The organism is Nonomuraea turkmeniaca, from assembly GCF_005889735.1.
GTDB classification, from domain to species: Bacteria; Actinomycetota; Actinomycetes; order Streptosporangiales; family Streptosporangiaceae; genus Nonomuraea; species Nonomuraea turkmeniaca.
In genome coordinates this window covers 1-57024 of the sequence record NZ_VCKY01000033.1, presented here as the reverse complement: position 1 = coordinate 57024, position 57024 = coordinate 1, and the positions used below count along the sequence as shown (strand labels likewise).

Annotated in this window: 52 protein-coding genes (1 of these 52 only partly in view); 17 read left to right on the top strand and 35 right to left on the bottom strand. The window is 70.2% G+C overall.

The window, feature by feature from the left end; all coding sequences use genetic code 11:
* The 9 genes from ETD86_RS12770 to ETD86_RS12730 all read right to left on the bottom strand — a co-directional run.
* A protein-coding gene (locus tag ETD86_RS12770; RefSeq protein ID WP_138666344.1) for an exo-rhamnogalacturonan lyase family protein crosses the window boundary here: on the bottom strand, nt 1-2192 show its 5' portion. Its footprint begins 391 nt before the window's first position; only the first 2192 of its 2583 coding nucleotides appear in the window; its start codon is at nt 2190-2192; the stop codon falls past the left edge of the window.
* Complete coding sequence (locus ETD86_RS12765; protein WP_138666343.1) at nt 2189-2809, bottom strand: rhamnogalacturonan acetylesterase; 621 nt, start codon at nt 2807-2809, stop codon at nt 2189-2191. Before ETD86_RS12765 ends, ETD86_RS12770 begins: the two co-directional genes overlap by 4 nt.
* Nucleotides 2806-3681, bottom strand: coding sequence for a carbohydrate ABC transporter permease (locus ETD86_RS12760; protein ID WP_138666342.1), 876 nt, complete (start codon nt 3679-3681; stop codon nt 2806-2808). Before ETD86_RS12760 ends, ETD86_RS12765 begins: the two co-directional genes overlap by 4 nt.
* Nucleotides 3682-3689: 8 nt before the next feature.
* Nucleotides 3690-4652 (bottom strand): ABC transporter permease, encoded by a 963-nt coding sequence (locus tag ETD86_RS12755; protein WP_246147878.1) that lies wholly within the window; start codon nt 4650-4652, stop codon nt 3690-3692.
* Between the two features lie 52 nt (nt 4653-4704).
* Nucleotides 4705-6246: an extracellular solute-binding protein gene (locus tag ETD86_RS12750; protein WP_246147877.1), complete on the bottom strand. Its 1542-nt coding sequence runs from the start codon at nt 6244-6246 to the stop codon at nt 4705-4707.
* 20 nt (nt 6247-6266) lie between these two features.
* The gene (locus ETD86_RS12745) at nt 6267-6821 is read right to left on the bottom strand and encodes a YesL family protein (protein ID WP_138666340.1); all 555 of its coding nucleotides are present in this window, start codon (nt 6819-6821) and stop codon (nt 6267-6269) included.
* Between the two features lie 199 nt (nt 6822-7020).
* A complete protein-coding gene (locus tag ETD86_RS12740; RefSeq protein ID WP_211370003.1) occupies nt 7021-7680 on the bottom strand; it encodes a DUF1961 family protein in 660 nt (219 codons plus the stop codon).
* A gap of 89 nt (nt 7681-7769) precedes the next feature.
* On the bottom strand, nt 7770-8789 hold the full coding sequence (locus ETD86_RS12735; protein WP_138666339.1) for a LacI family DNA-binding transcriptional regulator: 1020 nt from the start codon (nt 8787-8789) through the stop codon (nt 7770-7772).
* Nucleotides 8790-9281: 492 nt separating this feature from the next.
* On the bottom strand, nt 9282-9941 hold the full coding sequence (locus tag ETD86_RS12730) for an acVLRF1 family peptidyl-tRNA hydrolase (protein WP_138666338.1): 660 nt from the start codon (nt 9939-9941) through the stop codon (nt 9282-9284).
* A 161-nt stretch (nt 9942-10102) separates the two neighbouring features.
* Between ETD86_RS12730 and ETD86_RS12725 the strand changes: the two genes are divergently transcribed.
* On the top strand, nt 10103-11131 hold the full coding sequence (locus tag ETD86_RS12725) for an EAL domain-containing protein (RefSeq protein ID WP_138666337.1): 1029 nt from the start codon (nt 10103-10105) through the stop codon (nt 11129-11131).
* A gap of 55 nt (nt 11132-11186) precedes the next feature.
* Complete coding sequence (locus ETD86_RS12720) at nt 11187-12482, top strand: aminotransferase class V-fold PLP-dependent enzyme (RefSeq protein ID WP_138666336.1); 1296 nt, start codon at nt 11187-11189, stop codon at nt 12480-12482.
* Between the two features lie 45 nt (nt 12483-12527).
* Here ETD86_RS12720 and hisG read toward each other — a convergent pair whose 3' ends face one another.
* The 3 genes from hisG to ETD86_RS12705 all read right to left on the bottom strand — a co-directional run bounded on the left by hisG (nt 12528) and on the right by ETD86_RS12705 (nt 14750).
* On the bottom strand, nt 12528-13373 hold the full coding sequence (gene hisG / locus ETD86_RS12715) for an ATP phosphoribosyltransferase (RefSeq protein WP_138666335.1): 846 nt from the start codon (nt 13371-13373) through the stop codon (nt 12528-12530).
* 57 nt (nt 13374-13430) lie between these two features.
* Entirely contained in the window at nt 13431-13694 is a 264-nt protein-coding gene (locus ETD86_RS12710) for a phosphoribosyl-ATP diphosphatase (RefSeq protein ID WP_020547470.1), read from the bottom strand.
* A gap of 93 nt (nt 13695-13787) precedes the next feature.
* Nucleotides 13788-14750 carry an acetylxylan esterase gene (locus tag ETD86_RS12705; RefSeq protein WP_138666334.1) on the bottom strand — a complete coding sequence of 321 codons (963 nt, stop codon included), beginning with the start codon at nt 14748-14750 and terminating at the stop codon, nt 13788-13790.
* A gap of 87 nt (nt 14751-14837) precedes the next feature.
* Here ETD86_RS12705 and ETD86_RS12700 point away from each other — a divergent pair, with 87 nt between their 5' ends.
* The 4 genes from ETD86_RS12700 to ETD86_RS12685 all read left to right on the top strand — a co-directional run bounded on the left by ETD86_RS12700 (nt 14838) and on the right by ETD86_RS12685 (nt 19245).
* Entirely contained in the window at nt 14838-15854 is a 1017-nt protein-coding gene (locus tag ETD86_RS12700) for a LacI family DNA-binding transcriptional regulator (RefSeq protein WP_138666333.1), read from the top strand.
* A 241-nt stretch (nt 15855-16095) separates the two neighbouring features.
* Entirely contained in the window at nt 16096-17322 is a 1227-nt protein-coding gene (locus ETD86_RS12695) for an extracellular solute-binding protein (RefSeq protein ID WP_170223046.1), read from the top strand.
* A gap of 55 nt (nt 17323-17377) precedes the next feature.
* Nucleotides 17378-18289, top strand: a complete 912-nt coding sequence (locus ETD86_RS12690; protein WP_138666331.1) for a carbohydrate ABC transporter permease — start codon at nt 17378-17380, stop codon at nt 18287-18289.
* Nucleotides 18289-19245 (top strand): carbohydrate ABC transporter permease, encoded by a 957-nt coding sequence (locus ETD86_RS12685; RefSeq protein WP_138666330.1) that lies wholly within the window; start codon nt 18289-18291, stop codon nt 19243-19245. The genes ETD86_RS12690 and ETD86_RS12685 overlap by 1 nt, the downstream gene beginning before the upstream one ends.
* A 78-nt stretch (nt 19246-19323) precedes the next feature.
* Here the strand turns inward: ETD86_RS12685 and ETD86_RS12680 are convergent, their stop codons facing one another.
* The 12 genes from ETD86_RS12680 to ETD86_RS12625 all read right to left on the bottom strand — a co-directional run bounded on the left by ETD86_RS12680 (nt 19324) and on the right by ETD86_RS12625 (nt 33046).
* Nucleotides 19324-21876, bottom strand: a complete 2553-nt coding sequence (locus ETD86_RS12680; RefSeq protein ID WP_138666329.1) for a glycoside hydrolase family 2 protein — start codon at nt 21874-21876, stop codon at nt 19324-19326.
* Nucleotides 21877-22178: 302 nt separating this feature from the next.
* The gene (locus ETD86_RS12675; protein ID WP_246147876.1) at nt 22179-24038 is read right to left on the bottom strand and encodes a DEAD/DEAH box helicase; all 1860 of its coding nucleotides are present in this window, start codon (nt 24036-24038) and stop codon (nt 22179-22181) included.
* Between the two features lie 308 nt (nt 24039-24346).
* On the bottom strand, nt 24347-24706 hold the full coding sequence (locus ETD86_RS12670) for a metal-sulfur cluster assembly factor (protein WP_138666328.1): 360 nt from the start codon (nt 24704-24706) through the stop codon (nt 24347-24349).
* A gap of 67 nt (nt 24707-24773) precedes the next feature.
* Complete coding sequence (gene sufU / locus ETD86_RS12665; RefSeq protein ID WP_138666327.1) at nt 24774-25211, bottom strand: Fe-S cluster assembly sulfur transfer protein SufU; 438 nt, start codon at nt 25209-25211, stop codon at nt 24774-24776.
* Nucleotides 25212-25213: 2 nt separating this feature from the next.
* Nucleotides 25214-26470 carry a cysteine desulfurase gene (locus ETD86_RS12660; protein ID WP_138666326.1) on the bottom strand — a complete coding sequence of 419 codons (1257 nt, stop codon included), beginning with the start codon at nt 26468-26470 and terminating at the stop codon, nt 25214-25216.
* The gene (sufC, locus tag ETD86_RS12655; RefSeq protein ID WP_138666325.1) at nt 26467-27213 is read right to left on the bottom strand and encodes a Fe-S cluster assembly ATPase SufC; all 747 of its coding nucleotides are present in this window, start codon (nt 27211-27213) and stop codon (nt 26467-26469) included. The genes ETD86_RS12660 and sufC overlap by 4 nt, the downstream gene beginning before the upstream one ends.
* Before the next feature lie 5 nt (nt 27214-27218).
* Nucleotides 27219-27536, bottom strand: coding sequence for a Rieske (2Fe-2S) protein (locus ETD86_RS12650; protein ID WP_138666324.1), 318 nt, complete (start codon nt 27534-27536; stop codon nt 27219-27221).
* 84 nt (nt 27537-27620) lie between these two features.
* Nucleotides 27621-28742, bottom strand: a complete 1122-nt coding sequence (gene sufD, locus ETD86_RS12645) for a Fe-S cluster assembly protein SufD (RefSeq protein ID WP_138666323.1) — start codon at nt 28740-28742, stop codon at nt 27621-27623.
* Nucleotides 28742-30154 carry a Fe-S cluster assembly protein SufB gene (gene sufB / locus ETD86_RS12640; protein ID WP_138666322.1) on the bottom strand — a complete coding sequence of 471 codons (1413 nt, stop codon included), beginning with the start codon at nt 30152-30154 and terminating at the stop codon, nt 28742-28744. The genes sufD and sufB overlap by 1 nt, the downstream gene beginning before the upstream one ends.
* The gene (locus ETD86_RS12635) at nt 30151-30849 is read right to left on the bottom strand and encodes a helix-turn-helix transcriptional regulator (RefSeq protein WP_138666350.1); all 699 of its coding nucleotides are present in this window, start codon (nt 30847-30849) and stop codon (nt 30151-30153) included. Before ETD86_RS12635 ends, sufB begins: the two co-directional genes overlap by 4 nt.
* Before the next feature lie 91 nt (nt 30850-30940).
* Nucleotides 30941-32176 (bottom strand): multidrug effflux MFS transporter, encoded by a 1236-nt coding sequence (locus ETD86_RS12630; protein WP_138666321.1) that lies wholly within the window; start codon nt 32174-32176, stop codon nt 30941-30943.
* 93 nt (nt 32177-32269) lie between these two features.
* Nucleotides 32270-33046 carry a VOC family protein gene (locus tag ETD86_RS12625; protein WP_138666320.1) on the bottom strand — a complete coding sequence of 259 codons (777 nt, stop codon included), beginning with the start codon at nt 33044-33046 and terminating at the stop codon, nt 32270-32272.
* Nucleotides 33047-33240: 194 nt separating this feature from the next.
* Between ETD86_RS12625 and ETD86_RS12620 the strand changes: the two genes are divergently transcribed.
* Together ETD86_RS12620 and ETD86_RS12615 are read left to right on the top strand one after the other, a co-directional pair.
* Complete coding sequence (locus ETD86_RS12620; RefSeq protein WP_138666319.1) at nt 33241-34149, top strand: ABC transporter ATP-binding protein; 909 nt, start codon at nt 33241-33243, stop codon at nt 34147-34149.
* A complete protein-coding gene (locus ETD86_RS12615; RefSeq protein ID WP_138666318.1) occupies nt 34146-34913 on the top strand; it encodes an ABC transporter permease in 768 nt (255 codons plus the stop codon). Before ETD86_RS12620 ends, ETD86_RS12615 begins: the two co-directional genes overlap by 4 nt.
* 4 nt (nt 34914-34917) lie before the next feature.
* On the opposite strand, the gene ETD86_RS12610 is transcribed toward ETD86_RS12615, so the two are convergent.
* Nucleotides 34918-36123, bottom strand: a complete 1206-nt coding sequence (locus ETD86_RS12610; protein WP_138666317.1) for an MFS transporter — start codon at nt 36121-36123, stop codon at nt 34918-34920.
* Between the two features lie 84 nt (nt 36124-36207).
* Here ETD86_RS12610 and ETD86_RS12605 point away from each other — a divergent pair, with 84 nt between their 5' ends.
* A complete protein-coding gene (locus tag ETD86_RS12605) occupies nt 36208-37122 on the top strand; it encodes an EamA family transporter (RefSeq protein WP_138666316.1) in 915 nt (304 codons plus the stop codon).
* Between the two features lie 295 nt (nt 37123-37417).
* On the opposite strand, the gene ETD86_RS12600 is transcribed toward ETD86_RS12605, so the two are convergent.
* From ETD86_RS12600 to ETD86_RS12565, 8 genes are all read right to left on the bottom strand, one after another.
* Nucleotides 37418-38086: a GntR family transcriptional regulator gene (locus ETD86_RS12600; protein WP_138666315.1), complete on the bottom strand. Its 669-nt coding sequence runs from the start codon at nt 38084-38086 to the stop codon at nt 37418-37420.
* A gap of 12 nt (nt 38087-38098) precedes the next feature.
* The gene (locus ETD86_RS12595; protein WP_138666314.1) at nt 38099-39043 is read right to left on the bottom strand and encodes an ornithine cyclodeaminase family protein; all 945 of its coding nucleotides are present in this window, start codon (nt 39041-39043) and stop codon (nt 38099-38101) included.
* Nucleotides 39040-40005, bottom strand: coding sequence for a proline racemase family protein (locus tag ETD86_RS12590; protein WP_138666313.1), 966 nt, complete (start codon nt 40003-40005; stop codon nt 39040-39042). The genes ETD86_RS12595 and ETD86_RS12590 overlap by 4 nt, the downstream gene beginning before the upstream one ends.
* Before the next feature lie 88 nt (nt 40006-40093).
* Complete coding sequence (locus ETD86_RS12585; RefSeq protein WP_138666312.1) at nt 40094-41095, bottom strand: proline racemase family protein; 1002 nt, start codon at nt 41093-41095, stop codon at nt 40094-40096.
* Nucleotides 41092-41985, bottom strand: coding sequence for a dihydrodipicolinate synthase family protein (locus ETD86_RS12580; RefSeq protein WP_138666311.1), 894 nt, complete (start codon nt 41983-41985; stop codon nt 41092-41094). Before ETD86_RS12580 ends, ETD86_RS12585 begins: the two co-directional genes overlap by 4 nt.
* 25 nt (nt 41986-42010) lie before the next feature.
* Nucleotides 42011-43423 carry an FAD/NAD(P)-dependent oxidoreductase gene (locus tag ETD86_RS12575; RefSeq protein ID WP_246147875.1) on the bottom strand — a complete coding sequence of 471 codons (1413 nt, stop codon included), beginning with the start codon at nt 43421-43423 and terminating at the stop codon, nt 42011-42013.
* Nucleotides 43420-43662 carry a (2Fe-2S)-binding protein gene (locus ETD86_RS12570; RefSeq protein WP_138666310.1) on the bottom strand — a complete coding sequence of 81 codons (243 nt, stop codon included), beginning with the start codon at nt 43660-43662 and terminating at the stop codon, nt 43420-43422. Before ETD86_RS12570 ends, ETD86_RS12575 begins: the two co-directional genes overlap by 4 nt.
* Nucleotides 43659-44813, bottom strand: coding sequence for an NAD(P)/FAD-dependent oxidoreductase (locus tag ETD86_RS12565; RefSeq protein WP_281286901.1), 1155 nt, complete (start codon nt 44811-44813; stop codon nt 43659-43661). Before ETD86_RS12565 ends, ETD86_RS12570 begins: the two co-directional genes overlap by 4 nt.
* An 85-nt stretch (nt 44814-44898) precedes the next feature.
* Here ETD86_RS12565 and ETD86_RS12560 point away from each other — a divergent pair, with 85 nt between their 5' ends.
* Nucleotides 44899-45879, top strand: a complete 981-nt coding sequence (locus ETD86_RS12560; protein ID WP_138666308.1) for a COX15/CtaA family protein — start codon at nt 44899-44901, stop codon at nt 45877-45879.
* 65 nt (nt 45880-45944) lie between these two features.
* Entirely contained in the window at nt 45945-46649 is a 705-nt protein-coding gene (locus tag ETD86_RS12555) for a SanA/YdcF family protein (RefSeq protein WP_246147874.1), read from the top strand.
* Here ETD86_RS12555 and ETD86_RS12550 read toward each other — a convergent pair.
* Both ETD86_RS12550 and ETD86_RS12545 read right to left on the bottom strand, forming a co-directional pair.
* The gene (locus tag ETD86_RS12550) at nt 46625-47818 is read right to left on the bottom strand and encodes a PrsW family intramembrane metalloprotease (RefSeq protein ID WP_138666306.1); all 1194 of its coding nucleotides are present in this window, start codon (nt 47816-47818) and stop codon (nt 46625-46627) included. The two genes, ETD86_RS12555 and ETD86_RS12550, sit on opposite strands and share 25 nt — an antisense overlap.
* A gap of 86 nt (nt 47819-47904) precedes the next feature.
* The gene (locus ETD86_RS12545) at nt 47905-48849 is read right to left on the bottom strand and encodes a heme o synthase (protein WP_138666305.1); all 945 of its coding nucleotides are present in this window, start codon (nt 48847-48849) and stop codon (nt 47905-47907) included.
* Between the two features lie 289 nt (nt 48850-49138).
* On the opposite strand from ETD86_RS12545, the gene tkt reads away from it, so the two are divergent.
* From tkt to pgl, 6 genes are all read left to right on the top strand, one after another.
* Nucleotides 49139-51247 carry a transketolase gene (gene tkt / locus ETD86_RS12540; RefSeq protein WP_138666304.1) on the top strand — a complete coding sequence of 703 codons (2109 nt, stop codon included), beginning with the start codon at nt 49139-49141 and terminating at the stop codon, nt 51245-51247.
* A 7-nt stretch (nt 51248-51254) separates the two neighbouring features.
* On the top strand, nt 51255-52346 hold the full coding sequence (gene tal, locus ETD86_RS12535; protein WP_138666303.1) for a transaldolase: 1092 nt from the start codon (nt 51255-51257) through the stop codon (nt 52344-52346).
* On the top strand, nt 52346-53953 hold the full coding sequence (locus ETD86_RS12530) for a glucose-6-phosphate isomerase (RefSeq protein WP_138666348.1): 1608 nt from the start codon (nt 52346-52348) through the stop codon (nt 53951-53953). The genes tal and ETD86_RS12530 overlap by 1 nt, the downstream gene beginning before the upstream one ends.
* A 1-nt stretch (nt 53954) precedes the next feature.
* Complete coding sequence (gene zwf / locus ETD86_RS12525) at nt 53955-55556, top strand: glucose-6-phosphate dehydrogenase (RefSeq protein WP_246147873.1); 1602 nt, start codon at nt 53955-53957, stop codon at nt 55554-55556.
* Nucleotides 55557-56471: a glucose-6-phosphate dehydrogenase assembly protein OpcA gene (locus ETD86_RS12520; RefSeq protein WP_138666302.1), complete on the top strand. Its 915-nt coding sequence runs from the start codon at nt 55557-55559 to the stop codon at nt 56469-56471.
* Nucleotides 56472-56503: 32 nt separating this feature from the next.
* Nucleotides 56504-57024 (top strand): 6-phosphogluconolactonase (gene pgl, locus ETD86_RS12515; RefSeq protein WP_138666301.1); only part of this gene is annotated, 521 nt, incomplete at its 3' end.

The following is a 57024-nucleotide window of genomic DNA, read 5'->3' as shown; positions in this document are numbered from 1 at the left end:
AGGTCGAGCGCGATGAGCTCGGCGCAGATCTCCGGCAGCCCGAACAGCGACGACAGGTGCGAGACGGAGATCTTGTCGCTCGAGGCGTCGAACCGGCCGGTCTCCAGATTGAAGCGGGCCTCGCCGGTGAGGAAGCCCTGCGGCAGCGCCCCGATACCGGCCATCGTGCCGAGCAGCCGGTCTCTGGCCCGCTCGTCGCCGTACCGTTCCCAGCGGGTGAGCCAGGCCGCCGCCAGCGAGCCCCAGTCGGTGCCGAGGCCGACCGACAGCGCCGCCGGGTCCGGGGTGTAGACGTCCTGGCGCACCTTGCGCTGCGGGTCGATGACCGTGAACGTCTCCTCGGGCACGCTGAGCTCGTCCATCAGGTCGCCGGTGCGCTCGTCGGCGGTCAGGTAGTAGTAGAACCGCCGGTAGGCGGCGTTGGAGATCCGCAACTGCTTGCAGCTGCAGCCCCAATGCTGCACGTTGTGCCGGCTGCCCAGGCCCTTCCAGCGGCCCAGGTGGTAGACGTCGACCTCGCCGGTGTGCCGGGTCATGGCCTCGGCGAAGCGGAACACGTCGGACCGGCCGGTGCGCAGGTACTGCATCCACAACCACAGGTCGGGCGAGAGCTCCGAGTTGTCCCAGGCGTAGCCGCCCACGTCGTAGCGCCAGGTGTGCCGGTCCGGGTCGTAGGTGTGCATGACGTCGCCGTAGTCCCAGAACCCGTACCAGCGGCGTTGTTCGCGTTCCCGCACGTAGAGATCGAACAGGAAGTCCAGGCGGTCCTCGATGCGCGCGTGCGCGGGTGTGGAGGGGTCGGGCAGCTCCCAGACGCCGAACACGCCGGCTTCCCGCATCCGCTCGGGGGTCGCGACGAGCAGGCCGGGCTCGTTCATGGCGGCCGCGCAGGCGGCCAGGTCTTCCGAGGCGGGCGTGGCGTCGAGGGCGCGCAGGGTCAGCTCATGGGTACGGGCCACGCCGCGGGCGTCGCCGAAGCCCGGCTCGTAGTCCTCGTAGGTGATCTCCAGGCCCTCCAGCTGCTCGGCGAAGGTGTCCTGCCCCATGCCGTCGTGGTAGAAGCGCAGGTCCATGGCGGGCGCGGACGGCGACCACAACCAGACGGTCGCGGTGGCCAGGTCGGCGGCCGCGTTCCTGATGTCGAGGCGGGTGGGGTGCAGGCGCCAGAAGTCCCGCAGGCCGAAGCCGAGCCCGCCGCTGACGCCGCCCACGTAACCGTAGCCCGCCGAGCGGGCGCCCGACGGGATCGTCACCCACGCGTGGCCTTCGGCGGTGCGCTTGCGCAGCGTGAAGCCGTCGGCGGAGCCCTGGTCGAGCGTGTAGTCGTTCCAGGCGGGGATGAGGTGCAGGCGGTTGCCGACTTCGGGGTCGATCTCGCCGCACGGCCGGCCCGCGACCTGCGCCTTGCGTACGGACTCGCCGGGGTCGAGGCGCAGGCCGGTCAGGCCGCGTACCGCCTCGGTGAGGAAACCCCCGTCGCCGGCCAGCCGGACGTGCCGGTCGTGGAGCTCGTCGCGCATCACGACGTCGGCACGCAGGCCGACCCCGGCCAGGAAGTCCCGGTCGGGGTCGCCGTCCCAGACGAACGTGTGCATGATCCGCACGTCCTCTGCGCCGGCGTAGAAGTACAGGCGCACGGTGAACGGCAGCCAGTCGCCGTGCCGGCCCTCCAGGCGCACCACGGCGCGCACGGGGCCGTCCTGCTCCACCGTGACCCGCTCGACCACGCCGGTGACCTGCTCGCGGGCGACCGGGCCGCCCTCGTCGGGGGTGGGCTCGGCCTGGCGGAGGCTCACCAGGCGGACGTCCCTGGCGATCTCGCGGTCGCCGCGCGAGATCGAGCGGGCCAGCGTGCCGCCGGCCTCCTCGATCCTCCAGGTCACCACGCCGGTGCCGACCGTCAGCACGCCGCCCTCGCGGGCGACGGTGACGGTGGTGGCGGACGCGGCGGGCGCGCGGCCCGGCTCCAGCCGGTACTCCGAGCACTCCGGCCGGGCGCCGATGGCGTGGGCCGACCATTTGACCGAGCCGTCCGGCCACGTGGCCGTCACCCAGCTCTGCACAGGCACCTCACGGCCGTCCGCGTCGCTCAGCGCGAACGGCGCGCCCCGCTCGACCGCGCCGCGCGGCCACGGGACTCCCCAGGTCACCCCCTGCTCGCCCGGTCGGTCCAGCCAGCGCAGCTCCGTCATGCGATCTCCTTCAATCGCTCGGCGACGATCGCGGCCACCTCGTCGGCACCGCGGAAGCAGAAGTGCGTGTCGTCGGCGATCCCGTCCGGGTAGAGCGGGTGCACGCCGGGTGGGAAGTGCGTGAACAGGGCTTTGGACCCCTCTGGGCCGAGCCGCTCGTACAGCTCGGTGGTGGCGGCGGTCAGGTCGATCAACGGCACGTCCTCGGCGGCGGCCAGCGTCCGGACCTGCTCGGGGTAGTCGCCGTGCGTCGGGACCAGCCGGTCGCCCTCCCATCGGCGCCGCTGCACCGACGTGCACAGCACGGGCCGAGCCCCGGCCCCGCGCGCCTCCTTCACGAAGGCGCGCAGGTTGTCCCGGTACGGCAGGCCAGGGTCCTTCTGATCGTTGTGCCCGAACTGGATCACCACCAGGTCGCCGGGCACGACCTCGCGCAGCAGCGCCGCCCAGAGCCCTTCAGCGCGATGGCTGGCCGTGGTGGCGCCGCCCTTGGCGAAGTTGCGCACCGGGCGGCCCACGTGGGCGCCCAGTTGCGCGCCCCACCCCGACATGGGCGCCTCGAACGCCGGGCACGAGGCCACCGTCGAGTCCCCGGCCAGCAGGATCGCAGGCGTCATTCCTTGACCGAGCCGATCAGCACGCCCTTGACGAAGTGCTTCTGCAGGAACGGGTAGAAGCAGAGGATCGGCAGCGTGGCGATGACCACGACGGCGAACTTCAACCCCTGGGTGGGGAAGAACACCGTCTCCATGGCCGACAGCGCGTTCTGCGCGTCCGCGCCGGTGAGCTGGCGCACCAGCACCTGCAGCGTCCACTTGCTCGAGTCGTCGATGTAGAGCAGCGGCGACATGTAGTCGTTCCAGATGCCCACGGCGTAGAACAGCGAGAACGTCGCGATGATCGGCTTGGACAGTGGCAGCACGATCTTCCAGAAGACGCCCATCTCGGTGGCGCCGTCGATGCGTGCCGCCTCCTCCAGCGCCTCGGGCAGCTCCTGGAAGAAGCTCTTGACGATGATCAGGTAGAAGGGGTTGATCGCGAGCGGCAGGATCAGCGCCCAGTAGCTGTTGAGCAGCCCGAGGTCGCGGACGACCAGGTAGGTGGGGATGATGCCGCCGCCGAACACCACCGTGAAGATCACCAGGTTGAGCGCCAGGGTACGGCCCGGCAGGTACCGCTTGGCCAGCGGGTAGGCCATGGTGAGCGTGAGCCCGACCTGGACGACCGTGCCGACGACCGTCACCCCGATGGTCGTGAGCAGCGCCCTGATGAACACGTCGGTGGCGAAGATGTACTCGTAGGTGCTGGTGACGAACTTCTCCGGCCACAGGAAGAACGTCCGCGAGGCGATCTCCGACTCGGAGGCGAACGATCCGGCCAGGACGTACAGCAGCGGCAGGAGCGTGATCAGCCCCAGCCCGACGAGGACCGCGATGTTGATCGCGTCGAAGATGCGGCTGCCCACAGAGCGGTATTGATTGACAGACATGGTCGCTCCTAGAACAGGCCACGCTGGCCGAGGCGCTTGGCCAGCCAGTTGGAACCGAAGATCAACAGGACTCCCGCGACGCCCTTGAACAGTCCGACGGCGGTCGCGTAGCTGTACGCGCCCTGGTTGATGCCCACGTAGTAGACGAAGGTGTCGAAGACGTCGGCGGTACCGCGGTTCAGGTTGTTGGTCATGAGCCAGATCTGCTCGAAGCTCATGTCGAGCAGGTTGCCGGACATGAGGATGGCCATGACGACGATCGTCGGGCGGATCGCCGGGAGCGTGACGTGCCACAACTGCCGCCACCGTCCCGCGCCGTCCATCCTGGCCGCCTCGTACAGTTCCGGGCTCACCCCGGCCAGCGCCGCCAGATAGATGATCGTGGTCCACCCGGTGGTCTTCCAGAGCGTCTGCAGGATGATGATCGACCGGAACCAATCCGGCTGCGCCACGTAGTCGATCTTCTGCCCGCCCAGGAACTCGTGGATCCAGCCGGCGAGAACGCCGTAGTCGACGGAGAACAGGATGTACGTCAGCGACGCGACGATCGTCCAGGACAGGAAGTGCGGGATGTAGATCAGCGACTGCACCGAGCGCTTGAGGACGTTGATCCGCAGCTCGTTCAGCATCAGCGCCACGATGATCGGCGCCGGGAAGACGAAGATGATGTTCAGAAACGCCAGGAACAGCGTGTTGTACATCAAGCGGTTGAAGTCGGGCCCGGTGAACAGGTCCACGAAGTGCTTGAAGCCCACCCACTCGCTGCCGTTGTAGCCCAGGAACGGCACGAAGTCCTGGAAGGCGATCTGCAGGCCGCGCATCGGGACGTACTTGAAGACGAAGAAGTACGCCAGCCCGGGGATGAGCAGCAGGTACAGCCATCGGTAGCGCCACAGCGTCTGGGCTCTGTTGGGCTTGTGCCCGGCTACCTTGGCCGCCTTGACCGGTGGCGGCGCCAGGTCGGTGGCCACTCGGCCTCCTTTCTAGGGGAGGGGCCCGGTTGGGGGCCCCTCCCGGGTCACATCACTGGCCGAGCTTGGAGACCAGGTCGTTGATCTCCTGGGCGATCTGCGTGCCGCCGCCGTCGTACCAGCGCTTGATCTCGGCCTTCAGCTGCTCCTCGGTGAGCTGGCCGGCGAGGTACTTGACCCGCGCGTCGGTGACGATCGGGTTGAGCGTCGCGCCCTTGGCCACCAGGGTCGGCGGGACCACCGGCAGGCTGGGGTCGAACACGGCCGTCTTCAGGTCCTCGGCCACGCGCTCCTTGCGCTCGGCAAGGTCCTTCCGATACGGCGCCTCCGGGGGGACACGCGGGTAGGCGATACCGGTGGTGCCGGTGCTGGCCTGGGTGCCGAGCTGGATGAAGGCCTTGTCGACGTCGTCCTGGACCTGCTTGACCTTGGGGTCGTCCTGGTTGATCAGGACGGCTTCGCCGTTCTCGACCTTGAAGTTGCGTCCCTCGATGCCGTTGCTGAGCAGGACCTGGCCTTCCTTGCTGGCCAGTTTGTCGAGGGTCTTCAGCAGCTCGTCGAGCTGAGCCTCGGTCTTCACCCGCTGCTTGGAGACCGCCAGGATGTCGTTGTAGCCGCTGAACGGCAGGGAGAACTTCTTGCCGTCAGGACGGGAGAGGTTGCCGACGGTGAGGACCTTGTCGCCGTAGGTCTGCGGGTCCTGCTCCTTGAACAGGTCGAGCAGCTGGGTGGCGCGGACGTCGACGTCGATGATGATGCCGCCCTTGTTCTGGACGAACGGGTCGTTCCACTTGGCGGTGTCGAGCGTGTTCCAGTCCGGGTTGACGAGGCCCTCCTGGATCATCTTCTTCATGAAGCGGTTGGCCTCGAAGAACTCTGGCGTGTCGAACTCCGGCACGAGCTTGCCGTCGCGCTCGCCCCAGTTGTTCGGGGCGCCGAACCAGACGTCGATCACGTTGAACGGGTTGGAGGCCGCGAACTCGACGCCCGGCCACTTGGGAATGATCAGGCCGTAGGTGTCGTCCTTACCGTTGCCGTCCGGGTCCTTCTTGGTGAACGCTTCGGCGATCTTGTAGAGGTCGTCCGTGGTCTTGGGCGCCTCCAGGCCGACCTTCTTCAGCCAGTCGGCGCGGATCATGACCGCGGAGCGGAGCAGCGGCCTGGTCCGGTAGGGGCCGTAGATCTTGCCGTTGATCGAGGAGTTGAGCAGAACCTTCTCGTCACCGACCAGGTTGGGATACTTCTTGATCTTGTCGGTGAGGTCCCAGAACGCCCCGGCCGCCGCCGCCTTGCCGAAGGCCGGCGACTTCGGGTTGACCACCATGACGTCGGGGATGTTGTCGGAGGCCAGCGTGACGTTGACCTTCTCCTGGTAGTCCGCGTTCGGCACCCAGGTGACCTTGATCTTCTTACCGAGGAACTTCTCGATCGCCTGGTGCAGCTCGCCCTGCGGGTTCGGGGCCGTGCCGAACAGCTTGGTCATGAAGGTGATGGTGTTGGCGTCGGCCTGGTTCGACTCGCCGCCACCGCCACCGCCGGTACCGGAGCAGGCGGATGCCAGCAGGGCGGTCGCTAGCGTTAACGCACCAGCCATGAGCCGACTACGAGATGCGCTCATAGGTTCCCTTTCGAATGCAGGCGCGCCTCGTTCTCCTCGAAGAAGCGCAGGCAGAGCCATGTGTTGAGATAGATCCACGCACCGACGCTGATCACCAGCGCGAGGACGGGCATTGTCGCCGTCACGTAGGCGATCGCCCAGAGCGCGAACAGCAACAGCACGGTGGAGGCAGGCCTGGTCAGCGCCAGGAGTGACGCCTTGGGGATGTAGCCCCACAGCGGCAGCTTGTAATGCACGTACAACGGCCCGACGTACGCCCCGGCGGCGGCCAGCAGAAGCAGGGCCACGAACGTCGCGATCCGCAGCCCGCTCCATCCCGTACCTTGCGCGGCAAAGTACAGGTAGTTGCCGATCAGGACGGTGGCGAGCAGCGCCACCGGCAGGACCAGCAACGAGGCCCGGACGAACTCCCGTCGGTAGACGGTCCAGAATTCACGCCAAGCCTGAAACGATTCATTGCGGGCGTGCCTCCGAGCCAGGGTGTAGGCGGCTACAGTGGCGGGCCCGAGCCCGAGGATCACGCCTCCCGCGAGGGTGAAGACGATCCACATCAGGTTCAGCCGGACCGCCCAGATGAGCTCTGAGCAGGCAGCTTGGAATCTGATCGACATTGCGGGATGGTTCATCCGGCATACCACCTTTCGTGGCATCTGCACGGATCGGGGGTCGGTTGTTGCACCGCAGTTCCTGCCCAGTTACAAGCGAGTGAACGGCGGGTTGGTGCGAAATTAGTGTTGAATCGACTCAAAGTCAATGAGCCCAGACCCGGAGATTTCCGTACTCTCCGATCAGCGGAGCCATCTGGCGAAAGCCGATTTTGCCTCCTGCCAGGGCGGAACCGCCGATCGAGCCGTCGTCCGCCCAGCGGAACGAGACCAAATCGTTGATTCCGAAGGTGATCTCCGACCCCTTGACGTCGAGGCGGACGGCGTAGGGGCCGTCCGCGTCGAGCACCGCCGGGAGCGGGTCGGGGCCCTGCGCGACCAGGTGGAAGCCATGGCTCTTGCGCAGGTTGCACGTGTGCAGGGCACGTTCGGAGGCCCACATGCGACGGAAGTAGGAGACGTGGTAGGCGTCGATGTCGCCGTGGTGGTACTGGTCGTACGGGCCGGTGCGCTCGGCCAGAGCGGGGTCGAACAGGTCCTCGCCGTTCCTGCCCCGGGCGTGGAAGAACATGATGGCCAGGCCCGGCTCCCTGATCGGCCAGAAGTCCCACTCGACGCGTATGCCGGCCGGGAACTCTTCTGGGCACCACAGCACCAGGTTGGCCGCCTGGCCGTCGGAGGCCGGTCTTCGGCTCTCCAGGCGCAGGCGGCCCTGGGGGAAGGAGACGGCGCCGTCGCCCTCCATCCGGAAACCTTCCAGGTCGCCGTGGGTGGCGAGGGGATTCTGATAGATGATCTCGGGCAATGGGGTTCCTTCCGGTGGGCACGCCGGCAGGGGCCTTCGCCCCTGGCAACGGCGTGGCCCGGAATCGGTGGCAGGGAAGCGGTGGAGCCTCAGTCGTCGCGGCGCATGGCGCTGGACTCGCGTACCACCAGGTCGGGCTGGAAGATGACCTGTCTGTGGCGATGTTGCTCGGGCTCGGCGACCTCCTCGAGCAGCAGGTCGATGGCCGTGCGCCCGAGCAGCTCGCGCGGCTGCCGCACCGAGGACAGCGGCACCGCGGCCGCCGCGGCGAAGTCGATGTCGTCGTATCCGATGATGGCCAGGTCCTCGGGCACGCGCAGCCCGTGGGTGGCCATCGCTTGTAAGAAGCCGAGCGCCATCATGTCGTTGGCGCAGAAGGCGGCGGTGGGCCGTTTCCCTGGTGGCAGGGCCGCCACGCGTTCCCCGATGGCCCGGCCCTCGGCGACGGTCAGCGTGGGCGCGGTGGCGGTGAGCAACTCGACGGCGCCGTCCGCGGCGGCGACGGCGCTGCTGAGGCCCGCGTGCCGGTCGGCCACCTGTTTGATGGACGGCGGGCCGCCCACGAACATGATCCGCCGGTGCCCGCGTTCGACGAGGTGAGCGCCGGCGATCTGCCCGCCGAGCCGGTCGTCGACCGCCACCGAGCACTGCAGCCCGGTGGCCGGCCGGTCGACCAGCACCACGGGCGTGCCCCGGGCGATCAGCTCCTCCAGCCACGGGGTCTCCGTCTCGACCGGGGTGATCAGTATGCCCATCACCCGCTGCTGTTCGAGCTGGTCGAGGTGGCGGCGCTCGCGGCCGGGGTCACCGGCGCTGTTGCAGAGCACCACCATCGTGTCGTGGTCCTCGGCCAGCGCCTCGGCGCCCTGGGCCACGTCCACGAAGAACGGGTTGGACACGTCGAGCACGACGAGCCCGACCGTCCGGCTGCGGCCGACCCGCAGGTGGCGAGCCACCTCATTGCGGACGAAACCGAGCTTCTTGATCGCTTCGAAGACGCGTTCGCGTGTGGCGGGGGACACGATCTCCGGGCGGTTGAGCACATTGCTCACCGTGCCCACTGAGACGCGCGCCAGCTGCGCGACCTCCTTGATGTTCCTGGTCGCCATCGATCCTCACGAGGCCGTGCTGCTGTGATTTCGCTCATCATAGCGGGATTCAAGATTGTTTTGAATCGTCTCAAAACCTCAAATCGGTCACGAGGTCGATGTTGCGGCGGCGGCCTTCATACCGTCGAGCATCAGATGCAGGTGTTTCGCCGAGTCGGCGGCCCCGGAGCGGGCAGGTTGGCCAGGTGGCAGGTGAAGACGTTCAACAGGTGGATGAAGGCCCTCACCGCCGCCGTCGGCCCGCATCGAGCCCTCCGCCGGCATACGAGGGCGCGGCCAACTGCTCCACCCAGAGCCCGAGGATCCGCGCGAACTCGGCAGAGCCCACGATCGTGCCCTCGGGAAGCGAGGCCAGCGCGGCCCGGCCCGCTCGGCGATTCAGGAGACGAAGTCCCAGATCGGCACGTTCACCCTCTACAAGGTGCGAGGTCGCGACTCCGACGAGAGCACCGATCTTTCGCATCTCATCGGCCGTGGTCAAGTGCCCTGAGGTCATCCGTCGGGGGGATCCAGCACGCGGATGCGTACCGCGCGGAAGGTGGCCGGCGTCTCGCGGAGCACGGCCAGCTTGGGGTCGGGCACCACCAGGAAGGGCCCGGTCTCCAGGGCGAGCAGCGGCGCCAGCCGCCGGTCCTCGCGCAACGTGTCCACCGCCCGCCGGTCCCCGCCGAGCACCACCCCGTCCAGCTCGCCGAGGTACGGCGACAACACCCGCACCGCCGTCTCCACCGCGTCGTCGAACGCCTGGGCCGCCTGGTTGCGCCGTCGCCTGGCGAAGCGCTGCTGCGACCACCCGCCCGCCGCCGTACGCCCCTGCACCAGCCGCGATCCCACCTTCGACACCACCAGGCCGGAGCCGTGGAAGACGCCGGCCGCGTAGCCGCCGAGCCGTACCAGGAAGACCCCCACCCGCCGCTCGGCCTGAGCGTGCGTGACAAGCCTGGTGACGTGGGGCGGACCCGGCTTCATGGGCGGGAACGGCACGTGCAGCTCGGCCAGCGCCCCGTCTGCTGCGCTCAGCCGGACCATCTGGTCGTCACCGGTCGCGGAGAAGGGGCCGTGGCGATCGGCGAAGCCGTCGATCCACGGGTGCACGCGCTCGGGCGGCACCGTGACCCACCGGCCACCGCCCTTGGCCGGACGCGCGTTCATGCCCTGAAGGGTATGGCCTGTTCCTGGTATTCGCGATGCGCCGGCCGACCGAAACCGAACGAGATTCCCCTCCGAGCCAGTAGGGAACTCCAGGGTAAATGTCGGTAAATTCTGTTTCGTGGGGCTTCTGTGACTCCAGCTCCTGGCGGAATCATCTGTCTGTGTCGTCCTCCCTGCTCACCAGCCCCATGGTTGACCTCGACACCGGGGCGGTCATCGCGCACCCCGCCGTCGTCGACCAGGCGGGCACGCTCCGGGCGACCCCGCTGCCCATGATGCTGGAGCTCCCCGTCCGGGTGCTGCTGGCGGGCGCGGGCGCGCTCGCGCCGCTGCACGAGGCGCTGCGCCGGGCGGGCAGGCATCCGCGCGAGGCGATCCTTCTCGTCACTGGACCGTGCCATGAACAAGATCGGCCGCTGATGAAGGTCGGGCTCGACGGCCTGCGGTCGATCGGCTACCTGCTGGGCTTCGCCGACGTCGGCTCGTACGGCGCGTCGCTGGAGCTGGTCACGGACTCCTCGCCGTACCTGCTGGCCCTGGACCCCGACCTGGTGACGCGTATTCCGGCCGACCACCGGGCGACCGCGGTGGCACGGTCGGTGGTGACGCTGGCGGGTGGCATCGGCGCGCACGTGATGGCGCCGGGCGTCGAGCGCGAGGCGCAGGTGGCGGTGGTCCGCGGCCTGGGCGTGCGCCTCGCGCACGGCCCCCTGCTCGCACCCGGCCCTGACGGCAAGGTACGGGTGCCGCTCCCGGTCACCGACACCACGCCGGACGCCGCCCTGCTGGGCCCGCGCGTTCAGGAACTGCTGATCCCCGCGGTGACGCTGCCGGCGGAGGCCAAGGCGGAGGAGGCCGTGGAGGCGTTCGGGCACGAGCCGACGATCACCAGCGTGATCCTGGTGGACGAGTACCAGCGGCCCAAGGGCAGCCTCGACCGCAGCCGCTTCCTGCTGTCGTTCGCGGCCCGCTTCGGCCATGCCCTGCACGGGTCGAAACCGGCCCAGCGGCTGGCCGACCCGCCGCGCACGGTCCCCCGGACGACTCCGGCCATCGCGGCGATGCAGGCGGCCGGCCGGGACGCCGGCCGCGTCTACGACGACCTCGTGGTGACCGACGAGATGAACCGCTGCCTGGGCATCGTCCGCGTCTCCGACCTGATCAGGCAGGTGACCTCGGTCAGGAGCTGATAACGACTCGCCCCCGGTCCTGGGCGGCGGCCCGGCGCCCGGATATGAAGGAGGCATGCCGCTGAACAGACGGGCCCTGCTCGGCGCGGGGGTGCTGGCCGGAGTGGCCGCGTGCACGGCCGCGCCCGCCACTCCCGCGCCCGCTCCCACGAAGACCTCCTTCGACCCCGGCGACTGGGCGTCCGTCCGGGCCCAGTTCTCGCTGGATCCCGCTTACGCGCACTTCGCCGCTTTCGTACTGGCCCCGGCCCCGGCGCCGGTCCGCGAGTCGATCCAGACCTACCGGGAGGCCCTGGACGCCGACCCCGAGTACACACCGCCCGGTGAGCAGGCCCCCGACCAGGCCGTACGCGAGGCGGCCGCCCGCTACCTGGGCGGCCGGCCGGACGGCATCGCGCTGACCGACAGCACCACGATGGGCCTCGGCCTGCTCTACTCGGGCATCCGGCTGCGCCCGGGACAGGACGTGCTGACCACCGAACACGACTTCCTCGCCACGCACGAGGGCCTGCGGCTGCTGGCCGAGCGCACCGGCGCGAAGGTCCGCAGAGTCCGGCTGTACGACGACCCGGCGCGCGCCTCGGCCGACCGCATGGTGGAGGCGATCAAGAACGGGCTCGGACCGCGGACCAGGGTGGTGGCGATCACCTGGGTGCATTCGAGCACCGGCGTGCGCGTTCCCGTCCGGGCCATCGCCGACATGCTGGCCGAGGCCAACAAAGGCCGCGACGAGCGGGACCGGGCGCTGCTGTGTGTGGACGGGGTGCACGGGTTCGGCGCGATGGCCGACGGGGTGGCGGACCTGGGCTGCGACTTCCTGGCCAGTGGCACGCACAAGTGGTTGTTCGGCCCGCGCGGCACCGGGATCGTATGGGGCCGGGCCTGGGACGCTCTCGCGCCGATCATCCCGAGCTTCAGCCAGGCCGCGTTCGACGCCTGGCAGAGCGGCGGATCACCGGCCGCGAGCACGGCCGAGCTGGTCACACCGGGCGGCTACAAGGCGTTCGAGCACCGGTGGGCCATGCCGCGGGCGTTCGCGTTCATGGACGCCATCGGCAAGGACCGCGTGCAGCGGCGCACGCAGGAGCTGTCCACCCGGCTCAAGAGTGGTCTGCGGCAGCTGCCGCACGTCACGCTGGCCACGCCCGAGTCGCCGGAGCTGTCGGCCGGGCTGGTGTGCTGCTCGATCAGCGGCATGCAGCCGATGGAGGCGGTGAGCCGGCTGCACGCGCAGAAGGTGATCGCGAGCGTCACGCCGTACCTCGACCCGCTGCTGCGCTTCGGGACGAGCATCGTGACCACGCCCGAGCAGGTGGATCAGGCGATCAAGGCCGTGGCGGGACTGAGATGAAGGGGCCGGGCGGCAGGACAGCCTGCCGCCCACAGCCGGGGAAGGTCAAAGCCGGCAGGCGTAGATGTCGGTGACCAGGATGGCCCTGGCGCCGATGTCCCACAGCTGATCCATGACCTGCTGGTGGCCCTTGCGCCGGACCATGGCGCGGACGGCGACCCAGCCCTCGCGGTGCAGCGGCGAGACCGTCGGACCCTCCATGCCGGGCGTGAGCGCGATGGCCTCCTCGATCCGCTCGGCGCGGATGTCGTAATCCATCATGACGAAGTCGCGCGCGTGCACGACGCCCTGGAAGCGGCGGACGAGCTGGCCGGCGCCGGGCGTCTCCGCCGCGCCCTCCCGCTTGATCAGCACGGCCTCCGAGCGCATGATCGGCTCGCCGAACACTTCCAGGCCGACGTTGCGCAGCGTGGTGCCGGTCTCCACGACGTCGGCGACCGCGTCGGCCACGCCGAGCCTGATGGCGGTCTCGACGGCACCGTCCAGCTTGATCACGCGCGCGTCCACGCCCTGGTCGGACAGGTATTTCTCGAGCAGGCCCGCGTAGGAGGTGGCGATGCGCCGGCCGTCGAGGTCCTGGACCGACGTCATCGTGCCCGCGGCGGCGGCCAGGCGGAAGGTGGAGCCGCCGAAGCCGAGCGGCATGATCTCCTCGACCGGCGCACCGGAGTCGACCAGCATGTCCCGGCCGGTGATGCCGAGGTCGAGCGTGCCCTCTCCGACGTAGACGGCGATGTCGCGAGGGCGCAGGAAGAACAGCTCACAGCCGTTGTCCTCGTCGACGAGGACAAGCTCCTTGCTGTCCCTGCGCGGCCGGTAACCGGCCTCTTTGAGCATGTGCTGGGCGGCCTCGCTGAGCGCGCCCTTGTTGGGTACTGCCAGACGCAGCATGTCAGGTCCTCGTTTCCGTAGCTTCTCCAGGGTTGTCGGCGGCGGGCGCTCGGCGCCCTAGAGATGCTTGTAGACCTGGTCGAGACCGATGCCCTTGGCGATCATGAGCACCTGCACGTGGTAGAGGAGCTGCGAGATCTCCTCGGCGGCCCTGTCGTCTGACTCGTGCTCGGCGGCCATCCAGCTCTCGGCGGCCTCCTCGACGACCTTCTTGCCGATGGCATGGACGCCGGCGTCGAGCGCGGCCACGGTGCCCGAGCCCGCGGGCCGGGTCCGAGCCTTCTCTGACAGCTCGGCGAACAGCTCTTCGAAGGTCTTCATGGTCTCTCTCGTCGGTCGGCTGACGTGCCTATAAAGCCTAGTCTGCGACAGCGGATGCCGCCGCCCCGCGTCCGCCACGCGAGACGGCGCCGGTCAACCGAGCGCCTTCCTCGCGCGCGCGATCCTCTCCATGGCCTGAACGGACTCGCCGCCCTCGTGCCCGTTGTACGGATAGACCTTGATGTCCTTCTCGCCGGCGTAGTGGTTGTAGGCGGCGAACACCGTGGACGGCGGCGTGATCCCGTCCTGCAACCCGACGGAGAACAGGGCGGGCGTGGCGGCGCGGGCGGCGAAGTTGACCCCGTCGAAGTAGGACAGCGTCTCGAAGACCGGCTCCACCCGGTCCTTGAACACCCTGCAGTAGGCGGCGATCTCAGCGTACGGGTGCTCGGCCGTGATCTCGGTGGCATGCCTGACGTGCGACATGAACGGGACGTCGATGAAGGCACAGGCCAGATCGGGCGCCAGCGCCGAGACGGCCAGGGCGATGGCGCCGCCCTGGCTGGCGCCGCCGACCGCGACCGTGCCCACCCGGGGATGCGCCCGGGCGGCTTCGACCGCGCGTACGGCGTCGGTGTACAGCCGCCGGTAGTAATAGGTGTCCGGGTCGTGGATGCCGCTGGTCATGACGCCGGGCGTCTGCGGGCCGGTGCCGGGGAACGGGTCGGCGGTGTCGCCGCGCCGCCATCCGCCGGCGCCCTGTCCCCGGCTGTCCATGGCGAACACCGCATAGCCGACGCTGGGCCACAGCAGCCAGTCGATCGGCAGCCCGCGCCCGCCGCCGTAGCCCTGGTACTCGACAACGCAGGGCACCTGACCGTCGGCGTGGCGCGGCAGGAGCAACCAGCCCTTGATCGGGTGGCCGCCGAATCCGGCGAACGTGACGTCGTACACCTCGCCGACCGTCAGCTCGGACGGCACGGGCGTGAACGAGGGATCGAGGTCGTGAGCGCGGGTCTCGGCCAGTGTGCGGGCCCAGAAGGCGTCGAAGCCGGCGGGCTCGGTGCGTTCGGGGAGGTACTCGCGTAGTTGTGCGAGCGGCATGTCGACGAACAAGAGCGCTCCTCCAGAGGGAATCGGACAGGAATTCTGTCATCATGTCGCTGATACGGTTCAGCGAAAGTTTCATGGATAGGAGCCCGGGTGAAAAGGCCGACGATCGCCGACATCGCCAAGCGGGCCGGCGTGTCCAAGGGTGCCGTCTCCTACGCGCTGAACGGCCAGCCCGGCGTCTCGGAGGAGACCAGAGCCCGCATCCAGGCCATCGCCCAGGAGATCGGCTGGCGGCCGAACGTGGCCGCGCGCTCGCTCAGCGGCGCCCGGGCCGACGCCATCGGCCTGGTGCTCTGCCGGCCCGCCCGCTTCCTCGGCGTGGAGCCGTTCTTCATGGAGCTGATCAGCGGCATCGAGGGTGAGCTGGCAGCCAACTCGTGCGCGCTGATGTTGCAGGTGGTCCCCAGCCACGAGGCCGAGATCGCGGTCTACCGGCGCTGGTGGGGCGAGGGCAGGGTGGACGGCGCGATCCTGGTCGACCTGCACGCCGACGATCCCCGCATCCCGGTGGTCGAGCAGCTCGGCATGCCTGCGGTCGTGACCGGGCACCCGTCGGGCACCGGCTCGCTGCCCGCGGTGTGGTCGGACGAGGTGGTCGTGTTGCGCGAGGTGATCGAGTATCTCGCGGCGCTCGGCCACCGGCACATCGCCAGGGTTGCCGGGCTGCCGGCGCTGCTCCACACGAGGATCAGGGACGAGGCGTTCGCGGAGATCTGCGCCGAGTCGGGCGTGACCGAGCATCCGGTCGTCCACACCGACTACACGGGTGAGCAGGGCGCCCGGGCGACCCGTCGGCTGCTCAGCTCTCGGGCCAGGCCCAGCGCGATCGTCTACGACAACGACATCATGGCGGTGGCGGGGCTGTCGGTCGCCCAGGAGATGCGCCTGGACGTCCCCACCGAGCTGTCGATCGTGGGTTGGGACGACTCGCCGCTCTCCCAGGTGGTGCGGCCGTCGCTGACGGCGGTGACGCGCGACATCCCCGCCTGCGGCGCGCACGCCGCCCAGACCCTGCTCCGGCTGATCGGAAGCGGTGAGACGGGGAGTCTTGAGGGGCCGGCGGCGCGCCTGCTGCCCCGGGGCAGCACCGCTCCCGCGGGGATGTGACCGAACCGTTTCATAAGCCGCTGACCTACAGGTCGGGGCCCTGTGGAGCGGAAACATCATGACAACGTTGTCGTCAGCCTATTGTAACTTACCCGTTTAAGTGGTGAGATCCCTTCACATATGAATTGGGCGCCGGTCGTGGGATGCCCTCGCACATCCGCACGCCCCCGGAAGGCGCCCATCCGACCGATAGATCGGATGGCCCATGCGACGAATGATGGCAGCTTGCAGCACGGTCCTGTTGGCGGCTCTGAGCGCGGCCTGCGCCACGAGCGGCCAGACGCAGACCCAGCAGGCGAACCAGAACGCGAACGCCCCCGTGACTCTGTCCTTCTGGTCCACGGGCGGAGACGACGAGACCGCGACCTTCCAGAAGGCCGCCGACCTCTACAAGCAGAAGCACCCGAACGTGACGGTCAAGGTGCAGACCCTGTCGTGGTCCGACGCGTACGCCAAACTGCTGGCGGCGGCCACCAGCCGCAACGGACCCGACATCATCTCCGGCGGCATGACGTGGACCATCCAGTTCGGCGCCAGGGGCGCCATGGTGGACCTGCGCAAGCACGGCCTCGAGTCACTCAAAGCGCAGGCCCTGCCCGCCCAGTGGGAGTCGGCCATCTCCCCCGACGGCTCGGTGTACGGCGTGCCGCTGGACATGTCGACCCTCGCCCTCTACTACCGCACCGACCTGCTGGAGCAGGCCAAGGTCGAGCCGCCCAAGACCTGGGAGGAGCTGACCGCGACCATCGGCAAGCTCAAAGCGGCCGGGGTCAAGAAGCCCTACGGCCAGGACTGGGGCAACCTCGACTGGATCGGCTACTTCAACTACCTCTACCAGGCGGGCGGCTCGTTCTACACCGCCGACTGCAAGCCCTCGCTCAACACCCCGCAGGCCGAGCAGGCGCTGAAGTACTGGGTGGACCTCTACCGCGAGCACGGCGCGCCCACCGCGACCGTGGAAGGCGCCGACGCGCTGGACACCGGCACCGCGATGGTGGTGGCGGGCAACTGGATCGCCAAGGGCATCGACATCAACAAGCCCAAGCTGAAGGGCAAGTGGGCGATGACCACGATCCCCGCAGGCCCCGCCGGGCCGACCGCGTTCATCGGCGGCCGGGCCATCGGCGTGACCTCCTTCAGCAAGTACGTCCAGACGAGCACGGACTTCGTCAAGTTCATGTACAGCGACGAGGCCATCACCGCGATCGCGGACGAGGCCAAAAAGCGGAACATCTCCTACATTCCGCCGCGCCCCGACAAGATCGTGAACGGCTCGGTGTTCACTCCTGAGCAGGCCCAGGTGTTCGAAGCCTCGATCAAGACCGGCAAGGCCGCGCCGGGCTGCCCCGGCTGGGACGAGAGCGCGCCGGACGTGACCAAGCAGCTCCAGTCAGCGATCCTCGGCAAGGCGGACATCAAGACCGCACTGGCGGAAGCCGCCAAGGTCATGGAACGCAACGCCGGATAGCCGCTCCGCCGGGACCGGCGCCGCCCGGTCCCGGCCCCTGATCCAGGAGTCTGACATGGCCTCCCCCATCCCTCTGCGCGGCAGGCTGCGCCGCTACGGCACCTCGTACGCGATGCTGCTGCCGTTCCTCGCCTTGTTCGCGGGGTTCCTGCTCTGGCCGCTGGCCAACTCGCTCTACCTGAGCTTCACCACGTTCGACGGGATCAATCCCGCGGTGTTCACCGGTGTGGACAATTTCGTGCAGCTGGCGTCCGACACCAGGTTCCGCCACGCGCTGGGCAACACGGCCCTGTACGTTGTGGGGTCGGTCGTGCTCGGCACGCTGCTGTCGCTGGGCCTGGCGCTGGCGTTCAACGGCACCAGCTGGCCGCACCGGATCATGCGCACCCTGTTCTTCCTGCCCTCGGTGACCTCCTCCATCGCGCTCATGCTGATGTGGAAGTGGGTTCTGTACCCCAGCGACGTGGGCCTGGCCAACACGATCGTGGACTGGTTCGGCGGCAGCGCCGTCGCCTGGCTGGCCACCCCCGGCCTGACGATCCCGATCCTGGTGCTGATGTCGGTGTGGGGCGGCATGGGCTACGGCATGGTGCTGTACGTCGCCGGGCTCGGCTCGATCCCCCAGGAGTACTACGAGGCCGCCAAGATCGACGGCGCCTCCACCTGGCGGCAGTTCCGCCACATCACGCTGCCACTGCTGCGCCCCGTCACCACGTACGTGGTGGTGACTGGCCTGATCGGCGCCTTCCAGGTGTTCGAGGCCGTCTACATCGTCTTCAGTCAGGGCGCCAACACCATCGGCGGCGTGCTCGACTCGGGCCTGATGATCGTCCCCTACCTCTACGACCAGGGCTTCACCCACTTCAGGCTGGGCTACGCCTCCGCGATCGCGTGGGTGCTCTTCCTGGTCATCTTCGTGCTCAGCCTCATCAACCTGCGCGTGGGCCGCGCCATGAAGGAGCTGTGATGGCCGTCGCCCCCATGGACACGATCGCCCCGGTCCAGCAGTCCCCGCACGGGACCCCGACAGGCGGCAGCCGGCGCGCCCGGATCAACGCGCATCTTCTGCGCCTACCGTTCTACCTGCTGGCACTGACGATGATCGCGCCGTTCTACTGGCTGCTCATCACGGTGTTCAAACCCCCGAGGGAGCTGGCCAGGACGCCGCCGTCGTTCGTGCCGGAGTCCCCCACGTTCGCCAACTTCTACGACCCGGAGTGGAGCGCCCAAGCGGTCAATCCCGGCCACCTGCAGGGCATCTTCCAGCGTTACCAGGTGGACTTGGGGTTCTGGCGGTTCATGTTCAACAGCATCCTCATCACGACCAGCATCACCGTCGGGTCGCTGCTGATCTGCTCGCTGGCCGCGTACGTGATCGCCAAGCACGACATCAAGGGACGCAGGACCATCTTCCTGTTGATCATCGCCTCGATGATGGTGCCCTGGCAGACCACGCTGATCCCGAACTACGTGATCATGCGGAACCTGGGCTGGCTGGACAGCTACGAGGCCTACATCGTCCCGGCGCTGGCCAAGGCGTTCGTGCTGTTCTTCCTGGTGCAGTTCCTGCAGTCGATACCGAACGAACTGATCCAGGCGGCCAGGGTGGACGGCGCCGGGGAGTGGCGGATCTGGTGGAGGATCGTGCTGCCACTGCTACGGCCGGCACTCGCCGCGATGTCGATCTTCATCGTGCTGGCGGAGTGGAACAACTTCCTCTGGCCGCTCATCATCGTGCAGAGCGACGAGATGGCGAACATCCCCGTCGCGCTGGCCAGGCTCAACTCCTACTTCGGGGGTCCCGACCACCAAGGCGCGATCATGGCGGGCGGGCTGCTCGCGTCGGTTCCGACGATCGCCTTCTTCCTGATCTTCCAGAAGTACTTCACCAGAGGCATCGCGCTCAGCGGGATCAAGGGCTGACCGTTCCGAGGCGAGTTGGCCGGTTCGGCCGAAGGGGGCCGGCAACACACGAAGGGGCTGCCAACAACCGATAGCGCCTCATCGGACCGCCACATCGTTGACGCAGCGCAGCACCGGCGACCCGACCAAGGCCCGCTCGTCCAGGCCGGCCGTACGGATCAGGAACTCGGCCCGCTCGCCCGGCAGCAGCGTGACGAGCTGGTCGTCGACCTGCGCATCCGGGTCCAGCCGGTCGGGGAAGACCGCCAGGTCGCGCAGGAGCGTGCGAGCGATGATCGTCAGCCGGAGCCCGCCGAGCGCCGGCTCGGTCACCGTGTCGTAGCGCGGCTCGGGCAGCCGCAGGTCCTTGTCGGGCGCGAAGAACCACAACGCCCGACCCACCGGCGGTTCCGCCGCCGCGTCGTGCGGTCCGTCTGCCCACACCACCGCCTCACCAGGCCCACCTGCCGTCGCCGCCACGTCGGCTGGCGCGGCCAGGCGGCCGAGGCTGTTCTCCGCGGCGGCGGCGATCGCAGAGGCGATTCCGACGATCTCGGCTACGAGCAGCTCGGCCAGCGGGTCGCCCGGCTCGGCGACGGACGGGGCCAGCGGCAGGGTGGCGGCCGTGCGCGGCGGCACGACGAGGGTGAGGTCCTGCGTCGCGAGCACGGCGCCGTCGAAGCCGTGCCGTACGGCCCGCGCCGATGCCCGCCACGGGCGGCCGGTGTCGTTGACGGCGACCAGCACCAGGCCGCCGTCCCGCGGCTGCACGGTCAGCAGCCGGTCCGCGTAGGCCCTGCGCAGCGCGTGGAACAGCGGCTTCTTCCTGCCGTCCCCGTCCACGGCCGACCACGAGGTGACCGGCCAGCAGTCGTTGAGCTGCCACACCACGCTGCCCGCGCAGTGCGGCCACAGAGCCCTGAAGTGCTCCACCCCGAGCTGGATGGCCCGCGCCTGGTTGACCTGGGTGAGGTAGTGCCAGTCGTCGAAGGTCTCGGGCATGGGGAAGTGCGGCTCGAGCCCGGCGGCCAGCTTGGCGTTGCCGTCGATGGCTTTCTGGTGGTGCAGCAGGCCGCGGGAGTCCGGCAGCAGCGGCTCGTCACTGATCGCCCTGCGGATGGTGGCGTACGCGGCGGGGCCCTGGAAGCCGTACTCGGCGGCCATGCGGGGCCGGTAGTCGCGGTAGACGGTGTAGTCGCGCCGGTTCCACACGTCCCAAATGTGCATGGTGCCGTGAGCCGGGTCGTTGGGCGGCAGATCCATGGAGCCCGAGTACGGGCTGCCCGGCCAGTAGGGGCGGGTCGGGTCCAGCTCGGCCACGATGCGCGGCAGCGTCTCCAGGTAGAAGCCACCTCCCCAGCTGCGTCCCTGGAGCGACTCCTGCCAGCCCCAGTCGGCGTAGCCCTCGATGTTCTCGTTGTTGCCGCACCACAGGACCAGGCTCGGGTGCGCGCTCAGCCTGGCGACCTGCTCACGTGCCTCGGCCTCCACCTCGGCCCCGATCGGGTCCTCCTCGGGGTAGGCGGCGCAGGCGAACGGGAAGTCCTGCCAGACCATCAGCCCGAGCCGGTCGCACAGGTCGTAGAAGTCTTCGCTCTCGTACAGGCCGCCGCCCCAGATCCGGACCAGGTTGACGCCCGCCTCGCACGCCTGGGCGAGCCTGGCGGCGTAGCGGTCGCGGTCCACCCTGGTGGGGAAGCAGTCGTCGGGGATCCAGTTGACCCCTCTGACGAAGAGGTCGACGCCGTTGACGGCCAGCGTGAACGCGCCGCCCTCCGTACGCAGCCGCACGTCGCGGAGCCCGATCTCGCGGCGCCACACGTCTTCGCCGGCCGACACCTCGAGCTCGTAGAGCGCCTGCTCGCCGTACCCTCTCGGCCACCACAGCTGCGGGTCGGGCACCTCCAGCGTGATCACGGCCTCGCTCTGCCCCTCGGGGATCACGGCGCGTCCCGACACACCCTTGATCGCCGCGGTCACCTCGGCGGCTCCCGCCTTCTCCACCCGGACGTGGACGTCCACCCTGGCCGCGCCGTCCTCGAGCGTGACCAGCGGCCGCACCCCGGCGATCCTGGCCCCGCTCCAGGCGTGCAGGCCGATCGGCCGCCAGATCCCGGACGTGACCAGCCTCGGCCCCCAGTCCCAGCCGAAGTTGCAGGCCATCTTCCTGATGAACTGGTACGGCTCCACGTACGAGCCGGGCCGCTCCCCCAGCTCTTCACGCAGCCTGTCGGTGTATTCATACGGCGAACTGAACGTGATTCTTAACCGGTTCCGCCCCTCCCGCAGAAAGTTTCCGACGTCGAAGCGGTACGACCGGTGCATGTTGGCCGTCTCGCCCACCCGGCTGCCGTTCAGCTCGATCAGCGCCACCGTGTCGAGCCCTTCGCAGACCAGGTCGGTCCGCTCGTGACCGGTCGGCGACCAGTCGAAGACGGTCTCGTACCGCCAGGCGGTGCGGCCGATCCAGGCCAGTCCGTCCTCGTTGTCGTCCAGGTAGGGGTCGGGGATGTGACCGGCGGCGAGCAGATCTGTATGCACACAACCCGGCACCGTAGCGGGCACAGTGGCAGGCAGGGCGGCGGGAGTGCCCGCGTCGCCGTCTATCGCCTGGACGGTCCATGACTCATGCAACGCGCGCTGAAAGCCCATTAATCAACTCTCCGACATTGATAGCGACAATAGGCAACATATCAGCACCTATTGCCCTATTTACAGCGCTCGCAGCCCTGATTGCTGAACCGATTCATGCCGGTTCCCACCCCGTAAACGCGACTGCCCGCCGCACCTCGCGATGGACGAGGTACGGCGGGCAGGATGACAGCGAACAGCAGGGGCCCGGGACCAGGGTCACGGGCTGCCGGCCCAGGCTGGGGTCCGCGCTCGGCTAGAGGCCGCGAGGCGCGGACGGGGTCCGCGCTCGGCTAGAAGCGGCGGCGCGGACCGAGTTCGGGTCAGCGCTCGAAGCGACGGCCCGTGTTGCGGCGGAAGCCACCGCCCTGGCCACGGTCGTCACCACGGCCGCCGCCGGAGCGGTAGCCTTCGCCCGACCGGTAGCCGTCGCGCGGCCCACGGTCGTCGGAACGGGTGCCGCGGTCGTAGTCGGCCGAGACCGGGCGGCCACGGTCGGCGCCGAAGCGGCCGCCGCGGTCGTCGGAGCGGAACCCGCCGCCCCGCTGGCCACGGTCGTCCTGCCGGAACGGGCGATCGTCGGACCGGTACCCGCCCCGCGGCCCGTTGTCGCGGCGACGGTCGTCGCCGAACGTCCGCGGACGGTCGTCACCGGACGTCCGCGGCTCCTGCGCGCGCCCGTACGGCCGCTCACCCTCGGTGTGCCGACGCGCGCCGCCGAACGGCCGGTCGCCGTCCTCGTGGCGGCGCGGACGCCTGTCCTCGCCGGCCCCGGCAGGGCGGCCGCCATCCTCGTGACGGCGCGGACGACGGTCGCCGTCGAAGTCGCGGCGGCCGCGACGGCCGCGGCGCTCCGAACCCCCTTGACCGCCGCCCTCGCGGCGGGGCCGCAGCGGCTTGCGGACGTCCGGCTCCCAGACCGGGATGGCCTCGCCGCTGGGCGTGCGGGCGCCCGTCACCTCGGCGATCCGCGGGTGGCCCGGGGTCGCCTTCAGGCGGAACGGGTGGATCCCGGCGCGCCGGGTGAGCGCGTCGGTCGAGCGGCGCTCGTTGGGCAGCACCAGCGTGACGACGGTGCCCTTCTCACCGGCGCGCGCCGTGCGGCCGCCCCGGTGCAGGTAGCTCTTGTGGTCCTGCGGCGGGTCCACGTGCAGCACCAGGCTGATGTTGTCGACGTGGATGCCGCGCGCCGCGACGTCGGTGCAGACGAGCACGTTGACGGAACCCTCGCGGAACTCGGCGAGGATGCGGGTGCGCTGGTTCTGGCGCTTGCCGCCGTGCAGGCCGCCCGCCTTGACGCCGACCCGGGCCAGCTGCTTGCACAGCCGGTCCACGCCGTGCTGGGTGCGGACGAAGATGATGGTACGGCCCTCGCGGTTGGCGATCTCGGCGATGACGTCGAACTTGTCGTCGCGCGTGATCTGCATCACGTGGTGCTCCATGGTGTCCACCGGCGAGGTCGCCGGTGCCACGGAGTGCGTGATCGGGTTCTTGAGGAACCGCTGCACCAGCTTGTCGACGTCGCCGTCGAGCGTGGCGGAGAACAGCAGCCGCTGCCCGTCGGCGGGGGTCTGCGCGAGCAGCTCGGTGACGACGGGGAAGAAGCCGAGGTCGCACATGTGGTCGGCCTCGTCCAGGACGCTCACCTCGACGTCGGACAGGGAGCACTCGCCCTGCCGGATCAGGTCACCGAGGCGGCCCGGGGTGGCGATGACGACGTCGACGCCGCGCCGCAGCGCCTCGATCTGCTTGCCCATGGACATGCCGCCCACGATGACCTTCATGCGCAGCCCGAGGCCGCGGCCGAGGGGCTCGATCGCGTCGTGGACCTGGAGGGCGAGCTCACGGGTCGGCACGAGGATCATGGCGCGGGGCCGGCCGGGCGCGGGCCTCGCGCCGGCGAGGCGGGCCATGGTGGGCAGCCCGAAGGCGAGGGTCTTGCCGGAACCGGTCTGGCCCCGGCCGAGCACGTCGTGGCCCGCGAGAACATCGGGGATCGTCGCGCTCTGGATGGGGAACGGGCTGTCGATGCCCTGCCTGGCCAGCCCGCTCACGAGCGGCTTGGGCAGGCCCAGCAACTCGAACTCGGAGGGGCCCGGCTGCGAAGCGGCCTCGGCCGTGGGGCCTGAGGTGATCGAGTCCGGAGCGCTCTCGTCGAACGAGGGCATGACAGCGTCAAGCATGGTCACGAAAGTCGTGCCTTTCAGTCGAAGTGGCACGTCACTTCTGCGAAAGGACGAGCCAGGATGTGCGGCTCAGGCCGCACAGGGGTTCAGGGTTGCCCGCCATCGGGGCGGGTCAAAATCCACAAGGGGGATACACCGGGCACCGGCCGCAGGCGGCGCGAGACGCGCAATGAGGCGTCGGGTGCATCTGTTACCAACGCCGGGATGTTATCGGATATTTCCCGGATGGGCCCGGACCTTCCGAAACCCTCTATGGCACGCTGAAACGGCTGACCCTTGACGCCAGCCGTAACAACAGAAAAAGATCAGACGTTAAAGCCTAGCATACGAAGCTGCTCGCGCCCCTCATCGGTGATCTTGTCCGGGCCCCACGGCGGCAGCCAGACCCAGTTGATCTTCACGTCGGACACCATGCCGTCGAGCGCGGAGTGGGCCTGGTCCTCGATGACGTCGGTCAGCGGGCAGGCCGCACTGGTCAGCGTCATGTCGATGGTGGCCACCGGCCGCTGGCCGTCGGCGGGGTCGAGGTTGAGCCCGTAGATCAGGCCCAGGTCGACGACGTTGATGCCGAGCTCGGGGTCGACCACGTCCTTGAGCGCCTCCATGACCTCTTCGACGGTCGTCTCACCGTCGAAGTTGGTAGGGGTCTCCACTGGCTTGCTCATGACACCTCCTTCGTCGGCGTCGTGAGCAGGCTCACACAGCGCCTCATTGTTCGCTCGCTTCGCTCACTCACGGTGCACTCCTCACAACTGCGTCCTTGTAAGCCATCCAAGAAAGCAACGCACATTTGACGCGCGCCGGGAACTTGGCCACGCCCGCGAAGGCGACCGCGTCACCGAGCACTTCCTCGTCGGCTTCCACCTGTCCCCTGCCCTGCATGAGCCGGGTGAACTCGTCGACCACGGAGAGTGATTCCTCGACGGTCGAGCCGGTGGCTAGCTCGTGCAGCACGGAGGCGGCGGCCTGGCTGATCGAACAGCCCTGCCCGTCATAGGAGACGTCCAAGATCTTGCCGGCGTCGCCCACCTTGACCCTGAGCGTGATCTCGTCGCCGCACGTGGGGTTCACGTGGTGAACCTCGGCGTCGTACGGCTCGCGCAGCCCCCGCCCTTGCGGGTGCTTGTAGTGCTCCAGGATCAGCTCCTGGTACATCGACTCGCCGATCATGGCTATGCGAACACCTTCTGAACGTGATGCAGGCCGCGCACCAGAGCGTCGATCTCGCCCGTGGTGTTGTACAGGTAGAACGACGCCCGCGTGGTGGCCGGTATTCCGAAGCGCAGGTGCAGCGGACGTGCGCAGTGGTGCCCGACGCGTACGGCGACGCCGAACTGGTCGTCCAGGATCTGCCCCACGTCGTGCGGATGTATGCCCTCCAGCGTGAACGCCACCGTCCCGCCGCGCCCTTCGAGGGTCTCCGGGCCGATGATCCGCAGGCTGGGCAGATCGCGCAGGGCCTCCAGCGCGTAGGCCGTCAGCTCGCGCTCGTGCGCCTCGACGGCGTCCATGCCGATCCCGGTGAGGTAGTCCACCGCCGCGCCGAGCCCGATGGCCTCGACGATCGGCGGCGTGCCCGCCTCGAACTTGTGCGGCACCGGCGCGTACGTCGAGTGGTCCATCCAGACCGCCTCGATCATCTCGCCGCCGCCCAGGAACGGGGGCATGGCGTCGAGCAGCTCGGTCCGGCCCCAGAGCACGCCGATGCCGGACGGGCCGACCATCTTGTGCCCGGTGAAGGCCACGAAGTCGGCGCCCAGCTCGGCGACGTTCACCGGGTGGTGCGGCACGGATTGGGAGGCGTCCAGCATGATGAGCGCCCCGGCCTCGTGGGCCCGCCTGGCCAGCTCGGCGACCGGATTGACGGTGCCGAGCACGTTGGACTGGTGGGCGACCGAGACGATCTTCGTGCGCTCGGTGATCACGTCGGCCGACAGATCCAGCCGCCCGTCGTCGGTGACGCCGAACCACTTCAGCGTCGCACCGGTGCGCTGGGAGAGCAGCTGCCACGGCACGATGTTGGAGTGGTGCTCCATCTCGGAGATGACGATCTCGTCGCCAGGCCCGAGGGTGAAGCGAGGGTCGGTGTTGATGGGGTTGCCGAAGGCGTAGGCGACCAGGTTGAGCGCCTCGGAGGCGTTCTTGGTGAAGATCACCTCGTCGCGCGACGGCGCCCCGACGAAGCCCGCGATCTTGTCACGGGCCCCTTCGTACGCCTCGGTCGACTCGGCCCCGAGCACGTGCATGGCCCGCCCGACGTTGCTGTAGTGCAGCGCCAGATGCTCCCGCATGGTCTCGATGACCAGCTCGGGCTTCTGCGAGGAGTTGCCCGAGTCGAGGTAGACGAGCGGGCGCCCGTCGGGCAGCTCGCGGGAGAAGATCGGGAAGTCCTTCCTGATCTTCTCCACATCGAAGCTGGTGGAAGTCATGCAGACGCCTTCGTGTACTGCTCGTAGCCTTCGGCCTCGAGCTTCTCGGCCAGTTCGGGGCCGCCCTCCTCGACGATCCGGCCGCCGGCGAAGACGTGCACGAAGTCCGGCTTCACGTACCGCAGGATGCGGGTGTAGTGCGTGATCAGTAGCACGCCGGTCTCGCCGTCGGCGCGGAAGCGGTTGATGCCCTCGGACACCACGCGCAGCGCGTCCACGTCGAGGCCGGAGTCGGTCTCGTCGAGCACGGCGATCTTCGGCTTGAGCAGCTCCATCTGGAGGATCTCGTGGCGCTTCTTCTCGCCGCCGGAGAAACCCTCGTTGAGGTTGCGCTGCGCGAAGGCGGGGTCGATGGACAGGGCGTCCATGCCGTTCTTGAGGTCCTTGGCGAACTCGCGCAGCTTGGGCGCCTCGCCGCGGACGGCGGTGACGGCCGAGCGCAGGAAGTTGGACACCGACACGCCGGGGACCTCGACCGGGTACTGCATGGCGAGGAACAGGCCGGCGCGGGCCCGCTCGTCGACCGACAGCTCCAGCAGGTCGACACCGTCGAGCAGCACCTGGCCGCTAGTGATCGTGTACTTGGGGTGGCCGGCGATGGCGTAGGCGAGCGTGGACTTGCCCGAGCCGTTGGGGCCCATGATGGCGTGGGTCTGCCCGGCCGCCACGGTCAGGTTGACGCCGCGCAGGATTTCCTTGGCCTCGACGGCGACGTGCAGGTCGCGGATCTCTAGGGTGGACATGGTTGTTATGACTCCTTCGAGAGCGAGACGAGGACGTCATCGCCGTCGATCTTGACTGTGTAGACGTTCACGGGTTTGGTCGCGGGCGGTCCTGTGGGCTTGCCGGTGCGGACGTCGAAGCACGAGCCGTGCAGCCAGCACTCCAGCGTGCCGTCGTAGACCTCGCCCTCGCTGAGCTTCACCTCGGCGTGCGAGCAGACGTCGTGCAGGGCGAACACCTCCTCGCCCTTGCGGACGAGCGCGACCGGGGTGTCCTCCACCTCGATGCCGATGACGCCCCCTTCGGGGATGTCATCGAGCTTGCAGACCTTCTCGTAGCTCATGAGTCGTTCACCACTCCCCATTCGCCACACGGGCCGCTCCTTCGTGGCGGACCGCTTCGCTCACTGCGTCGGGTTCTCTCCTCCTCATCGGGCGAGCTCCGCCTCCACCGCGGTGAGCACGCGCTCGCGGATCTCCTCGACCTCGATCTTCTCGATGAGCTGGCCGAGGAAGCCCCGGATGACCAGGCGGCGGGCCTCGTCGTAGGGGATGCCGCGGGCCTGCAGGTAGAAGATGTGCTCGTCGTCGAGGCGGCCGGAGGCGGAGGCGTGCCCCGCGCCGGCGACCTCGCCGGTGAGGATCTCCAGGTTGGGCACCGAGTCGGCGCGGGCGCCGTCGGTGAGGATGAGGTTGCGGTTGAGCTCGTAGGTGTCGGTGCCCTCGGCCTCGACCCTGATGATCACGTCGCCGATCCAGACGGTGTGCGCGTCCTCGCCCTGCAGCGCGCCGCGGTAGTCGACGTTGCTCTTGCAGTTGGGCTGCGAGTGGTCGACCAGCAGGCGGTGCTCCAGGTGCTGACCCGCGTCCGCGAAGTAGACGCCGGACATGTCGGCGTCGCCGCCGGGGGCAGTGTAGGTCACGTTGGGCGACAGGCGTACGAGGTCGCCGCCCAGCGTCACCACGAAGCTGCGGAACGTCGCGTCCTTGGCCAGCAGGGCGTGGTGGTGCGAGACGTGGACCGCGTCGTCGTCCCAGTCCTGCAGGCTGACGACCCTGAGCGAGGCGCCGTCGCCGATGGCGAACTCGATGTTGTCGGCGTAGACCGCGCTGCCCCTGTGGTCCAGCACGATCACGGCCTCGGCCATCGGCTCCACGATGACCACGATGTGGCCGTAGGCGGCGCCGTCGCCGGACCCGGTCAGCGTCAGGACGGTGTGCTTGGACGCGACGGCCTCGCGCGGCACCGTGATCACGGTGGCCTTCTCGAAACCGTGCCACGCCTGTGCGCTCACCCGGTCGGTGGGCGCGAACGCCTTGCCGAGCCGGGCGTCGTCACGGCCGACCGTCTCCACGGTGACTTCGGGCGCCGCGTCGACGTCCAGGCGCACGTGGCCCACGGGCTCGGCCTTGCCGTTGTGCAGGCCCTTCAGGCGCGAGAGCGGCGTGAAGCGCCACGACTCCTCGCGCCCGTTCGGGACCTCGAAGTCGCCCAGCTCGAAGGACGCCTTCTCGTGCAGGGTCGACAGGGGCTTCTCGTTCAGGCCCATCAGCCGACGGCTCCTTCCATCTGCAGCTCGATCAGCCGGTTGAGCTCGAGCGCGTACTCCATGGGCAGCTCACGCGCGATCGGCTCCACGAAGCCGCGCACGATCATCGCCATCGCCTCGTCCTCGTCGAGCCCGCGGCTCATGAGGTAGAACAGCTGGTCCTCGCTGACCTTGGAGACCGTGGCCTCGTGACCCATCTTGACGTCGTCCTCGCGGACGTCGACGTACGGGTAGGTGTCGGAGCGGCTGATCTGGTCGACCAGCAGCGCGTCGCACTTGACGGTGCTGGCGCTGCCGTGCGCGCCCTCCTCGATCTGCACGAGACCGCGGTAGGAGGTGCGGCCGCCGCCGCGGGCCACCGACTTGGAGATCACGCTGGAGCTCGTGTGGGGCGCCAGGTGCACCATCTTCGAGCCGGCGTCCTGGTGCTGGCCCTCGCCGGCGAACGCGACGCTCAGCGTCTCGCCCTTGGCGTGCTCGCCCATCAGGTAGACGGCCGGGTACTTCATCGTGACCTTGGAACCGATGTTGCCGTCGATCCACTCCATGGTCGCGCCCTCGTAGGCGACGGCGCGCTTGGTGACCAGGTTGTAGACGTTGTTCGACCAGTTCTGGATGGTCGTGTAACGGCAGCGGGCGTTCTTCTTCACGATGATCTCGACGACGGCGCTGTGCAGCGAGTCGGAGGAGTAGATCGGCGCGGTGCAGCCCTCGACGTAGTGGACGTAGGAGTTCTCGTCCACGATGATCAGGGTCCGCTCGAACTGGCCCATGTTCTCGGTGTTGATCCGGAAGTAGGCCTGCAGCGGGATCTCGACCTCGACGTTCGGCGGCACGTAGATGAACGAGCCACCGGACCACACGGAGGTGTTGAGCGCGGCGAACTTGTTGTCGCCCACCGGGATGACCGACCCGAAGTACTCCTTGAAGATCTCCGGGTGCTCCTTCAGGCCCGTGTCGGTGTCGAGGAAGATGACCCCCTTCTCCTCGAGGTCCTCACGGATCTTGTGGTAGACGACCTCGGATTCGTACTGGGCGGCGACACCGGCGATGAGGCGCTGCTTCTCCGCCTCGGGGATGCCGAGCTTGTCGTAGGTGTTCTTGATGTCGGCGGGCAGCTCGTCCCAGGACGCCGCCTGCTTCTCCGTCGAACGCACGAAGTACTTGATGTTGTCGAAGTCGATGCCGCTGAGGTCAGAGCCCCAGGTGGGCAGCGGCTTCCTGTCGAACAGGCGGAGGCCCTTCAGGCGAAGGTCAAGCATCCACTCCGGCTCGTTCTTGAGAGCGGAGATGTTGCGGACGACCTCCTCGGACAGGCCTCGCTTGGCCGCCGCACCCGCGGCATCCGGGTCGGCCCAGCCGAACTTGTAATTCCCGAGGCCTTCCAGCTCCGGGCGGTCGGTGACAGTCACCTTCCGGTCTCCTTGCTTTTGTCTCTATGTGCGGATTCACCCAGCTTCTGTGGGCTCACGTGCGTCGTGCAGACCCCGTCGCCGTGCGCGATCGTGGCCAGGCGCTGCACCGGTGTGCCGAGCAGTTGCGCGAACGCCTCCGTCTCGGCCTCGCAGAGTTGCGGGAACTCCTCAGCCACGTGGGCCACCGGGCAGTGATGCTGGCAGAGCTGGTCGCCGCCCGACTTGGCCTTGCTGGCCGAGGCGGCATAACCCTCCGCCGACAGCGCCTGCGCCAGCACCTGAACGCGCTGGTCCGCCGGCACCGTCCGCATGGCCGGCTCCAGCCGCTTGAGCAGGCTCAACACCTGCGCTCGAGCGAAGTCGGCCACCGCGTCCCGTCCCATGCGCTCGGCCAGGAAACGCAGCGCGCTCCCGGCCAGGTCGTCATAGGCGTGCTCGAAAGCACTGCGCCCCGCGTCGGTGATGGCGAACAGCTTGGCCGGCCGCCCGCGCCCGCGCTGACCGCGCGGCCGCACCGTGCGAGGTTCGATCATCCCGTCGGCCACCAGCGCGTCGAGGTGACGCCGCACGGCGGCGGAGGTGAGCCCGAGCCGCTCGCCCAGGGCGGCGGCCGCGACGGGACCATGCTCAAGAATCAGCCGGGCGACACGGGCACGCGTGCCGCGCTCGTGACCTGGCTCCATCATGGGCATGTTTTTCACAACATCAGTGTGCCGTAATTCCTTCCCGGTTCACAAACGGTTCCGACCAGGAAGGGGATGGAATTTGTCACGCAGGGTAGCCTTACCTAACTTGACTTGATCGCGGCCGGGCGAGCACGGCGAACGTCACCGCCGCGCAGGCGATGAGCCCCAGCATGACGGCCGCCATGGGCACGGCGGTGCCCGCCCCGGCCAGGCCGACGAGCGGGGCCGCCAGGGCGCCGAGCGCGAACTGCAGCACGCCCAGCAGGGCCGAGGCGCTGCCGGCCACCTGAGCGGGCTGCGAGCCCAGCGCCAGCGCGCCGGTGCCCGGCAGCACCAGGCCCTGGCCGAGCATGATGACGAACAACCCGCCCACGATGCCCCACAGGCCGAGCCCGGCGAGCGCGGCGGCCATCAGCAGCCCCGCCCCGGTCAGGGCGGTGACCAGCCCGGTCACGACCAGGGCGCCCGGCGGCACCCGGCCCGACAGCCGGCCCCCCAGCTGGGCCGTGGCGGTCAGGCCGAGCGCGTTGAGCCCGAAGATGAGCGAGTACTGCTGCGGCGTGGCGCCGTACACCTCCTGCAGCACGAACGGCGAGCCGGAGATGTAGCCGAACATCGCCGCGAACGCCAGGCCGCCGGTGAGCGCGTACCCCATGAACGCCCGGTCGCGCAGCAGTTGCCAGAACGTGCGCACGGTGTGCTTGAGCCCGCCGCTCTCACGCTGCTCGGCGGGCAGCGTCTCGCGCACGCCGGCCAGCACGGCCGCCAGCAGGACCACGCCCGCGAGGCTGAGCGCCACGAACACGCCGCGCCACGACGTGAACGCCAGCAGTTGCGCCCCGGCGATGGGCGCCAGGATCGGCGCCAGGCCGCTGACCAGCATGAGCGTGGCGAAGATGCGGGCGATGGCGGCGCCGTCGTACAGGTCGCGCACCACCGCGCGCACGATGACCAGGGCCGCGCCACCCAGGATGCCCTGCAGCAGCCGGAAGGCGATGAGCATGGGCACCGACGGCGCGAACGCGCAGAGCAGCGAGGCGGCCATGAACCCCGCCACGCCCACGATCAGCGGCATGCGCCGCCCACGCACGTCGCTGACCGGGCCGGCGATGACCTGGCCGACCGACACGCCGATGAGGCAGGCGGTGAGCGTGAGCTGGACCTGGGCGGGCGCGCTGAGCATCTCGGAGGTGATGGCGGGCAGCGCGGGGAGGTACATGTCGATGGAGAGCGGCCCGATCGCCGACAGCGCGCCCAGGATCACCAGCAACAGTCCGCGGCGGCTCTTCTGATGCGGCACGACGACGGTGGACGTGGCTTCTGCCACGGACATGCGTGACCCCTCTCCCTCGCAGACCAGTGGCCCACGAGGGCCGAGAGAGTCAAACCAGGATTCGGTCCTCCTAATTCCCGGTTATCAGATATTTCATTGGGGTTCGTGGAGCTGGATGACGGAGAAGGTGGCGCCCTGCGGGTCGGTGAGCATCGAGAACGGTCCCGGCGGCGCGTCCATCGCCCGGACGAGGATCTGGGCGCCCAGCCGTTCGGCCGCCGCGGTGGTGGCGTCGAGGTCGGCGACCGCGAAGTAGGTCATCCAGAACGAGGGCGTGCCCGGCGGGAAGTCCGAGGGCATCTCCATCATGCCCCCGATGGCCGGCTCGCCCGCGTGCCACTCGGTGTACTTGAGGCCGCCCATCTCCAGCAGCTCCGGCCGCCAGCCGAAGACCTCGGAGTAGAAGCGCTCGGCCGCGGCCGGGTCGCGGGTGATCAGCTCGTTCCAGCAGAACGAGCCCGGCTCGTTGACCAGCTCGGCGCCGTGGTGGTGACCCGCCTCCCAGGCGCCCGCGTGGGAGCCGTCGGGGCCGCGGAAGACGGTCATGCTGCCTTCGTCGAAGACCTGCATGGGCTCCATGACGACGGTGCCACCGGCGTTCTTGACCCGGTCGGCGAGCGCGGCGACGTCGTCGGCGGCGATGTAGGTGTTCCAGGACGAGGGCATCCCCTCGCCCATGACCGGTCCCACTCCGGCGACCTTCTTGCCGTGGTGGGTGAACATGCCGTAGCCACCGGCCGCCGGGTCGTCGACCATCTCGGCCTGCCAGCCGAAGATCTCGCTGTAGAAGCGGGCGGATGCGTCGACGTCGCTGCTGGACAGGTCCACCCAGCACGGGACTCCAGGGTCATACCCACTGCGTTGCGACATTGCAACCTCCTGTGACGTGGAGTGCACAGCGATCTCAGAAGTCGGCATGAGATCGCCATGTCACCGTCAGAGTCTCACCCCGGGCCGACGGTTTCCGAGGAATCCGCGGGTCAAGACCTGTCCATATCCGGCCAGGATCCCCCTTGCCTCACCTGCGGCCCGGACCGCGTGGCATAGTCCCTAAACTCGTGCCCATGGAATCCCCAGCCGTCGAGATCGTCGACCTGGTCAAACGTTATGGCGGTGCCACCGCACTCGACGGCCTCGCGCTCCGTGCCGAGCGCGGCGCGGTCACCGCCGTCCTCGGCCCCAACGGGGCGGGCAAGACGACCACGGTCGAGATCTGCGAGGGGTTCCGCACGGCCGACTCCGGCACCGTCAAGGTCCTGGGGCTGGCACCCCAGCGCCCCGAGTTGCGGCCCCGGGTGGGCGTCATGCTCCAGGCGGGCGGCGTGCCGCCCGCGATGCGCTGTGGCGAGTGGCTGCGGCTGGTCGCGCGCTTCTACGCCCGTCCCCTCGACGCCCAGGCCCTTCTGGTACGCCTGGGACTGGCCGATCACGCGCGGACCCCGTACCGGCGGCTGTCGGGCGGACAGCAGCAGCGGCTGTCGCTGGCCGCGGCCGTGATCGGGCGGCCCGAGCTGGTGTTCCTCGACGAGCCGACCGCCGGGCTCGACCCGCAGGCCAGGCACGCCTGCTGGGAGCTGGTGGGCGAGTTGCGCGGCGCGGGTGTGGCGGTGGTGCTGACCACGCATCACATGGACGAGGCCGAGCGGCTGGCCGACCACGTGGTGATCATCGACAGGGGCCGGGTGGTGGCCGAAGGCACGCCTGCCTCGCTGACCGGGGCGGAGCGGCAGCTCCGGTTCCGCGCCCGGCCGGGGCTAGCGCTGGAGGAGCTGCTCAACGCCCTCCCGGCGGGCAGCGCGGCCAAGGAGTCGCCCGCCGGCCACTACATCATCGAGGGCCTGGTGGGCCCGGAGCTGCTGGCCACGGTGACGGCCTGGTGCGCGGCCGAGGGCGTCACCGCCGACGACCTGCGCATCGAGCGGCGCACCCTCGAGGACGTCTTCCTCGAGCTGACCGGCAGGGAGCTGCGATGACCGCGCTGGACTTCACCCCCGCGCCCGGTGCGGCGCCGTTCCCGCGCATGGTGCTGGCGCAGGCGGGCGCGGAGATCCGCGCGATGTTGCGCAACGGCGAGCAGCTGCTGCTCACGCTGATCATCCCGGTGCTGCTGCTGGTGGGCTTCTCGCTGGCGCCGCTGATCGACGTCGGCGGCGGGCGGCGGATCGACTTCCTCGCGCCCGGCGTGCTGGCGCTGGCGGTCATGTCCACGGCCTTCACCGGGCAGGCCATCGCGACAGGCTTCGAGCGCCGCTACGGCGTGCTGAAGCGGCTGGGCGCGACGCCGCTGTCCAGGGCCGGGCTCATGCTGGCCAAGACCGCGGCCGTGGTGGCCGTGGAGGGCATCCAGGTCGTGCTGATCGTGGCGGCGGCGCTGGCGCTGGGGTGGCGGCCGCAGGGGTCGTTCCTGGGCGCGGGGCTGCTGATCGTGCTCGGGACGGCGGCCTTCAGCGGGCTCGGGCTGCTCATGGCCGGCACGCTGCGCGCGGAGGCGACGCTGGCCGCGGCCAACCTCGTCTACCTGGTGCTGCTGGGCGCGGGAGGGGTGATCTTCCCGCTGTCGAAGTTCCCCGCGGGGATGCGGCCGGTGCTGGAGCTGTTGCCCATCTCGGCGCTCACCGGCGGCCTGCGCTCGGTGCTCGCGCAGGGCGCGGCGCTGCCGCTCGGCCCGCTGGCCGTGCTCGCCGCCTGGGCGGTGTTGTCGCTGGCGCTGGTGTCGCGCACGTTCCGCTGGGAGTGACGCCTTACTCCGGCTGGGGCTGGGGGCGTTCGGTCTGGAGGGCGCCGTAGCGGCGGCGGGTGAGTGCGGCCACCACCGTCAGCGGGATCGCGGCGGCCGCGGCCACCCCGAACAGCAGCGTGTACCTGCCGCCCTCGGCCAGCGGCCCGGCCGCCCATGACGCCACCCCGCTGCCCACGAACAACGCGGAGGCGAAGAACGCGATCGTCGTCCCCCTGGCCTCCGGCACCACCGAGGTGGCCCAGGTCTGCAGCGAAGAGTGCAGGAACGACCAGCCGCCGCCGAGCAGCAGCGCTGTGACGGCCACCGTCGCCATGCTCACGTGCACGGCCGCCAGCGCGAACCCCGCGCACAGCTGCGCGCCGCCCACGGCCATCAGCACGGGCGCGGGCCAGTGCCCGGACAACCGCTTGACCACCTTCGAGAACGCCCACAACCCCAGCCCGTAGGCGGTGATGCCCAGGCCCGCCACGGCCGCCGCGATCCCCGCGTGCTCCAGCGCGGTGGCCAGGAACGGCATGGCGCCGAGCATGATCGCGCCCTCGGTGAACGCCAGCGCGAAGACGAGCAGGGCCCAGCGGTGCCCGAGCACCATGCCGAGGTACCGCCCCGCCCCGAGCCTGTCGGGCCCGCCGTGCCGGGGTGGCTCGGGCAACGAGCGCAGCGCCAGCGCACAGACGAGGGCGCAGACGGCCGGCACGGCGAACGCCACCCGCCAGTTCAGCAGCCCGGCCAGCGCGCCGCCGAGCCCCGTGGCCGCGGCCGTGCCGAGCGCGGCCGCGCCCATGAGATCTGTCAGGGCGCGCTGCCGTACCGAGGGCTCGACCGTGTCGCCCACGTACGTCAGGCCCGTGGGGATCACCGCGCCGAAGCAGGCGCCGGCCACGACCCTGGCCGCCACCAGCGCCCCCAGCACCGGCATCAGCGCCGACACCAGCCCCGCCAGAGCCGCGCCCAACAACGCGCCGCGCATCATCCGCACCCGGCCGAACCGGTCGGACAACACCCCCCACAGGGGCTGCGTCAGCCCGTACGCCAGGTAGTAGCCACTGGCGGCGGCCACCGACGCCGACAGTGGGACGCCCAAGTCGGCGGCGATCACCAGGAGCATGGGACTGACGGCGAAGCGGTCGAAGCTGCTGACGAACGAGGCCACGGACAAACCCAGCGGAGGCCGGGCGAGACTCACGGGGACGGCGGGGGCTTTCATGTAGTACCACCCTAAATCCAGGAATGTCACCGGCCACGAGTAGGCTCAACCAGTTGTCTGCTCGACCTTCGCCTGAGGAGTCCCGTGACCGCCTTCGCCCTGGACGATCCGCTCGATCGCGGCTCCGGCCTGCCCCGGCCGGGGCACTTGCTGCGGGCTGCCTCCGACTCGATCCCGCCGTCGTCCCTGGTGCTGCTGGCGATCTTCTCGGTGCAGCTCGGCGCCGGATTCGCCAAGGAGCTGTTCGCGACGCTGCCGCCGAGCGCGGTGGTGTTCCTGCGCATCGCGACCGGGGCGCTGGTGATGGGGGCCTTCATCAGGCCCAGGCTGAGGGGGCTGGTCTGGCGGGACTGGGCGGTGGGGATCGGGTTCGGCGTGACGCTGGCCGTCATGAACCTGTCGTTCTACGAGGCCCTGTCGCGGTTGCCGATGGGCATCGCGGTGGCGATCGAGTTCCTCGGGCCGCTGGGCGTGGCCGTGGCGGCCTCGCGGCGCAGGATCGACCTGCTGTGGGTCGGTCTGGCGGGAGCGGGCGTGCTGCTGCTGGCCCCGTGGGGCGAGTCGGCGTCGGTGAGCTGGGCCGGCATCGGGTTCGCGATGGTGGCCGGGGCCTGCTGGGCCGGCTACATCCTGCTGTCGGCGGCGGCGGGGCAGCGTTTCCCCGGGACGAGCGGGCTGGCGTTCGCGATGATCGTGTCGGCCGTGGTGATCGCCCCGGTCGGGGTCACGACGGGCGGGGCCGACCTGCTGCAGCCCGAGTTGCTGCTGATCGGGCTCGGCGTGGGACTGTTGTCGTCGGTGATCCCGTACTCGCTGGAGCTGCAGGCGCTGCGGCGCATGCCCAAGCACGTGTTCGGCATCCTGATGAGCGTGGAGCCCGCGGTGGCGGCGATGATCGGTGTGCTGCTGCTGGGCGAGATCCTGCACGTGCAGCAGTGGGCGGCGATCGTGTGCATCGTGGCCGCCAGCCTGGGCTCGACCAGGAGAGCGAAGAAGTAGGGTGCCGCCGCGCGCCCAGGATGGGGCCTCTCGGGCGCGCGGCGGAGGGCTCGGCCCTCGGTGGGCGGGGTGTGCCGAGCCCGCGGAGGGTCAGCGGAGTGCGGGGTTCCGCGTGACCAGGCTGGATACCGTCCCTCGCCGGGTCTCCGGCGTGCGCGCGCGGGCGATCCCTGCGCGGGAGAAGGCCGAGGGCGGTCTGCGGCCGTCGGGCGACTGCGTCTGCGGCTCTGCCGCTCAACCGGCCTGCACTGAGGTTACCTCCAACATGGGGTGCTGGATCCCCGAATGTCGGAAGTCAGTGCTCGGCCCAGATGCCGCGCACGTGTCCGATGTGCTCCTCCATGATGTGCGCGACGGCCTCGCCATCGCCGCTCTTGAGCGCGTCGAGCAGCGCCAGGTGCTCCCTGGCCGAGTCGCCCAGCGCGCCGCGCTCCGACAGCTGCGACAGGCCGTAGAGCCTTGCCCTGGTACGCAGGTCGCGGACGACCTCCACGAGGTGGGCGTTGCCGCACAGGGTCAGCAGCTCGACGTGGAAACGCAGGTCGGCGTCGACGTACGCGAGCAGGTCGCCGCGCTCGCCCGCCGAGACGATCTCCTCGGCGACGGGCCTGAGCCGCTCGAACTCCTCCGCCCGCGCGCTGTCGGCCAGCCGCGCCATCGTGGGCACCTCGATGAGCTGGCGGATCTCGGTGAGCTCGTCGAGGTCGCGGTCGGACAGCTCGGTCACCCGGAAGCCCTTGTTGCGCACCGCCTCGACCAGGCCCTCCTTGGCCAGATCGAGCATGGCCTCGCGGACCGGCGTGGCAGAGACGCCGAACTGGGCGGCCAGCACGGGCGCGGAGTAGACCACCCCCGGCCGCATCTCGCCGGTGATCAGCGCGGCGCGCAGCGCGTGCGCGACCTGCTCGCGCAGGCTCTGACGCTCCCCCACCATCGGTAGGTCGAGCCGATCCTCGGCAGGCATCCGCCCATCCTCCTAAATCCACGCCTCGTACGCGGCGGCCGCGATCACGAGGTCTTCCCACGCCATGCCCGTGCTCTTGAACACGCGCGGCCCCGGCCCTGCGATCACTTGCCCGGCGATCAGCTCGGCGAGGTTCCCGGCGAGATGACCAGTCGTGATCGTACCGTGGCGGATCGGGATGATCACATCCCCGGCCTCCTCCAGAGCGGCCGCCCTGGCCTCGACGACCACGGTGGCGCGGGCGATGAGGTCGCCGTCGAGCTCACGGGCGTCCGGCTCGTGTGAGCCGACGGCGACGACGGTGACGCCGTCACGGGCGAGTTTACCGGGGAACAGGGGGTCTCTGGCGGTCGTGCAACACGCGATGAGATCCGCCTCCGCCACCGCCACCGCCACCGCGGCGTCGGCGACGGGCACGGCGCGGGCGGGGAGGCCGAGGGCGCGGCAGCGGGCGGCGAGGGTCTCGGCACGGCCCTGGTCACGTCCGATGACCGTCACCTCGGTGATGGGCCGGACCTCGCGGAACGCCAGCACGTGCCCCCACGCCTGCGGCCCGCTCCCGAACACCAGCAGCTTCCCGCCGCGGGGATCCGCCAGGTGGCGGACCGCCAGGGCGGAGACGGCCGGGGTGCGCAGTGAGGTGATGGCGATCCCGTCCATGACGGCCAGCGGCGCGAGCGTGGGGCCGTCGAGCAGCAGGTACGTCCCCTGGATCCGGGGCAGCCCCCGCTCAGGGTTGCGGGGCGCGATGGTGACGGCCTTCACTCCCGCATACCGTCCGGCCGCCGCCGGCATGAGGAGGAGCTGGCCGGCGGGCACGTCCACGACGGGCCGCTGCGGCGTGGCCTCCGGGTCGAGCCCGGCCCGCAGGGTGTCCTCGAGGATCTCCACGGCCCGCCCCACGGGCACCAGCCGCTCCAGGGTGGCGGCATCCAGATAAGGAAGAGCGTCGGTCATCGAAGCGTGAACCCCGTTCCCATCGGATCCTCCGGATCCAGCTCGAACGTGTGCCGCCCGGTCCGGTACGCCATGCCTTCGATCTCCGGCACGACCCGCTCCTCGGCCACGCCCGCGACCCGGGCCAGGAAGACGCTGCCGACGATGCTGCTGTGGACCAGCGTCCCGCGCAGCCCGGAGTCGTGCAGCAGCGCCAGCCGGGCCGCCGTGCCGGAGCCGCAGGGCGACCGGTCGACCTCCCCGTCGGCGAACACCGTCACGTTCCGCTGATGCGTCGCCCCGTCCACGTCCGGCAGCGAGTCGTAGAAGATCACCCCGTAGACGCCGGACAGCCGCTCGTCGGAAGGGTGCCGGGAGGCCGGATGGCCGGCCAGGTCGGCCTTGATGCGCCGGGCGTGCTCGATCAGCGCCGTCAGGTGCCGGGGCTCCACCGACAACCCCAGCGCCCCGGCCGGGACGGACGCGTAGACCGCGCCGCCCCACGCCACGTCGGCCTTCACCCCGCCGGCCGCCACGTCGCGGGCGATCACGTACGACGGCACGCTGACGAACGTGACCCCCCGCACCCGCCCGCCGGAGCTGCGTACCCGTGCCGTGACCCGGCCGGACGGCACGTCGATGACCACGTCCGTGTCGCCGTCGGGATCGGCCTCGACGAGACCTTCCTGCACCGCGTACGCGCCCAGCGCGATCGTGCCGTGCCCGCACGCGGTGGAGAAGCCGTCCTTGTGCCAGAAGAGCGCCCCGAAGCGGGCGCCGGCATCGTTCGGCGGGACCAGGAAGCAGCCGTACATGTCGGCGTGGCCACGCGGCTCGTGGCACAGCAGCCGCCGCACGTCGTCGACCTGCTCCATGGCGGCGGCGCGGCGCGCGAGCACGTCGGCGCCGGGGATCTCGCCCACGCCGCCGGTGACGATACGGAACGGCTCGCCCCCGGTGTGGTAGTCGACGGTCGTGATCACGGTTCCCGCTTCGCCGCAGCCGTGATCACGACGCTGCGTCGATCGGTTCACTCGCCACGCTCGCTGCTGTGTCTCTTGGTCGGCTCGCTCACAGTTCGAACCCTGCCGGGAACGGGTCGCGCGGGTCCAGGAAGTACTGGGCGGTGCCGGTGATCCAGGCCCGGCCGGTGATCGACGGCACGACGGCGGGCGCGCCGCCCACGGTCGTCTCCTCGAGGAGCCGGCCGATGAAGTGGGTGCCGATGAACGACTCGTTGACGAAGTCCCGTCCGAGCGGCAGCTCGCCGCGGGCGTGCAGCTGCGCCATGCGGGCGCTGGTGCCCGTGCCGCACGGGGAGCGGTCGAACCAGCCGGGGTGGATGGCCATGGCGTGCCGCGAGTGGTGGGCGTCGGAGCCGGGCGCGGCGAAGTAGACGTGGTGGCAGCCGCGGATGCGGTCGTCCTCGCGGTGCACGGGCTCGTCGGCGGCGTTGATCGCCTCCATGGTCGCGAGCCCGGCGGCGATGATCTCGTTTTTGGCCTTGCGGTCGAAGGGCAGGCCGTAGGAGTCGAGGTCGACGATGGCGTAGAAGTTGCCGCCGTACGCGAGGTCGTAGCGGATCTCCCCGAACCCGGGCACGGTGACGACGGCGTCGAGCCGGTCGCTGTAGGAGGGCACGTTGCGCAGCGTCACCGACATGGCCGTCCCGTCCTCGACGGCCACGTCCACCACGACCAGCCCCGCGGGGACCTCCAGGCGCACGGTGGTGACCGGCTCGACGACCTCCACCATGCCGGTCTCGACGAGCACGGTCGCCACGCCGATCGTGCCGTGCCCGCACATCGGCAGCAGCCCGGACACCTCGATGAACAGCACGCCGTAGTCCGCGTCCGGCCTGGTGGGCGGCTGCAGGATGGCGCCGCTCATGGCCGCGTGGCCGCGCGGCTCGGTCATCAGCAGGGTGCGGATGTGGTCGAGGTTGTCGCGGAAGTAGACGCGCCGCTCGGCCATGGTGGCGCCGGGGATCACGCCCACCCCACCGGTGATCACGCGGGTCGGCATGCCCTCGGTGTGGGAGTCGACGGCGTGGAAAACCCGTTTGGTCCTCATCTCAGCCCTTCTGCCAATGCCTTCTCGGTCGCGGCCCGCACGACGGCGGCCTGTTCGTCCGTGAGCGGCTGCCTGGGCTGCCTGCACGGGCCGCCGTACCGGCCGGCGAGGTCCATGGACAGCTTGATGGCCTGGACGAACTCCGTCTTGGAGTCCCAGCGCAGCAGAGGGTGGAGCTTCCTGTAAAGGGGCAGCGCGGTGGCGAGGTCACCGGCGACCGCGGCGCGGTAGAGCGCCACGTTGGAGGCGGGCAGGGCGTTGGGGTAGCCGGCGATCCAGCCGACCGCCCCGGCCACGGCCAGCTCCAGGAGCACGTCGTCGGAGCCGATCAGCAGGTCCAGCTCGGGGGCCAGCTCGGCGATCTCGTACGCGCGCCGCGGGTCCCCGCTGAACTCCTTCACGGCCACGATCAGGCCCTCCTCGTGCAGCTTGGCCAGCAGCGCGGGGGTCAGGTCGACCTTGGTGTCGTACGGGTTGTTGTAGGCCACGATCGACACCCCGGCCTTGGCGACCTCGCGGTAGTGGCCGAAGACCGCCCGCTCGTCGGCCCGGTAGGCGTTGGGCGGCAGCAGGAGGACCGAGCCGCAGCCCGCCTCGGCGGCCTGCTCGGCCCAGCGGCGCGACTCGGCGGCGCCGTACGCGCCCGCCCCGGCCATCACGTTGCGGCCGCCGACGGCCTCGACCGCCGTCTCGATCACCCGGGCGCGCTCCTCCGGGGTGAGCGTCTGGTACTCGCCGAGCGACCCGTTGGGCACGACGCCGTCGCAGCCGTTCTCGACCAGCCAGCGGCAGTGCGCGGCGTAGCCGTCGAAGTCGACGGACAGGTCGTCGCGCAGGGGCAGCGCGGTGGCGACCATGACGCCGTGCCATGGCTTGCTGCGATGTTCCATCAGGGAGTCCTCCATGTCGGGTCTTTCAGTGTGCGGAATCGTGAGGGGTGTCGGTGTCGCTCAGGGCGCCGAGGGTGACGGGCTGGGCGATGGGGCGGCGGGGCGGCTGCTGCGGCTCTCCGGCCAGGCAGGCGACGGCGTACCCGCAGATGCGGCCCTGGCACCAGCCCATGCCGGGCCGGGCCAGCAGCTTGATCGAGCGCGCGTCGGTGGCGCCGAGCTCCTGGGCCTCGCGGATCCGGGCCAGCGGCACCTCCTCGCACCGGCACACCAGCGTGTCGTCGCGCAGCCACCCCTGCCAGCCCGGCTCGACCGGGTACGCCTGCTGCAACGCCGCGCCGAACGCCCGCCATCGATCCCGCCGCCGCGCCAGCACCCCCGCGACCTCGCCGGCCGCGACCTCGACCCCGGCGCCGGGCGCGCGCCGGTGCGCGATGATGGATCGGCCCGCGATACGGCCCTCGATCTCGGCCAGCCGCCAGCCGCCCACGCCGGTGGGCTCGCCGGCCGCCCACACCATGGGCACGGTGGTGCGCTGGGCGGCGTCGGTCTCCAGGATCGGGCTGCCGTCCACGTCGTGCCGGGTCGCGCAGCCGAGCTGCACCCCCAGGTCGATCTGCGGCACGAACCCGTAGCCGACCGCCACGGTGTCGCACTCGACGATCCGCGTGGCGAGAACGTTCCACCGCCTGCCCAGGCGGGCCACGGTGACGGCCTCCACCTCGCGCTCCCCGTGCGCCTCGACCACCGCGTGGCGGGTCAGGTACGGCACCCGGTGCCGGGCGAGGCTCACCGCGTACCCGGCGGCCTCCCCGGCCTTGCCCAGGGCGAGCAGCGGATGCCTGGCCAGCCCGAGCCCGCCGCCCGCCTCGTACACGCCGAGCACCTTCGCCCCGGCCGCGGCCAGCCCGGTCGCCACGGGCAGCAGGAACGGCCCGGTGCCGGAGACGACGACCCGCCGGCCCGCCACCACGCCGTTGCCCTTGAGCAGCGCCTGCGCGCCGCCGGCCGTGAGCACGCCGGGCAGGTCCCAGCCGGGGAACGGCAGCGGCCGGTCGTACGCGCCGGTGGCGATCAGCAGCCGCCGCCCACGCACGGCCACCGCTCCCCCTTCCGGGGAGTTGGCGTGCACGAGCAGGTCGCCGTCCGGCTCGCGGGTCACGCTCCACACCTGGTGCCGCGACAACACCTCGGCCCGGTCGCTCAGGGCGCGCGCCTGCCGCAGGAACCGGTCCAGCCCCGGCGCACGGGCGGGGACGGCGGTGTGGCGGAAGTACTGGCCGCCGAGCCGCGCCGACGAGTCCACGAGCGCCACCCGCAGCCCGGCCAGCGCCGCCGTGAGCGCGCCCGCCACCCCGGCGGGCCCGCCGCCGACGACCACGAGGTCGTACGTCACGCCCTCTCCCGCGCGAGCCTCATCCGTCACGACATCCGTCACGACGTCGTCACCTCGTCCCCTGGCGCGGCCTCGACGAGGCAGGCACGTTCAGGCGCCCGCCCGTTGACCGAGATCAGGCAGTCGAAGCACACCCCGATCCCGCAGAACAGCCCGCGGGGCCGCGCCCCGAACCGGGTGGCGCGCCACGAGCGGATCCCCGCCGCGTGCAGCGCCGCGCCGATCGTCTGGCCGGGCACGACCGGCACGGACCGGCCGTCGACCGTGATGGCGAAGGTCATGAGGCCTCCTCGGGAAAGCGGTCCGGGCGGAAGGGGCTCAGGTCCAGGTCAGGCCGGGCGCCGCTGAGGACCTGGGCGAGCAGGTGGCCGGTGGCCGGGGCGAGCCCGATGCCGGCGCCCTCGTGCCCGCACGCGTGATACAGCCCGGGCACCCGCGGATCGGCGCCGATGACGGGCAGATGGTCGGGACAGTACGGCCGGAACCCGCAGTAGGACCTGATGACCCGCACGCCCCGCAACACCGGGAAGAGCGCGACCGCCTGCCCCGCCAGCCGGGCGAGCACCGGCACCGACGTCGTCCGGTCGAACCCGACCCGCTCCCTGCTCGCCCCGATCAGCACGGTCCCCGCCACCGTGCCCTCGACCACGGCCGACGTCTCCAGCCCTGCCGAGTCGCTGGCCACGTTCGTGACGTAGGCGGCGGTGTAGACCTTGTGCCGGATCAGCGGCTCGGACAGCGGCTCCGTGACGAGGATGAACCCACGCCGGGGCAGGACCGGCAGCCGCACCCCCGCCAGCGCGGCCACCTCACCGCCCCACGTGCCCGCCGCGTTGACGACCGCGCCGCCGAGCACGTCCCCGTGCGTCGTCCGCACACCGGTCACCCGCTCCCCGGACCGGATGAACCCGGTCACCCCGACCCCCAGCCGGAGGCGGAGCGTCCCGCGGCCGTACTTGTCGGCGCCGTGCTTGAGCAGGGTGGCAGCCGCCAGCATGGGCTGGACCTGGGCATCCTGCGGGTAGAAGACACCGCCGGCCAGCCCCGGCGCCAGGTGCGGCTCGTAGTCGCGCAGCGCGCCGGCCGGCACGACGGCGTGCTCCACGTCCTGCTTGGCGGCGAGGTCCACGAGCCGCCGCTGGATCTCGGAGGTCTCGGCGACGACGAGCCCGCCCTTGGCCTCGAACTCGAACCCGCCGTGCCCGGCCAGCGTGCGCCAGAGCCGGTTGGACAGCACGGCCAGCTCCAGCTCGGGACCGGGCTCCTTGTCCGACACCAGGACGTTGCCCTCGCCCGAGCCGGTCGTGCCGCCGGCGACGGGCCCCCGGTCGATCACGGTCACGTCGAGCCCCGCCCGCGCGGCGTAATAGGCGCAGGCCGCCCCCACGACGCCGGCACCGACGACGATGACGTCGGACATCACCACCTCCACCAGTAATATGTCACATACCTAAGGGCGTTGAGAAGCCCCGTTCCCGGTGGTGGGACCGACCGTACAGGCCCGTACCATCGATGACGTGAAGCTACCCACGGACCACTCCAACCCGCTCGTGCGCCGGCTGTTCTCCTTCTGGGCGCCGACCACGCAGTCCATGCGGGGCTGGGCGATGGCCTCCGTGGTGGTCAACGCGGGCATCACAGTGACCGGCGCGGGCGTGCGCGTCACCGGCTCGGGACTCGGCTGCCCGACCTGGCCGAAGTGCACGCCGGACAGCTTCATCCCGGTGGCGCACCCCGAGGTGTCGATGCTCAACATGCTCGTCGAGTTCGGCAACCGGCTGCTGACCTTCCTGGTGCTGGCCGTGGGGGCGGCGTGTGTCATCGCGGCCTGGCGGATGGTGCCCCGCCGGCGGTCCCTGGTGCGGCTCGCCATGCTCCAGCCGGTCGGCGTCCTGGCCCAGGCCCTGTGGGGCGGGCTGGTGGTCAACACGATGCTCAACCCGTTCACGGTCGGCATGCACTTCCTCATCTCCAGCGGCCTGATCGCGGCCTGCTGGATGTTGTACGCCCGCGCGGGCGAGGGCGACGGCCCGGCGCGGCGGGTGACGCACCGTGACGTCCGCAGGCTCGGCTACGTGCTGGTGGCCGCGGTGTTCGGGCTGCTGGTGGCCGGTGTGGTGGTGAGCGGCACGGGCCCGCACTCGGGCGACGTGATGGCCTCGCGCTTCGACCTCGACATCGAGGCCGTGGCCCGGCTGCACGCCGACATCGCCTACATCGTCGTGGGGCTGACGTTCGCGCTGTTGTTCGCGCTGCACGTGAGCGACTCGACGCGGCCGGCCCGGCGGGCGGCGCTGGCGCTGTTCGTCGTGGAGTTGCTGCAGGGCGTGATCGGCTACACCCAGTACTTCTTGGCCGTGCCCGCCGCTCTGGTGCTCCTGCACGTGCTGGGCTCGACCCTGGTCTGGATCGCCGCCCTCAGGGTGATCACGTCGCTGCGCACCCGCGACCCGGTGCCCGTGCCCCACTCCCCCGTCGAAGCGGCCGCCACCGTCTGAGCGGATATGCCAGGGTGTGTGGTGAAAGGTCCGCCACTCCCCCGGCCTCAGAGGGGTGCGCTTTGTTGAGAAAAGTCCGCCCCTCTCGGAAGGCGCTGCGCCGGACCTACCAGGGTCTGGTGGTGCTCAGCGTGCTGGCCCTCGCGCCCATGACGTGGGCCTGGCTCAGCAGTTCGGAGCACCGGGTGGCCGCCGAGGGGGCAGGCTGGCTGGGGCGGGTGCCCGAGACGCAGGCGGCGCTGGTGCTGGGCGCGGGCCTGTACGGCGACCAGCCCACGCTGATGCTGGCCCGCCGGCTGGACATCGCCGCCGAGCTCTACCGGGCCGGCAAGGTGCGGGCGTTGCTGCTGTCGGGCGACAACAGCCGCGAGGACTACGACGAGCCCACCGCCATGCGCGACTACCTGCGTGCCAGGGGCGTGCCGGACGCCGTGATGGTGCTGGACTATGCCGGGTTCGACACGTGGGACTCGTGCGTGCGGGCGCGCCAGGTGTTCGGGGCCGAACGGGTGACCGTGGTCACGCAGGAGTTCCACATGCCCAGGGCCGTGACGTTGTGCCGGACGGCCGGGCTGGAGACGTTCGGGGTGGGTGACGACTCGGCCCGGCGACTGCCCGGGCCCACCTACGTGTACGCCACCCGCGAGTTGTTCGCCACCGCCAAGGCGTTCGCCGACGCGAAGATCCTCGGCTCCGACCCGGTCTTCCCCGGCCCGCGCGAGGTCTCGCTCACCCGCATCCTCGGTCAGCCGGGCGCGCCGGGGGCGTAGCCGGGCGGCGGCGTGCCCCGGGCGACCGACCCGGCGTGCACCGACGGCACCGGGAAGTCGGCCTTGGCGGTGCTCATGCACTCCAGCAGGGCCCGTTGCTCCTCGTGGAAGGTCTGCTCGTCGACCATGTGGCGGGCCGCCCGCTCGTGCAGCAGCCCGAGCTCGGTGGCGGCGAGCTGGTAGTCGCGCATCGCGAGCAGCCCGCGTTTGCCGCCGTGGGCCTTGGCCCACTGCCTGGCCTGGCGGCGCCGGGAGAACGCCGACAACATGTAGATGTCGGCCTCGTTGACGAGCTTGGTCGGCTCGTACGGCGGCAGATAGCGCTGGATGAGCGCGACGATGCGCCGCCGGTCCTTGAACACCACGCCGATGAGCACGATCAGCACCACCAGCAGCGTCAGGTAGGCCACCACGAGCCCGGGGAAGCCGCCGTAGGAGGCCAGGCCGTTCCACAGTCCGTGCAGGACCATCGCGCCCGACCAGCCGGCCAGGATGTAGAAGACCCGCTCGGAGCCGCTGCGCTGGGCGGCATAGGCGACGCCGACGCCGATCATGGAGCTGAACAGCGGATGCGCCAGCGGCGACAGGATGCCGCGCAGCACCACGGTGACCGCCAGTCCCTTGACGCCCGACTCGGAGTTGAGCGCGGCGAGGTAGTAGCTGACGTTCTCGCTCATGGCGAAGCCGAGGCCGACCATGCTGGCGTAGATGATGCCGTCGGTCGGCCCGTCCAGCTCGGCCCTGCGGAACCTGAGCAGCCCGATCAGCACCAGGCCCTTCATGGTCTCCTCGACCACGGGAGCGCCGAATGTGGCCGCGATGTTGCGGGCGTTGTCCTCCGACAGCCTGACGGTGTCCATGATGTAGTGCAGGTTGAGCGAGTTGACCACGCCCGCGACCAGCACCGCCACGCCCGCACCCCACGCGAACGCGAAGATCAGGTTGCTGCGCGGCTCCGGCTCCATCCGGTCCAGCGCCAGCACCGCGGCCAGCAGCAGCGGCACGGGCGCCAGCGCCAGCGTGAGGGCGATGAAGAACTGCACCGGCTCGCCGTTGAGCACGTCGAACGAGAAGGAGACCAGTGCGCAGATGCCGGTGAGGACCAGCCCGGTGATCAACGCGAATGACGGGCGGTCCTTCAACACCCAGCGTGGATCACGGGACGCCATAGGGTGACTTTAACGGATCAGGAGGCCGGTGGCCGTGCCGGCGTAGCCAGTCCTCACCGTCCGGAAAGGACCCGCCGCGGCGGCCGTCAGGCCAGCAGCGGATCAATGGCGACGGCGAGGAAGAGCAGCGCCAGGTAGGCGTTGGACCAGTGGAAGAAGCGCATCGGCCGCAGGTCCACACCCGTCTTGCCGGCGTTGAGCCGGGCCAGCAGGCGGTGCACCTCCCACAGGCACATCACGCCCAGCACGGCCGCCACGATCGGGTAGAAGAGCGTGGTGCCCGCCACCGGCCACAACGCCAGCGAGCACAGCACGGTCGCCCACGTGTAGGCGATGGACTCCAGGACGACCCGCCGCTCGGTGGCCACGACCGGCAACATCGGCACCTTGGCCGCCGCGTAGTCCTCCTTGTAGCGCATGGCCAGCGTCCAGGTGTGCGGCGGCGTCCAGAAGAACACCACGCCGAACAGCACCAGCGGCGCCCAGTCGAGCCGCTCGGTGATGCCCGCCCAGCCGATCATGACCGGCATGCAGCCGGCGATGCCGCCCCACACGATGTTCTGGGCCGTGCGCCGCTTGAGGATCATCGAGTAGACGAGCACGTAGAACAGGATCGCCGCGGTGGACAGCAGGGCCGCCAGCCAGTTGGTGGTGACCCACAGCCCGATCGTGGACAACACGCCGAGCACGATCCCGAAGATGAGCGCGCCCCTCGGCGACACCTGATGCCTGGCCAGCGGCCGGCGGCGGGTGCGGCGCATCTTCTGGTCGATGTCGCGGTCGACGTAGCAGTTGAGCGCGTTGGCGCTGCCCGCCGACAGGGTGCCGAACACCATGACCGAGATGGACGTCCACAGCGGCGGGAGACCGCCGGCCGCGAGGAACATCACCGGCAGCGTGGTGATCAGCAGCAGCTCGATGATCCGCGGCTTGGTGAGCGCGATGTAGGCCTTCACGATCATGCTGATCGAGCGCGGCGCCTCCACCTGCGGTGATGGGCCCGTCGCCTGCCTGTTGGTCAGCACCGTCAAGGCGCTTCCAGCCTGTGCGGGGTCAACGCGTAACCTCTGATAAGAGCGGATCCATGGGTGGGCGCCGGTGACGCCTCTGCGAACAAACAAACTGTAGTCGCAGGGTGAGCCGGTCCGGCCAATGGGGGGCTTGCGCCACACATGGACACGCGCGGGTGGATTGCGATGGACACGGAGTTCCCGAGCTATAAGAAGGGAATTGATCGCAGGCTCCACTCGGTTAGGGTCCCTGTGGGCGGGATAGCCAACCGGCATGACCAATGACAACTAGATTCCGGAGATCGAGCACTTGAGCACCGAACTCGTGCCAGCCCTTGACTGGACCGACCTCGACAAGCAGGCGGTCGACGTCATTCGAGCACTGGCGATGGACGCAGTGGAGAAGGCGGGCTCGGGTCACCCCGGCACCGCCATGAGTCTGGCCCCCGCCGCATACCTGCTGTTCCAGCGTGTGATGCGCCACGACCCCACCGATCCCAACTGGATCGGACGGGACCGTTTCGTGTTGTCGTGCGGCCACACCAGCCTGACGCTCTACATCCAGCTCTACCTTTCCGGCTACGGCCTGACCCTCGACGACCTCAGGCGGCTGCGTCAGTGGGACAGCCTCACCCCCGGCCACCCCGAGCACGGTCACACGGCCGGCGTGGAGACCACGACGGGCCCGCTCGGCCAGGGTCTGGGCAACGCGGTCGGCATGGCGATGGCCGCCCGCCGCGAGCGCGGCCTGTTCGATCCCGACGCCGAGCTCGGCGCCTCGCCGTTCGACCACCACATCTGGTGCTTCGTCAGCGACGGCGACATCGAGGAGGGCATCAGCCACGAGGCCAGCTCCCTCGCCGGCCACCAGAAGCTCGGCAACCTCATCGTCCTGTGGGACGACAACCACATCTCCATCGAGGACGACACGCTGATCGCCAAGTCCGAGGACGTGGTCAAGCGCTACGAGGCCTACGGCTGGCACACCGAGAGCGTCGACTGGACCGCCGGCGACGACTACCACGAGGACGTGCAGGCCCTCTACGACGCGCTGGAGGCGGCCAAGGCCGAGACCGACCGGCCGTCGTTCATCCGGCTGCGTACGATCATCGGCTGGCCGGCCCCCAACAAGCGCAACACCGGCAAGATCCACGGTTCGGCCCTGGGCGAGGCGGAGGTCGCGGCCACCAAGGAAGTCCTCGGCATGGACCCGGCCAAGACCTTCGACGTGCCGGCCGGCGTGCTCGCGCACGCCCGCGAGCTGGCCCAGCGCGGCCGCACCGCGCACGCCGAGTGGGAGAAGGGCTACGCCGAATGGCGCCTGGCCAACCCCGAGCGCGCCGAGGAGCTCGACCGCATCTCCCACCGCGAGCTGCCGAACGGCTGGTACCGCGCGCTGCCGTCGTTCGAAGTCGGCGCGTCGATGGCGACCCGCAAGGCGTCGGGCGAGGTGCTGAGCGCGCTCGCGCCGGTGCTGCCCGAGCTGTGGGGCGGCTCGGCCGACCTGGCCGAGTCCAACAACACCACCATGAAGGGCGAGCCGTCCTTCATCCCGGAGGAATACCAGACCAAGGAGTTCCCCGGTAACCGCTACGGCCGCACGCTGCACTTCGGCATCCGCGAGCACGCCATGGGAGCCATCCTCAACGGCATCGCCCTGCACGGCGGCACCCGCCCGTACGGCGGCACGTTCCTGGTCTTCTCCGACTACATGCGCCCGGCGGTGCGCCTGGCCGCGCTGATGAAGCTGCCGGTCACGTACGTGTGGACGCACGACTCCATCGGCCTGGGCGAGGACGGCCCCACCCACCAGCCGATCGAGCACCTGTGGGCGCTGCGCGCGATCCCCGGCCTCGACGTGGTGCGCCCGGCCGACGCCAACGAGACCTCGTACGCGTGGAAGGCCGTGCTCGAACACAAGGACCGGCCCGCCGCGCTGGCGCTCACCCGGCAGAACCTGCCGGTGTACGAGGGCACCAGCGCCGACGGCGTGACCCGCGGCGGCTATGTGCTGCGCGAGGCGTCCGACGGCCAGCCCAAGGTCATCGTCATCGCCACCGGCAGCGAGGTGGAGATCGCCGTGGCGGGCCGCGAGCTGCTCGAGGCGCAGGGCATCCCCACGCGAGTCGTCTCCATGCCGTGTGTGGAGTGGTTCAACGGGCAGGATTCCGCATACAGGCAGACCGTTCTGCCGTCGTCGATCAGGGCTCGGGTCGCGGTCGAGGCGGGCATCGCGCTCGGCTGGCACCAGTTCGTCGGCGAATGCGGCGAAGTGGTCGGCCTCGAACACTTCGGTGCGTCGGCGCCGTACAAGACTGTGTACGAGCAGTTCGGGCTGACGGCCGAGCGGGTGGCGGCGGCGGCACATGCGAGCCTGGCCAAGCTTGGCCAGGAAAAAGGCGAGACGACGGGAAACTGAAGTAAAGATGAGCGAGATCCTCAACAAGCTGTCCGGCCAGGGCGTGGCCATCTGGCTCGACGACATCAGCCGTGAGCGGCTGCGCAGCGGCAACCTGGAGCAGCTGATCAGGGAGAAGAACGTCGTGGGGGTCACCTCCAACCCGACGATCTTCGCCGGCGCGCTCAGCAAGGGCGATGCCTACGACCAGCAGCTGCACGACCTGGCCATCCGCGGCGTCAGCGTGGAGGAGGCCGTACGCGCGATCACGGCCTACGACATCCGCTGGGCCTGCGACGTGCTGCGCCCGGTCTACGACGCCACCGGCGGCGTGGACGGCCGCGTGTCGCTGGAGGTGGACCCGCGCCTGGCCCACGAGAGCGAGAAGACCGTGGCCGAGGCCCGGGCGCTGTGGTGGATGGTGGACCGGCCCAACCTGTTCATCAAGATCCCGGCGACCCTGGAAGGCCTGCCGGCGATCACGCAGGCCATCTCCGAAGGCATCAGCGTCAACGTCACGCTGATCTTCTCGCTGGAGCGTTACCGCGCGGTCATGGACGCCTGGCTCGCCGGCCTGGAGGCCGCGCAGGCCAAGGGGCTCAACCTGGCCACGATCGAGTCGGTGGCCTCGTTCTTCGTCAGCCGGGTCGACAGCGAGATCGACAAGCGGCTGGACAAGGTGGGCAAGCCAGAGCTGAAGGGCCAGGCGGGCGTGGCCAACGCGCGGCTGGCGTACGCGGCGTACGAAGACGTCATGAACACGGAGCGGTGGCAGCGACTGCGGGCCGCCGGCGCCCGGCCGCAGCGCCCGCTGTGGGCCTCGACCGGTGTGAAGAACCCGGAGTACCCCGACACGCTCTACGTCGACCAGCTCGTCGCCCCCGGCACCGTCAACACGATGCCGGAGAAGACGCTCGACTCGACCGCCGACCACGCCAACATCACCGGTGACACCGTCCGGCCGTTCTACGAGGACGCCTGGAACACCATGGCCGCGCTCAAGGAGGCCGGCGTCGACTACGACGACGTGGTGAAGGTGCTCGAGGAAGAGGGCGTGCAGAAGTTCGAGGCGTCCTGGAACGAGCTGCTCGAGAGCGTCAGCAAGAACCTGGTTCCGTGATGGAGGTGCTCTACCGCGACGAGAGGGCGGCCTCGGCCGCCTCCTCCGTCGCGGGGCGCCTCGCCGCCGACGGCGTGCCCGCGCGGCTCGCCGCCGGCGACCCCACGGTGTGGGGTCGCGAAGGGAGCGGAGCTCCCGAGCTAACAGGACGAGACGCCGAGGCGGGGACGGGCGGGGTGCCGCCGTTCCGCGCCTCTCGCGAGCTGCTGCCCGAGCTGGGCGAGCTCGCGGAGCGGGCCCGTGCCGCGGGCCTGACGAACGTGGTGCTGGCCGCGACCGGCGGCGCGGCTCTGGCGGCCGAGGCGATCTGCGACAGCGCCGACGTGCCGCTCACCGTGCTCGACACCTCCGATCCCGGGCAGGTGCGGCGGGCACTGGCCGAGCCGCTGGAGTCCACGGTCGTGGTGGTGGCGGGCTCCGCGGTGGAGACCGACTGCTGTCTGCGGATCTACGAGGAGCTGTTCGCGCGGGCGGGCATCGAGGCCGCGCAGCGCATCGTGGCCGTCGCCGACCCTGACTCGCCGCTGGAGCGGCGGGCTCTGGAACGCGGCTACCATCTGCTGCCGTCGAGCGGCCGCGCGCTGTCGGCTGCTGCGCTCGCGCCCAGTGCGCTGGCGGGGGCGGACGTGGCGCGGTTGCTCGACGACGCCGAGGAGGTGCTGCCGCTGTTGTCGCGGGACAGCGGCAACCCCGGGCTCGCCCTGGGGGCGGTGCTCGGCGGCGCGGCCCTGGGCGGCCGCGACAAGCTGCTGCTGGAGGACCAGCTCTCCGCCATCGCCGGGCTGCCCGACTGGATCGAGGCGCTTGTCGCCGAGTCCACCGGCAAACGCGGCAGGGGCATCCTGCCCATCGTCGGCGCCGATCCCCACCGGGCCCACGACGAGCTGGTCGTCGCCATCGAGTCCGACATCGGCGACGTGCGCGTGGACGGCCCGCTGGGCGCGCAGTTCCTGGTCTGGGAGTACGCGGCCGCCGTCGCCGCGCTGCTCCTGGAGGTCGACCCGGCCGACCGGCCCGACGTGGCCGAGCCCGCGGACAACGCGGCCGCGCTGCTGGCCCTGCCCGAGCTGCCGGCCGGCGCGCCCGCGCTGGTGGACGGCCCGGTCGAGGTGTACGGCTCGGTGACGGCCAAGGACCTGCCGGGGGTGTTCATCGAGCTGCTGCACGCGATACCGGCCGACGGCCACCTGGCGGTGACTGCCTACCTGGACCGGCTGGCGGCGTTCGACGCGCCGGTGCCCGACGGCGCCGACTTCGAGCAGATGACCGACGCCTGGATGATGGCCGACCCGGCCACACTGCGGGCGTTGCTGGCCCTGCGTACCGACAGGCCGGTGACGTTCGGGTGGGGGCCGCGGTCGTGGCACGCGACCGGGCAGTACCACAAGGGCGGACCCCAGAACGGGGTGTTCCTGCAGATCACCGGGGCGGTGACGGAGGACGTCGCGGTCCCGGGCAGGCCTTACACGCTGGGCCGCCTCCAGCTCGCCCAGGCGCTCGGCGACCTGGAGGCGCTGGAAACGCGCGGACGGCCCGCCGTACGCCTGCATTTGACCGACCGCGCGGCAGGAGTCGCGCACCTGCTCGCAGCCGCACAGGAGGTTTGAGATGACAGACCCTGGAGCACCCGTGGAGGAGGCCGTCACCGCGGCGGCGGCCATCGCAGGCATCTCCACCACGGAGGAAGTGGTCGCCGCGAACCCGCTACGGGATCCGCGTGACAAGCGCCTTCCCCGGGTGGCGGGACCCTGCGTGATGGTGTTGTTCGGCGTGACCGGTGACCTGGCCAAGCGCAAGCTGCTGCCGGCGATCTACGACCTGGGCAACCGCGGGCTGCTGCCGCCGGGGTTCTCGCTGGTCGGCTTCGCCCGCCGGGATTGGAAGGACCAGGATTTCGCCCAGCTGACGCACGACGCGGTCAAGGCGCACGCCAGGACGCCGTTCCGTGAGGAGGTCTGGAAGCAGCTGCTCGAGGGCATCCATTTCGTCCCCGGCGAGTTCTCCGACGACGGCGCGTTCGACGCGCTGGCCATGGCGTTGGCTGAGATCGACCAGACGCGCGGCACGGGCGGAAACTACGCGTTCTACCTGTCGGTGCCGCCGAAGTTCTTCCCCTTGGTGGTGGAGCAGCTCAAGCGGACCGGGCTCGCCGACGCGCCCGACGGGTCGTGGCGGCGGGTCGTGATCGAGAAGCCGTTCGGGCACAACCTGCAGTCGGCGCACGAGCTGAACGAGATCACCACCTCGGCCTTCCCGGAGAGCTCGATCTTCCGGATCGACCACTACCTGGGCAAGGAGACCGTCCAGAACATCATGGCGCTGCGGTTCGCCAACAACCTCTACGAGCCCATCTGGAACCGCAGCTTCGTCGACCACGTGCAGATCACGATGGCCGAGGACATCGGCATCGGCGGACGGGCCGGCTACTACGACGGCATCGGCGCGGCCCGCGACGTCATCCAGAACCACCTGCTCCAGCTCCTCGCGCTGGTCGCCATGGAGGACCCGACCTCGTTCGAGGCCCAGGCGCTGCGCCGGGAGAAGGAGAAGGTGCTCAAAGCCGTGCGCCTGCCCTCCAACCTGGGGCTCAACACGGCGCGCGGCCAGTACTCGGCGGGCTGGCAGGGCGGCGAGAAGGTCGTCGGCTACCTGCAGGAGGACGGCATCTCACACGAGTCGACCACCGAGACGTACGCGGCCATCAAGCTGGAGATCGCCAACCGGCGGTGGGCGGGGGTGCCGTTCTACCTGCGTACCGGCAAACGCCTGGGCCGCCGGGTCACGGAGGTCGCGGTGGTGTTCCAGCGGGCGCCGCACCTGCCGTTCAGCAAGGACGACACGGAGATTCTGGGCCAGAACGCGCTGGTGGTGCGCGTCCAGCCGGACGAGGGCATCACGGTGCGGTTCGGCTCCAAGGTGCCCGGGACGGCGATGGAGGTGCGCGACGTCTCCATGGACTTCGCGTACGGCGAGTCGTTCCTGGAGTCGTCGCCGGAGGCGTACGAGCGGCTGCTGCTCGACGTCATGATCGGCGATCCGCCGCTCTTCCCGCACCAGCGGGAGGTGGAGCTGTCGTGGAAGATCCTCGACCCGATCGAGGACTTCTGGGCCACCCAGGGCCAGCCCGAGCCCTACGAATCGGGCTCGTGGGGGCCGCCGTCCGCGGACGCGATGATGGCCCGCGACGGGCGTGTGTGGAGGAGACTCTAGATGACCACCTTCATGCTGTCGGACACGACAGCAGGCAAGATCTCGGCGCAGCTCATGCACCTGCGACACCAGATGGGCGCGCCGGCCATCGGCATGGTGCTGACGCTCGTGGTGGTCTGCGAGGAGCGCCACCAGTACGACGCGCTCCGCGCGGCCTCCGAGGCGGCCCGCGAGCACCCGTCGCGCATCATCGTGGTGATCAACCGTGAGGTCGACGAGCACATCAGGCTCGACGCCGAGCTTCGCATCGGCGAGTCCACGCCGGGCGAGGTGGTCGTGCTGCGCCTGTACGGCGAGCTGACCCAGCACGCCGACTCGGTGGTCAGCCCCCTGCTGCTGCCCGACACACCGGTCGTGGTGTGGTGGCCGGGCGCGGCCCCGGACGTGCCGTCCAAGGACTCGATCGGCGCGCTGGCGCAGCGCCGCATCACCGACGCCAGGGGCTTGTCCGACGACGGCATCAGGTCGCTGGTGATCAGGGCCAAGGGGTACGCCCGCGGCGACACCGACCTGGCGTGGGCCCGCCTGACACCATGGCGCAGCCTCCTGGCCGCCGCGTTCGACCAGCCCGTGGGCAAGGTCCGCAAGGGCATCGTGGAGGCCTCCACGGGCAATCCGAGCGCGCCGCTGCTTGCCGCGTGGTTGTCGGATCGGCTCGGCGTGCCCATCAAGGTCGGCGACTCCGACGGTCCCGGGATCACCGCCGTACGCCTGCAGCTGGGCGAGGGCGAGCTGGCCGTGGTCAGGACCGACGCCCGGCTGGCCACGCTGTCGCGGCCCGGCCAGCCGAACCGGAACGTGGCCCTGGCCAGGCGGCACACCTCGGAGCTGATGGCCGAGGAATTGCGCAGGCTCGACAGCGACGAGATCTACGAGGCGTCGGTCAAGCGGTTCGCCCGGACGTACAAGGGGTGACCGGAGCTCCCATGGCTGAGAAAGTGATGTCTGTGAGCGTCCCCACCATCGTCGTCCACCGCAACGCCGACGTCCTGGCCAACGCGGTGGCCGCACGGATCATCACCCGCCTGGTCGACGTGCAGTCGGCCAAGGGGTCGGCCTCGATCGTGCTGACCGGCGGCACGGTCGGCATCGCCACGCTGGCGGCCATCGCCGCCACGCCCGCCCGCGACGCCGTCGACTGGCGGCGCCTGGACGTCTGGTGGGGCGACGAGCGGTTCCTGCCCTCCGGCGACAAGGAGCGCAACGAGACCGGTGCCCGCGACGCCCTGCTCGACCACGTGGACGTGGACCCGGAGCGCATCCACGTGATGCGCGGCCCCGACTCGGGCATGACGGCCGAGGAATCGGCCGACGCCTACGCCGCCGAGCTCCGGGCCGCCGCCCGTCCCGAGGACCACGGCCCGGTGCCGAGCTTCGACGTGATGCTGCTCGGCATGGGCCCGGACGCGCACGTGGCCTCCCTGTTCCCCGGCATGCCCGCCCTGTACGACACCCGCCCGGTGGTGGC

Excerpts from the sequence above, each read along its gene's own strand:
- ETD86_RS12765 (WP_138666343.1), bottom strand. The coding sequence starts at position 2,809 with ATGACGCCTGCGATCCTGCTGGCCGGGGACTCGACGGTGGCCTCGTGC.
- ETD86_RS12760 (WP_138666342.1), bottom strand. The coding sequence starts at position 3,681 with ATGTCTGTCAATCAATACCGCTCTGTGGGCAGCCGCATCTTCGACGCG.
- ETD86_RS12750 (WP_246147877.1), bottom strand. The coding sequence starts at position 6,246 with ATGGCTGGTGCGTTAACGCTAGCGACCGCCCTGCTGGCATCCGCCTGC.
- ETD86_RS12745 (WP_138666340.1), bottom strand. The coding sequence starts at position 6,821 with ATGTGGATCGTCTTCACCCTCGCGGGAGGCGTGATCCTCGGGCTCGGG.
- ETD86_RS12735 (WP_138666339.1), bottom strand. The coding sequence starts at position 8,789 with ATGGCGACCAGGAACATCAAGGAGGTCGCGCAGCTGGCGCGCGTCTCA.
- ETD86_RS12730 (WP_138666338.1), bottom strand. The coding sequence starts at position 9,941 with ATGAACGCGCGTCCGGCCAAGGGCGGTGGCCGGTGGGTCACGGTGCCG.
- ETD86_RS12720 (WP_138666336.1), top strand. The coding sequence starts at position 11,187 with ATGCCGCTGAACAGACGGGCCCTGCTCGGCGCGGGGGTGCTGGCCGGA.
- hisG (WP_138666335.1), bottom strand. The coding sequence starts at position 13,373 with ATGCTGCGTCTGGCAGTACCCAACAAGGGCGCGCTCAGCGAGGCCGCC.
- ETD86_RS12710 (WP_020547470.1), bottom strand. The coding sequence starts at position 13,694 with ATGAAGACCTTCGAAGAGCTGTTCGCCGAGCTGTCAGAGAAGGCTCGG.
- ETD86_RS12690 (WP_138666331.1), top strand. The coding sequence starts at position 17,378 with ATGGCCTCCCCCATCCCTCTGCGCGGCAGGCTGCGCCGCTACGGCACC.
- ETD86_RS12685 (WP_138666330.1), top strand. The coding sequence starts at position 18,289 with ATGGCCGTCGCCCCCATGGACACGATCGCCCCGGTCCAGCAGTCCCCG.
- ETD86_RS12680 (WP_138666329.1), bottom strand. The coding sequence starts at position 21,876 with ATGGGCTTTCAGCGCGCGTTGCATGAGTCATGGACCGTCCAGGCGATA.
- ETD86_RS12675 (WP_246147876.1), bottom strand. The coding sequence starts at position 24,038 with ATGCTTGACGCTGTCATGCCCTCGTTCGACGAGAGCGCTCCGGACTCG.
- ETD86_RS12670 (WP_138666328.1), bottom strand. The coding sequence starts at position 24,706 with ATGAGCAAGCCAGTGGAGACCCCTACCAACTTCGACGGTGAGACGACC.
- sufU (WP_138666327.1), bottom strand. The coding sequence starts at position 25,211 with ATGATCGGCGAGTCGATGTACCAGGAGCTGATCCTGGAGCACTACAAG.
- ETD86_RS12660 (WP_138666326.1), bottom strand. The coding sequence starts at position 26,470 with ATGACTTCCACCAGCTTCGATGTGGAGAAGATCAGGAAGGACTTCCCG.
- sufC (WP_138666325.1), bottom strand. The coding sequence starts at position 27,213 with ATGTCCACCCTAGAGATCCGCGACCTGCACGTCGCCGTCGAGGCCAAG.
- ETD86_RS12650 (WP_138666324.1), bottom strand. The coding sequence starts at position 27,536 with ATGAGCTACGAGAAGGTCTGCAAGCTCGATGACATCCCCGAAGGGGGC.
- sufD (WP_138666323.1), bottom strand. The coding sequence starts at position 28,742 with ATGGGCCTGAACGAGAAGCCCCTGTCGACCCTGCACGAGAAGGCGTCC.
- ETD86_RS12635 (WP_138666350.1), bottom strand. The coding sequence starts at position 30,849 with ATGCCCATGATGGAGCCAGGTCACGAGCGCGGCACGCGTGCCCGTGTC.
- ETD86_RS12630 (WP_138666321.1), bottom strand. The coding sequence starts at position 32,176 with ATGTCCGTGGCAGAAGCCACGTCCACCGTCGTCGTGCCGCATCAGAAG.
- ETD86_RS12625 (WP_138666320.1), bottom strand. The coding sequence starts at position 33,046 with ATGTCGCAACGCAGTGGGTATGACCCTGGAGTCCCGTGCTGGGTGGAC.
- ETD86_RS12620 (WP_138666319.1), top strand. The coding sequence starts at position 33,241 with ATGGAATCCCCAGCCGTCGAGATCGTCGACCTGGTCAAACGTTATGGC.
- ETD86_RS12615 (WP_138666318.1), top strand. The coding sequence starts at position 34,146 with ATGACCGCGCTGGACTTCACCCCCGCGCCCGGTGCGGCGCCGTTCCCG.
- ETD86_RS12610 (WP_138666317.1), bottom strand. The coding sequence starts at position 36,123 with ATGAAAGCCCCCGCCGTCCCCGTGAGTCTCGCCCGGCCTCCGCTGGGT.
- ETD86_RS12600 (WP_138666315.1), bottom strand. The coding sequence starts at position 38,086 with ATGCCTGCCGAGGATCGGCTCGACCTACCGATGGTGGGGGAGCGTCAG.
- ETD86_RS12595 (WP_138666314.1), bottom strand. The coding sequence starts at position 39,043 with ATGACCGACGCTCTTCCTTATCTGGATGCCGCCACCCTGGAGCGGCTG.
- ETD86_RS12585 (WP_138666312.1), bottom strand. The coding sequence starts at position 41,095 with ATGAGGACCAAACGGGTTTTCCACGCCGTCGACTCCCACACCGAGGGC.
- ETD86_RS12580 (WP_138666311.1), bottom strand. The coding sequence starts at position 41,985 with ATGGAACATCGCAGCAAGCCATGGCACGGCGTCATGGTCGCCACCGCG.
- ETD86_RS12570 (WP_138666310.1), bottom strand. The coding sequence starts at position 43,662 with ATGACCTTCGCCATCACGGTCGACGGCCGGTCCGTGCCGGTCGTGCCC.
- ETD86_RS12550 (WP_138666306.1), bottom strand. The coding sequence starts at position 47,818 with ATGGCGTCCCGTGATCCACGCTGGGTGTTGAAGGACCGCCCGTCATTC.
- tal (WP_138666303.1), top strand. The coding sequence starts at position 51,255 with ATGAGCGAGATCCTCAACAAGCTGTCCGGCCAGGGCGTGGCCATCTGG.
- ETD86_RS12530 (WP_138666348.1), top strand. The coding sequence starts at position 52,346 with ATGGAGGTGCTCTACCGCGACGAGAGGGCGGCCTCGGCCGCCTCCTCC.
- zwf (WP_246147873.1), top strand. The coding sequence starts at position 53,955 with ATGACAGACCCTGGAGCACCCGTGGAGGAGGCCGTCACCGCGGCGGCG.
- ETD86_RS12520 (WP_138666302.1), top strand. The coding sequence starts at position 55,557 with ATGACCACCTTCATGCTGTCGGACACGACAGCAGGCAAGATCTCGGCG.